The 57,671-nt window shown below is 69.0% G+C and carries 44 protein-coding genes and 3 pseudogenes (2 of these 47 running past the window's edge); 32 read left to right on the top strand and 15 right to left on the bottom strand.

From position 1 onward, the window contains the following. From ACH492_RS13185 to ACH492_RS13175, 3 genes are all read left to right on the top strand, one after another. Positions 1-6,725 carry the 3' portion of a DNRLRE domain-containing protein gene (locus tag ACH492_RS13185; RefSeq protein WP_398986219.1) on the top strand. It extends 1,906 nt beyond the left edge of the window, so only the last 6,725 of its 8,631 coding nucleotides appear in the window; its start codon lies beyond the left edge, outside the window; the stop codon is at positions 6,723-6,725. A gap of 42 nt (positions 6,726-6,767) precedes the next feature. Next, positions 6,768-7,310, top strand: coding sequence for a hypothetical protein (locus ACH492_RS13180; RefSeq protein ID WP_398985793.1), 543 nt, complete (start codon positions 6,768-6,770; stop codon positions 7,308-7,310). 455 nt (positions 7,311-7,765) lie between these two features. After that, on the top strand, positions 7,766-7,906 hold the full coding sequence (locus ACH492_RS13175) for a hypothetical protein (protein ID WP_398985791.1): 141 nt from the start codon (positions 7,766-7,768) through the stop codon (positions 7,904-7,906). Between the two features lie 173 nt (positions 7,907-8,079). On the opposite strand, the gene ACH492_RS13170 is transcribed toward ACH492_RS13175, so the two are convergent. Continuing rightward, positions 8,080-8,712 (bottom strand): TetR/AcrR family transcriptional regulator, encoded by a 633-nt coding sequence (locus ACH492_RS13170; protein WP_398985789.1) that lies wholly within the window; start codon positions 8,710-8,712, stop codon positions 8,080-8,082. Positions 8,713-8,769: 57 nt separating this feature from the next. Here ACH492_RS13170 and ACH492_RS13165 point away from each other — a divergent pair, with 57 nt between their 5' ends. From ACH492_RS13165 to ACH492_RS13125, 9 genes and pseudogenes are all read left to right on the top strand, one after another. Continuing rightward, entirely contained in the window at positions 8,770-9,855 is a 1,086-nt protein-coding gene (locus ACH492_RS13165; RefSeq protein WP_398985787.1) for a DUF2855 family protein, read from the top strand. A gap of 100 nt (positions 9,856-9,955) precedes the next feature. Next, positions 9,956-12,646, top strand: a complete 2,691-nt coding sequence (locus tag ACH492_RS13160) for a LuxR C-terminal-related transcriptional regulator (protein WP_398985785.1) — start codon at positions 9,956-9,958, stop codon at positions 12,644-12,646. A 209-nt stretch (positions 12,647-12,855) separates the two neighbouring features. Beyond that, positions 12,856-14,484 carry an MFS transporter gene (locus ACH492_RS13155; protein ID WP_398985783.1) on the top strand — a complete coding sequence of 543 codons (1,629 nt, stop codon included), beginning with the start codon at positions 12,856-12,858 and terminating at the stop codon, positions 14,482-14,484. 67 nt (positions 14,485-14,551) lie between these two features. Next, positions 14,552-14,809, top strand: a pseudogene (locus ACH492_RS13150) (hypothetical protein); the annotation flags it as partial. Between the two features lie 128 nt (positions 14,810-14,937). Continuing rightward, positions 14,938-15,135, top strand: coding sequence for a hypothetical protein (locus tag ACH492_RS13145; protein WP_307664996.1), 198 nt, complete (start codon positions 14,938-14,940; stop codon positions 15,133-15,135). 242 nt (positions 15,136-15,377) lie between these two features. Continuing rightward, positions 15,378-16,040, top strand: coding sequence for an HdeD family acid-resistance protein (locus tag ACH492_RS13140; RefSeq protein WP_398985780.1), 663 nt, complete (start codon positions 15,378-15,380; stop codon positions 16,038-16,040). A 363-nt stretch (positions 16,041-16,403) separates the two neighbouring features. After that, the gene (locus tag ACH492_RS13135; RefSeq protein WP_398985778.1) at positions 16,404-17,198 is read left to right on the top strand and encodes a YhjD/YihY/BrkB family envelope integrity protein; all 795 of its coding nucleotides are present in this window, start codon (positions 16,404-16,406) and stop codon (positions 17,196-17,198) included. A gap of 145 nt (positions 17,199-17,343) precedes the next feature. After that, positions 17,344-17,814 carry an SHOCT domain-containing protein gene (locus tag ACH492_RS13130; RefSeq protein ID WP_398985776.1) on the top strand — a complete coding sequence of 157 codons (471 nt, stop codon included), beginning with the start codon at positions 17,344-17,346 and terminating at the stop codon, positions 17,812-17,814. Between the two features lie 33 nt (positions 17,815-17,847). Further along, complete coding sequence (locus ACH492_RS13125) at positions 17,848-18,294, top strand: hypothetical protein (protein WP_398985774.1); 447 nt, start codon at positions 17,848-17,850, stop codon at positions 18,292-18,294. 411 nt (positions 18,295-18,705) lie between these two features. On the opposite strand, the gene ACH492_RS13120 is transcribed toward ACH492_RS13125, so the two are convergent. Further along, complete coding sequence (locus ACH492_RS13120; RefSeq protein ID WP_398985772.1) at positions 18,706-19,122, bottom strand: ATP-binding protein; 417 nt, start codon at positions 19,120-19,122, stop codon at positions 18,706-18,708. Between the two features lie 174 nt (positions 19,123-19,296). Here ACH492_RS13120 and ACH492_RS13115 point away from each other — a divergent pair, with 174 nt between their 5' ends. Beyond that, positions 19,297-20,064: an IclR family transcriptional regulator gene (locus tag ACH492_RS13115; RefSeq protein ID WP_398985770.1), complete on the top strand. Its 768-nt coding sequence runs from the start codon at positions 19,297-19,299 to the stop codon at positions 20,062-20,064. A 44-nt stretch (positions 20,065-20,108) separates the two neighbouring features. Then, a complete protein-coding gene (gene glpK / locus ACH492_RS13110; RefSeq protein ID WP_398985768.1) occupies positions 20,109-21,623 on the top strand; it encodes a glycerol kinase GlpK in 1,515 nt (504 codons plus the stop codon). 118 nt (positions 21,624-21,741) lie between these two features. Here the strand turns inward: glpK and ACH492_RS13105 are convergent, their stop codons facing one another. The 4 genes from ACH492_RS13105 to ACH492_RS13090 form a co-directional block, all read right to left on the bottom strand. Next, positions 21,742-23,034, bottom strand: a complete 1,293-nt coding sequence (locus ACH492_RS13105) for a sugar ABC transporter permease (protein ID WP_398985766.1) — start codon at positions 23,032-23,034, stop codon at positions 21,742-21,744. An 11-nt stretch (positions 23,035-23,045) separates the two neighbouring features. Beyond that, positions 23,046-23,825, bottom strand: coding sequence for an ATP-binding cassette domain-containing protein (locus tag ACH492_RS13100; protein WP_398985764.1), 780 nt, complete (start codon positions 23,823-23,825; stop codon positions 23,046-23,048). A gap of 71 nt (positions 23,826-23,896) precedes the next feature. Beyond that, positions 23,897-25,015, bottom strand: a complete 1,119-nt coding sequence (locus ACH492_RS13095; protein ID WP_398985762.1) for a sugar ABC transporter substrate-binding protein — start codon at positions 25,013-25,015, stop codon at positions 23,897-23,899. A 691-nt stretch (positions 25,016-25,706) separates the two neighbouring features. Then, complete coding sequence (locus tag ACH492_RS13090; protein ID WP_398985760.1) at positions 25,707-25,886, bottom strand: hypothetical protein; 180 nt, start codon at positions 25,884-25,886, stop codon at positions 25,707-25,709. A 333-nt stretch (positions 25,887-26,219) separates the two neighbouring features. Between ACH492_RS13090 and ACH492_RS13085 the strand changes: the two genes are divergently transcribed. The 3 genes from ACH492_RS13085 (at position 26,220) to ACH492_RS13075 (ending at position 30,280) form a co-directional block, all read left to right on the top strand. Beyond that, positions 26,220-27,905: a sigma-70 family RNA polymerase sigma factor gene (locus ACH492_RS13085; RefSeq protein WP_398985757.1), complete on the top strand. Its 1,686-nt coding sequence runs from the start codon at positions 26,220-26,222 to the stop codon at positions 27,903-27,905. Positions 27,906-28,048: 143 nt separating this feature from the next. Beyond that, positions 28,049-28,624, top strand: a complete 576-nt coding sequence (locus ACH492_RS13080; protein ID WP_398985755.1) for a hypothetical protein — start codon at positions 28,049-28,051, stop codon at positions 28,622-28,624. A 192-nt stretch (positions 28,625-28,816) separates the two neighbouring features. Further along, positions 28,817-30,280 (top strand): hypothetical protein, encoded by a 1,464-nt coding sequence (locus ACH492_RS13075; protein ID WP_398985753.1) that lies wholly within the window; start codon positions 28,817-28,819, stop codon positions 30,278-30,280. 78 nt (positions 30,281-30,358) lie between these two features. Here ACH492_RS13075 and ACH492_RS13070 read toward each other — a convergent pair whose 3' ends face one another. Further along, positions 30,359-31,567 carry an MFS transporter gene (locus ACH492_RS13070; RefSeq protein WP_398985751.1) on the bottom strand — a complete coding sequence of 403 codons (1,209 nt, stop codon included), beginning with the start codon at positions 31,565-31,567 and terminating at the stop codon, positions 30,359-30,361. Positions 31,568-31,928: 361 nt separating this feature from the next. Here ACH492_RS13070 and ACH492_RS13065 point away from each other — a divergent pair, with 361 nt between their 5' ends. After that, complete coding sequence (locus tag ACH492_RS13065; protein WP_398985749.1) at positions 31,929-32,573, top strand: hypothetical protein; 645 nt, start codon at positions 31,929-31,931, stop codon at positions 32,571-32,573. A 13-nt stretch (positions 32,574-32,586) separates the two neighbouring features. Here the strand turns inward: ACH492_RS13065 and ACH492_RS13060 are convergent, their stop codons facing one another. Together ACH492_RS13060 and ACH492_RS13055 are read right to left on the bottom strand one after the other, a co-directional pair. Beyond that, positions 32,587-33,186, bottom strand: a complete 600-nt coding sequence (locus tag ACH492_RS13060; RefSeq protein WP_398985747.1) for a hypothetical protein — start codon at positions 33,184-33,186, stop codon at positions 32,587-32,589. A gap of 25 nt (positions 33,187-33,211) precedes the next feature. Next, on the bottom strand, positions 33,212-34,456 hold the full coding sequence (locus ACH492_RS13055; RefSeq protein ID WP_398985745.1) for a DUF418 domain-containing protein: 1,245 nt from the start codon (positions 34,454-34,456) through the stop codon (positions 33,212-33,214). Between the two features lie 175 nt (positions 34,457-34,631). On the opposite strand from ACH492_RS13055, the gene ACH492_RS13050 reads away from it, so the two are divergent. Together ACH492_RS13050 and ACH492_RS13045 are read left to right on the top strand one after the other, a co-directional pair. Continuing rightward, entirely contained in the window at positions 34,632-35,297 is a 666-nt protein-coding gene (locus ACH492_RS13050; protein WP_398986217.1) for a response regulator, read from the top strand. Next, entirely contained in the window at positions 35,294-36,442 is a 1,149-nt protein-coding gene (locus ACH492_RS13045; RefSeq protein WP_398985743.1) for a sensor histidine kinase, read from the top strand. Before ACH492_RS13050 ends, ACH492_RS13045 begins: the two co-directional genes overlap by 4 nt. On the opposite strand, the gene ACH492_RS13040 is transcribed toward ACH492_RS13045, so the two are convergent. Both ACH492_RS13040 and ACH492_RS13035 read right to left on the bottom strand, forming a co-directional pair. After that, the gene (locus ACH492_RS13040; RefSeq protein ID WP_398985741.1) at positions 36,412-37,074 is read right to left on the bottom strand and encodes a TetR/AcrR family transcriptional regulator; all 663 of its coding nucleotides are present in this window, start codon (positions 37,072-37,074) and stop codon (positions 36,412-36,414) included. The genes ACH492_RS13045 and ACH492_RS13040 overlap by 31 nt on opposite strands. Before the next feature lie 106 nt (positions 37,075-37,180). Continuing rightward, a complete protein-coding gene (locus ACH492_RS13035) occupies positions 37,181-39,238 on the bottom strand; it encodes a discoidin domain-containing protein (RefSeq protein WP_398985738.1) in 2,058 nt (685 codons plus the stop codon). 504 nt (positions 39,239-39,742) lie between these two features. On the opposite strand from ACH492_RS13035, the gene ACH492_RS13030 reads away from it, so the two are divergent. The 3 genes from ACH492_RS13030 to ACH492_RS13020 all read left to right on the top strand — a co-directional run bounded on the left by ACH492_RS13030 (position 39,743) and on the right by ACH492_RS13020 (position 42,086). Next, positions 39,743-40,324 (top strand): suppressor of fused domain protein, encoded by a 582-nt coding sequence (locus ACH492_RS13030; protein WP_398985736.1) that lies wholly within the window; start codon positions 39,743-39,745, stop codon positions 40,322-40,324. Positions 40,325-40,456: 132 nt separating this feature from the next. After that, a complete protein-coding gene (locus ACH492_RS13025) occupies positions 40,457-41,605 on the top strand; it encodes a serine hydrolase domain-containing protein (protein ID WP_398985734.1) in 1,149 nt (382 codons plus the stop codon). Between the two features lie 181 nt (positions 41,606-41,786). Beyond that, positions 41,787-42,086, top strand: a complete 300-nt coding sequence (locus ACH492_RS13020; protein WP_398985732.1) for a hypothetical protein — start codon at positions 41,787-41,789, stop codon at positions 42,084-42,086. Positions 42,087-42,210: 124 nt separating this feature from the next. On the opposite strand, the gene ACH492_RS13015 is transcribed toward ACH492_RS13020, so the two are convergent. After that, a complete protein-coding gene (locus ACH492_RS13015) occupies positions 42,211-42,762 on the bottom strand; it encodes a nuclear transport factor 2 family protein (RefSeq protein WP_398985730.1) in 552 nt (183 codons plus the stop codon). Further along, positions 42,759-43,592, bottom strand: a complete 834-nt coding sequence (locus tag ACH492_RS13010; RefSeq protein WP_398985728.1) for a class I SAM-dependent methyltransferase — start codon at positions 43,590-43,592, stop codon at positions 42,759-42,761. The genes ACH492_RS13015 and ACH492_RS13010 overlap by 4 nt, the downstream gene beginning before the upstream one ends. A 595-nt stretch (positions 43,593-44,187) precedes the next feature. Between ACH492_RS13010 and ACH492_RS13005 the strand changes: the two genes are divergently transcribed. The 4 genes and pseudogenes from ACH492_RS13005 to ACH492_RS12990 form a co-directional block, all read left to right on the top strand. Beyond that, positions 44,188-45,060, top strand: coding sequence for an alpha/beta fold hydrolase (locus ACH492_RS13005; RefSeq protein ID WP_398985726.1), 873 nt, complete (start codon positions 44,188-44,190; stop codon positions 45,058-45,060). A 199-nt stretch (positions 45,061-45,259) separates the two neighbouring features. After that, positions 45,260-48,118 carry an AfsR/SARP family transcriptional regulator gene (locus ACH492_RS13000; RefSeq protein ID WP_398985724.1) on the top strand — a complete coding sequence of 953 codons (2,859 nt, stop codon included), beginning with the start codon at positions 45,260-45,262 and terminating at the stop codon, positions 48,116-48,118. 124 nt (positions 48,119-48,242) lie between these two features. After that, positions 48,243-48,746: pseudogene (locus tag ACH492_RS12995) on the top strand (transposase); the annotation flags it as partial. Between the two features lie 652 nt (positions 48,747-49,398). Then, positions 49,399-50,217 (top strand): annotated as a pseudogene (locus tag ACH492_RS12990) (transposase); the annotation flags it as partial. Positions 50,218-50,278: 61 nt separating this feature from the next. Here ACH492_RS12990 and ACH492_RS12985 read toward each other — a convergent pair. Beyond that, on the bottom strand, positions 50,279-50,893 hold the full coding sequence (locus ACH492_RS12985) for a TetR family transcriptional regulator (RefSeq protein ID WP_398985722.1): 615 nt from the start codon (positions 50,891-50,893) through the stop codon (positions 50,279-50,281). Positions 50,894-50,997: 104 nt separating this feature from the next. On the opposite strand from ACH492_RS12985, the gene ACH492_RS12980 reads away from it, so the two are divergent. The 5 genes from ACH492_RS12980 to ACH492_RS12960 all read left to right on the top strand — a co-directional run bounded on the left by ACH492_RS12980 (position 50,998) and on the right by ACH492_RS12960 (position 56,228). Further along, a complete protein-coding gene (locus ACH492_RS12980) occupies positions 50,998-52,593 on the top strand; it encodes a CocE/NonD family hydrolase (protein WP_398985720.1) in 1,596 nt (531 codons plus the stop codon). A 29-nt stretch (positions 52,594-52,622) separates the two neighbouring features. Continuing rightward, entirely contained in the window at positions 52,623-53,069 is a 447-nt protein-coding gene (locus ACH492_RS12975; protein ID WP_398985718.1) for a DUF6069 family protein, read from the top strand. Between the two features lie 191 nt (positions 53,070-53,260). Further along, positions 53,261-53,728 carry a cupin domain-containing protein gene (locus ACH492_RS12970; protein ID WP_398985716.1) on the top strand — a complete coding sequence of 156 codons (468 nt, stop codon included), beginning with the start codon at positions 53,261-53,263 and terminating at the stop codon, positions 53,726-53,728. Between the two features lie 785 nt (positions 53,729-54,513). Beyond that, complete coding sequence (locus tag ACH492_RS12965; RefSeq protein WP_398985714.1) at positions 54,514-55,599, top strand: S-(hydroxymethyl)mycothiol dehydrogenase; 1,086 nt, start codon at positions 54,514-54,516, stop codon at positions 55,597-55,599. Continuing rightward, the gene (locus ACH492_RS12960; protein WP_398985712.1) at positions 55,599-56,228 is read left to right on the top strand and encodes an MBL fold metallo-hydrolase; all 630 of its coding nucleotides are present in this window, start codon (positions 55,599-55,601) and stop codon (positions 56,226-56,228) included. Before ACH492_RS12965 ends, ACH492_RS12960 begins: the two co-directional genes overlap by 1 nt. A 561-nt stretch (positions 56,229-56,789) precedes the next feature. On the opposite strand, the gene ACH492_RS12955 is transcribed toward ACH492_RS12960, so the two are convergent. Further along, positions 56,790-57,671: the 3' portion of a TAXI family TRAP transporter solute-binding subunit gene (locus ACH492_RS12955; RefSeq protein WP_398985710.1), read on the bottom strand. Its footprint extends 123 nt past the window's final position; only the last 882 of its 1,005 coding nucleotides appear in the window; its start codon lies off the right edge, out of view; it ends in the stop codon at positions 56,790-56,792.

Genomic DNA, 57,671 nt, shown 5'->3' with positions numbered 1-57,671 from the left:
TCGGGCGTCAGGGTGTGGATCTCGCGGCTCCGACCACCATCCACGACACCGGCGCGGAGCTTTCCTGGTCCGCGTATCAGGACCAGGACCCGATCGGGACCGGCGACGACATCGTCGAGTACCAGGTCCACCGCTCCATCAACCAGACCTTCACCCCCTCGGCCGCCACTCTGGTGTCGCCCGTCGCGCCGGGCACCACGGCGTTCACGGACACCACGGGTGTGCCGACGAAGGCGGGCGACCCGGACCCCTTCGGTCGCGCGTACTACTACATGGTCGCGGTGAAGACGAAGGACGGGCAGGTCGTCGCCGCTCCGACGCAGCTGGTCCGCCTCCCGAAGGCGGGCCGGACGACGAAGGTGCTGACAGCGTCGCAGGACACCACCCTGTCCTCGGTCCGCTCCACCAACACCCACGACACCATCGACGACGGCGGCCCGAAGAACTGGCTGAGCGTCGGCAACAACTCCGCCACCTACGGCGACACCCGCGCCCTGCTGAAGTTCCCGGCCCTCGGCATCCCCACCACCGCCCGGGTCCTGGACGCGAACGTACGGCTGTGGAGCACGCAGACCGCTCAGGACACTGCGGGGGCCGTGTATGAGCTGCGGCCGCTCACCCGTGACTTCGACGAGGCCACCGCGACCTGGGTCAAGGCCAACTCGAACACCAACTGGACGACCGCGGGCGGTGACTTCGGCGCCGTCGCGGGCGACACGGGCGCGAAGACGAACGACCCGGCCCGCCACGACTGGGGCATCACCTCCCTCGCGCAGTCGTGGGTGACCACCCCCGCCTCCCAGCAGGGCGTGGCCATCAAGATGGCCGACGAGGCCGCCTCCCAGGAACGCACCCTGTTCCTGTCCTCCGAGGGCGCCGAGCCCCGTCTCCACCCCAGGATCGTGGTCACCTACATCGACTCGACCACCGAGTCGACGTACTACGCGCCGCAGACCCCGGCACGGATCACCCCGAACAGCGACCACACCGTCGAGTTCACCCTCACCAACACCACCACATACGTCTGGAAGGCCGGCACCCACGCCCTGAGCTACCGGTGGACGCTCCCGGACGGCACGGACGTCACCACCGGCGGCAACCAGCTCCAGACGGCCCTGCCCGCCGATCTGCTGCCTGGTGACTCGGTCACCCTGCAGGCCGCGATCCGCGCCCCCATCAACTCCGACTCCGGCAACAAGCGCACCGAGTACGTCCTCACCTGGGACGTCCGGGACACGGCGGCGGGCACCTGGCTGTCCAGCACGGGCGGCATACCCGGACTCCAGCAGAACGTCACCGTCGAGGACCCGACCTCGGACCAGCTCGGCCTGGAGAAGTACTACTCGTACAACGGCAAGAACACCGGCGCGGGTTCGTCGCTGATGAACAACACCGCCGCCGGGAACAGCGTCTGGCAGTACAACGCCCTCAGCAACCCGGGCCGCGGTCTGAACACCTTCGTCCGCTTCGCCTACAACACCCAGGACACGTCGGACACCGTCGCCGGTCACGGCTGGTCCGTGCAGGCCGCGGGGCCGATCCGGCTCGGGGCCCCGCTGGACTTCCACCCGAACCCGAACCCGCGAGAGGTCCGGCTGCCCGACGGGGACGGGACCACCCACGTCTTCCGCAAGCAGGAAGACGGCACGTGGAAGGCGCCGGCCGGCGTCCACTTCCGGCTGTCGGCCAAACCGGGACTGGACTGCACCCCTGCGAAGGACCCGGTACCGGACGCCTGGACGCTGACGCGCCCGGACGGCACCCGGTTCCTGTTCGGCTGTGACGGCTACCAGACGTCCGTCGTCGACAAGAACGGCAACACCCAGACGTTCACCTACGAGGAACGCAAGTCCAACAACAAACCGACGAAGTTCCTCAAGTACATCACCGACCCTGCCGGGCGGCAGACGCTCACCGCTGCCTACTACACCAAGTCGGACACCAGCAGCCCCAAGATCATCGACCACCTCAAGTCGATGACCGACGTCTCGGGCCGCAAGCTGGCCTTCGAGTACTCCGACAAGGGACTGCTGACCAAGCTGACGGACGGCGCGGGCTCGTCCCAGCCGAAGGTCTTCGGCTTCACGTACGACGCCACCCAGGGCAACAAGAACGTCAAGCTGGTCCAGATCAGCGACCCGCGCGGTAACGCCACCGGCCTCGACTACTACTACCCGAGCGAGGGCGACGACCCGAAGTACCACTGGTGGACCCAGACCATCACCGACCGCATCGGCGGCACCACCGAGTTCGCCTACGCCCCGGACACGGCCGACACCCGCTTCACGTCCACCGTGGTCACCGACGCCGAGGGCCACGACGCCACGTACGTCACCGACGACTACGGGCGCCCGGTGCGGTCCGTCAACGCCAAGTCGCAGCAGACCGAGCTGGCGTGGGACGCGGACAACAACGTCACCTACATGGAGGAGAACAACGGAGCCGTCACCGCGTACTGCTACGACGCGCTCACCGGCTACCCGCTGTGGAAGCGCACCGCCGAGCACAACACGGGAGGGGTCCCGCCCCAGAGCGACTGCGCGCCCGGCAAGTACCCTGTCAACGCCCAGAAGTTCGAGTACGTCAAGCGGCTGGACGGCTACTCTTCCGACCTGTACCGCAAGACGTCGCCGGAGGGCCGCGCCTGGGAGTTCGGCCATGACACCTTCGGCAACCTGAAGTCGGTCACCGACCCGAAGGGCGTCTCGACGCCCACCGAGGGCGACTACACGACCCGGTACGAGTACGACGCCTACGGTCAGCTCACCAAGGCCACCGACGCCAACGGCCACTCCACGGTGAACAGCGAGTTCGTCCCGACCGGTTACCCGGCGAAGATCACGGACGCGCTCGACAACAGCTCGACCTACGAGTACGACGAGCGCGGCAAGGTCACCAAGTCCACCGATCCGCTGGGCCACCGCACCACGCAGACGTACGACACGTACGGCCGGCCGCTGGTCAGGACGGTACCGAGGGACCAGGCCACGAACGACCTGATCACTGTTCCGGCACCCGACTACGACGCCAACGACAACGTCACCAAGGCGATGGCGCCCACCGGAGCGGTCTCCACGGCGGTCTACGACGCGGCCGACCAGATCACCGAGGCCACCTCTCCGCAGGACTCGCCGACCGAGCCCCTGCGCCGGACCGCCTACACCTACGACAAGACCGGTCACCTGAGGACGACGACCGAGCCGAAGGGCGTGGCCACACCCGAGATCCCGGACGACTACACCACCACCCAGAACTACGACGAGATCTACCAGCTCGCCTCGGTGGTCAACGCCGTCGGCGAGAAGATCTCCTACGAGTACGACTCGGTGGGCAACAACGTCAAGGTCGTCGACCCGAAGAAGAACCGGACGGCGGACCCCGACGACTTCTCGTCGAAGATGACCTACGACCTGGAGCACCGGGTCACCTCGGTCACCGACCCGCTGGGCAACCTGACGCGCCGCAGCTATGACAAGGACGCGCTGGTCGTCGCCGACACGGACCCCGACGGCAACACCACCCTGTCCAGCTACGACGAGCGGGGCCGCAAGACCGAGATCAAGGTTCCGCACTCGGGCACCGGCGGCGACACCACGTACCGGACCACCCGCTACGAGTACGACCAGGTCGGCAACGCCACCCGGGTGATCACCCCGCGCGGCACGGAGACCGCGAACGCCGACGACTTCACCAAGCGCACCGAGTACGACGCGCTGAACCGGCCGGTCAAGCAGTACCTGCCGTACAACCCGTCGGACGCCCGCTACAACGACCCGAACGTCTACACGCAGACGTTCTACGACGCGGCCGGCCGCGTCACCCGGACCTCGCTGCCGCCCTCGGAAGGCCAGACGGTCCGCAACGACACCGAGGTCACCTACTACGACAACGGGTGGACCAGGAGCTCCACCGACCCGTGGGACATCAAGACCAGCTACGAGTACAACGACCTGGGGCTGCAGACCTCCAGGACGCTGAGCTCCGCCGGCGACTCCGTCAGCCGCACCATGGGCTGGAGCTACTACCCGAACGGCAAGCTGAAGGAGAAGACCGACGACGGCGTGCCGGTCGGCACCGCGGTGCCCCTCGTCGACAACTCCGACATCCAGCACACCGGCTCCACCGGCACCTGGACCACGGCGAGCCTCACCGGTCAGCAGGGCTTCGACCACCGCGTGCACGCGGCCGGCAGCGGGACGGACGCGTACTCCTGGACACTGAACATCCCCAAGAACGGCAAGTACACCGCCTACGTGAAGTTCCCGCAGGTCACGGGCGCAAGCAAGACCGCCAGGTACAAGGTCACCCACGCCGGTGGAAGCACCGACAAGACGGTCGACCAGTCCACCGCGGCGGGCACCTGGGTCAGTGTCGGCACGTACGACTTCACCCAGGGCAACGCGGCGAAGCTGGAGCTGTTCCAGGCCGCCGACGGCAAGGTCGTGGCCGACGGGGTCAAACTGGTCCGCGACCTGACCGGCGACATCGACGCGGAGAAGCACCACTTCCGCTACGCCTACGACCTCAACGACAACCTCTCGCTGATCGACGACCTGTCGTCCGGCGCCAAGGTCGACAAGTACACGATCTCCTACACCGGCCTGAACCGGGTGTCCCGGATCACCGAGACCCTGGCCGGCCAGGAGAAGACGAGCACGGCCTACACCTACGACCCCAACGACCAGCCCGAGACGATCACCCACCCCGACCAGTACTCGAAGTACACCTACGACCTGAGGGAGAAGGTCAAGTCGGTCTCGGTGGGCACGTCGCCCACGGACACCGACCCCAAGGTCACCTCCTACACCTACACCGACCGCGGTGAGGCGCTGCGGGAGACCAAGGACAACGGCAACACCGTCGACCACACCTACTTCCTCGACGGCTCGGTGAAGACCAGCGCGGAGAAGAAGGCCGACGGCACGCTGGTCGCCTCGCACACCTACGCCTACGACGCCAACGGCAACAAGGCGCAGGACGCGGCGAAGAAGATGAACGCCGACAACCACTCGGCGTACCTGGAGTCCACCACCGCCTATACCTACGACCCGGTCGACCGGATCGCCAAGTCGGTGAAGACCGGCAACGGCGCCGCCACGGAGACGTACGTCCACGACGACAACGCCAACGTCGTCCAGCAGACCGTCGGCGGCACCGCCACGGACTTCCGTTACGACCGCAACCGACTGCAGACGTCGACCACCGCCGGGTCCGTCACCTCCTTCAACTACGACCCGCTGGGCCGTCAGGAGTCGACGTCCCAGGACGGGCAGGTCGTCTCGCGCAGCATCTACGACGGCTTCGACCACGTCGTCGAGTCCCAGCAGCGGGACGCGAACGGCGCGATGAAGTCGACGAAGTACACCTTCGACCCGCTCGACCGCACCTCGTCCAAGACCGCCGACGGCAAGACCACCGACTATCGCTACCTCGGCCTCTCCCAGGAGGTGCTGACCGAGGAGGTGGCCGGCAAGCTCACCAAGTCGTACCAGTACAGCCCGTGGGGCCAGCGCCTGTCGCAGGTCAAGCACAACGAGAACGGGACGACCGAGGACGCGTACTACGGCTACAACAGCCACACAGACGTCGAGACCCTGACCGACGGCAGCGGCAACACCAAGGCCACCTACGGCTACACGGCCTACGGCAATGACGACTCGTCGGAGTTCACCGGCATCGACAAGCCGGACGCCTCCGATCCGACCAAGGAGGAGTACAACTCCTACCGCTACAACGCCAAGCGGTGGGACGCCGGATCCGGCACGTACGACATGGGCTTCCGCGACTACGACCCGGGGCTGAACCGCTTCACCACCCGGGACATGTACAACGGGGCCCTGGCCGACATGGGTCTGGGCAGCGACCCCTTCACCGGCAACCGCTACGCTTTCACCGGCGGCAACCCGATCAGCAACGTCGAGATCGACGGTCACTGGTTCGCCCTCGCCATCCCGGTGGTCGCCGCGGTCTTCGTCGCCGCGGTGGTCGTCACGGTCGCGATCATCGCCGTCGCTGCCGCCGTCGAGTACGTCGTCAACGAGGTCCGGGAACGGATCGACGAGCGCTCGCGGGCGCGGGACGACGCCGACGACCAGCCCGCACCCGACCCGCGGCGCCTGCCGCGGCCCCAGCCCGAGCCCGACGACGACGACAACCGGTCCGGTTGCGGCGACGGCTGGATCAAGTACGGCCAGCGCGACGCGGCCAACGGCAACCGGGCCACGGCGGGAGAGGCCTGCCTGACGAAGGAGTACCTGAAGAAGAACAAGGGCACTGCCGTGGGTTCGAACCCGCCCGGATACACGTGGGCGCAGAACTTCGCCAAGGGCAAGGGCCTGGACGAGCAGAAGAACGTCAACGCCTGTCACCTCATCGGCAACAAGCTGGCGGGCAAGGGCGTCCTGGCGAATCTCTCCCCGTGCGCGCGCGGCGCCAACGCCAAGCAGATCGGCTCCACGCAGGGCGAAGAGCACATGAGGAAGTACGAGAGCATGGTCTACACGGCCGTGATGGCCGGCCAGGACGTCATGTACACCGTGTCACCCCGCTACGACGGCAGCAGGACGGTGCCGACCGGGTACGACATGTCGGCGTACGGCGTCAATCCGGACGGCTCGGTCGGGCTCAACTTCCAGGTGTTCATACCGAACGAACTCAGCACGGGAGACAATCTCGGCACACAGAGCAGCGGCGGTGCGCCGACACCCACGGGGAGCACCCCATGACGCGGACCGACGAGGATCGAACGGACACAGAGCGAGGTACCGATGAGTGAGCCGACCGACCTGGACGCCCTGCGACGGCTCATGCCGCCCCCGACGGACGGGGGCACGACGGTCGACTGGGCCGCCCTCACCGCGTCGTGGGGCAAGCCGTTCCCGCTCGACTACCAGCGCTTCATGGAGGTTTACGGCGGCGGCGCGGTGCAGAACTACCTGTCGATCGGCAGGCCGGAGCCCAAGGTGCCGCTGGAGCAGGCACCGCGGGACGGCATGGTGATCGAGACGGCGAACGCCGAGGCCGACTGGGAGACGGAGGAGAAGACACCCGAGCTGGAGGGCACTTCTCCGGTGCTGATCACCTGGGGAGTCGACGCCACCGCGGACATGTTGTGCTGGGACGCGTCGGACGACGATCCCGCCAAGTGGCCGGTCGTGGTCTATCAGCGCAACGGCTCGCTGTGGAGCCGCTACGACTGCGGGATGGTGGAGTTTCTCGTCCGGAATTTCCGTGCCGAATGGCCGGAGAACCCGCTGGGCGGGGAGTTCCTCTGGGGCGTGAGTGAGGTGACGTTCCAGGCACGGGGCTGACGCCCCCGCAGTAAGCGCGGCAGGTACGGAGACCCGGACCGGTCGGCGCTTTCCAGGGGTCGTTGCAACACGTGGTCGTGTTGGTCAGGCCGCGAGCGGTTCATGCAGGCGCTCGGCTGGGGTTTCCCAGCCGAGCGTTTTGCATGGGCGGCAGTTGAGTTCGGCGGCGACGGCGGCCAGGTGCTCGCGGGGTGCGAACGGGCTCGAGTCGGTGACGGCTTGGCCATCCGCGAGGTCGCCCTCCGTGATCGCCTACTCGATGAAGAACATCGAGCGCAAGGAACTCCCCGAGCCGGAACCGGCGAAGGAGCCCGCAACCAGGCCCAGCTGGCTGACCGGTGCCCTGATGATCGGCGCAGGGGTCGTAGTCGGAGCCGCGCGCTGGCAAGCATGCGGCCGATATTGCACAGGACGATGTCCGTCTTGGCGATCACCGGCTCGACCCAGGTGTCGTCATGCAGTACGTACTGCAGCCCCTGATCGGACGACGGCAGCTGGAGCCCCAGCATCTGGACGCCCGAGTGCTCGTGCGCCAGGACCTCGCGGTCGCCCACATCCCTGTAGTAGATCACCCGAAGATTCGTCGCGTCGCGTGAGAGGTCGAAGTCCGGGGTTCCGCGCGGCATGATGCCGCGGATCACTTCGCCGAAGCACGAGATGACCTCGAACGCGATGCCGAACACCTCACGGGCGGTGGCCCGTCCGGGTGAAGGCCCCCCGGCCCGCCGCAGCTGCCGTTCACCGCCCGCCCAGGTCTGCGGGCCGGGAATCACGCCTGGGGCATGCGGAGCGCGTTCGTCCAGAGCCGGGTGAGGGTCTCGACCAGCGTCTCGAAGGGCACGGGCTGGTCGGCGGCGAAGGTCACGTACGCCATACGGCTCACCATGGCGCTGAGCGCCCGGGCGGTGACCGCCGGGTCGAGCGCCGGATCGGCGAGTCCCGCCTCCTGGAGCCGCGTGATCGCTGCGGCGCTGCGGTCGATGAACGCCTGCGACCGCTGCAGCCGCAGTTGCAGAAACCGCGGGTCCACGGCGGCGGCCTGCTCCATGGCGGCCATCAGCGCTGCGTTGCGGCGGTACGACTCCAGATAGGCACGGTTGGCTTCCTCAACACCACGCCGCAGCTCCCTGCGGCTGCCGTCGCTGACTCCCGCATGCAGCATCTCGTCCTGCAACTCCGCGAGGACGGCGGCGAAGACGTCGTCCTTGGAGGCGAAGTGCGTGTAGAAGCTGCCGGTGGCGACGCCGGCCTCGGCCGCGATGTCGACGATCCGGGCGTCCAGGTAGCCGTCTCGTTCGAAGATCCGCCGGGCGGCGGCGACCAGGGCGTCCCTGGTGCGGATCCCGCGCGGGGTCCGCCGGGGGGCTGAGGTCTCGGAGGGTGCGTGCTCGGGAGAGGGCATGCGCCGCATGGTAGCCGACTATTGAATCCGAATCCGGATTCAAGTACGTTCCGGCCCATGGACACCACTGCCACATCCCACGGCTGGAACCTGCTCGTCACCCGCAATGACCTGTCGACCGCCGATCTGGTCGACGCGCCGGTCCCGGAGGTCCGGGACGGTGAGGCGCTGCTGCGGGTCGACCGGGTCGGCCTCACCGCCAACAACGTCACCTACGCCGCGCTCGGCGACTCCTTCCGCTACTGGCAGTTCTTCCCCACCCGGGCAGGCTGGGGCATCGTCCCGCTCTGGGGCTTCGCCAAGGTCGTCGCCTCCCGGGTCCACGGCGTCGAGCCCGGCAGCCGCCTCTATGGCTACTTGCCGTCCGGGAGCCACCTGCTGGTGCGCCCCGGCCGGGTGGACGAGCGCGGCTTCCGGGACGCAAGCCCCCACCGCGCGACGCTGCCGACGCCCTACAACGCCTACACCCTCACCACGGGCGACCTCGCGTACGAGGCCGACCGCGAGGACCTGCAGATCCTCTACCGCCCGCTGTTCTGGACCTCCTTCATGCTGGCCGACTGGCTCGTCGACAACACGTGGCTGGGTGCCCGCACCGCCGTCCTGTCGTCCGCGTCGAGCAAGACCGCCTACGGCGCCGCCTTCCTGCTCCAGGGACAGGGATGCGAGGTGGTGGGCCTGACATCGCGGCGCAACGTCGCCTTCACCGAGAGCCTGGGCTGCTACGACCGGGTGCTCGCGTACGAGGATGTCCCCCGGCTCTCCCCCTCCCGGCCCACCCTGTACGCCGACTTCGCCGGCGACGAAGCCCTGACCGCCACGCTGCGCAGCCACCTCGGCGATGCCCTGGTGCACCACGTGGTGGTCGGCGTCACCAACCAGCAGCCTGGGCCTGCCGGCACCCTGGCCGATACCGGACCGGGCATGTTCTTCGCACCCGACCAGATGCGCAAGCGCGTTGGGGACTGGGGGCGTGAGGGGCTGAACCGGCGCTTCGCCGACGCCTGGCAGAGATTCGCCCCCGTGGTCGAGGAGTGGGTCGACGTCGTCCACAGCCACGGCCCTCAGGCCCTGGAGAAGGTCTGGCACGAGGTCCAGTCCGGACGGACCGCCCCGCGCACTGGCCATGTTGTTGTCCTCTGACCGACCACTGGGCCCTGTGCGGCGCGCACATGCGCAGGAACACTGGGATGCTGAGGGGGGAGCGCTGCCCATGACCTGACGAACAGCGGCGGTGAGCGCCATGGCTGGGGTGGAGGAGAACGGTCCGGAACCGGCCACGCCGCGCGCCGATCCCCAGGGAGACCCGTTTCTGCGCACGCGGTTCGCCGTACCGACGCGCCCTGCGACGTTCCTGCGGCGGGAGCGGCTGGTCAGGCACCTCGACCAGGCTCTTCTGACTCCGTTGACGATGGTCAACGGAGCCGCGGGCGCGGGCAAGACCCTGCTGGTCGCAGACTGGGCCGCGGGGCGGGACCGGTCCGTCGCCTGGCTCACCACCGACGTGGCGGACCAGGGGTGCGGAATGTTCTGGGCATATCTGCTGCAGGCCCTGCGCGCCTCCGGTGTGCCGCTGCCCGCGGACGTCAGCTTCCCCGCGGACGCGAGCCGCGTGGACCACACGCTGCTGGCGCGACTCGCCGCCGGTCTGAGCGCTCGGGACCTGCCCGTGATCGTGGTGCTCGACGAATACGACCGTGTCACCGACCCGGAGATCGCGGAGCAGCTGGAGTTCGTCCTGCACCACGCAGGACGGGGCATGCGTCTGATCCTCGTCACCCGCACCGAACCGCTGCTGCCGCTGCACCGTTACCGGGCGGCCGGCGACATGACGGAGATAAGGGACGCGGAGCTGGCCTTCACTCCCGCGGAAGCGGCCGCGCTGCTGGAGCTGCACGGGCTGCGCCTTCCGGTGCACGCTGCACGCGGGCTCGTGGAGCGCACCCGGGGATGGGCCGCCGGACTGCGCCTGTGCGCCCTGGCCGCGCAGGAGAGCCCGGATCCGGAGATGTATCTGAAGGAGTTCGAGGCCGACCGCACCACAGTCGCCGACTTCCTGCTGGCGGAGGTGCTCAAGCGCCAGACCCCCGAGACGCAGGACCTCCTGCTGCGGGTCAGTGTCCTCGAGCGCTTCTGTCCCGAGCTGGCGAACGCGCTGACGGAGCGCACCGATGCCGAGTCCATCCTGGCCGGGCTGCACCGCGAGAACGCGTTCGTCGAGTACCTCGGGCACGCCTGGTACCGCCTCCACCCGCTGTTCGGGGAGATCCTCCATGCCCATCTGCGGGTGCGGTCTCCCGGCCTGGAGCCCGAACTCCACCGGCAGGCCGCTCAATGGCTGCGGCGCTCCGGATCCCTCGCGGAGTCACTCGGCCACGGTGCCGCTGCGGGCGACTGGGAGTTCACCGCCGGTGCCCTCGTCGACGACCTCGCCATCGGTCAGCTCTTCGCCGGCCTCCGTTCCGACGACCTGGCCGAGCTGTTCTCACGGATGGGGCCCGAGACCACGAGCCCCGCCACGGACCTCGTCCGCGCGGCCCGTGAATTGTCCCGGTGCGACCTCGACCGGGGTCTGACCCACTTGCAGCACGCCGAGCAGAGCCTGGCGGGGGAGCAGATGCCGGCGGGGGACGACTCACCCGGCATGGCGGCGGCCCAGCTGAGCTGTGCCCTGCTGGAAGCCCTGGCGGCCCGGCTGGCCGGTTCGCCGGGAAGAGCGGAGATGGCCGCGGAGGCGGCCGAGAAACTCCAGGAGCAGGTGCCCACACACCTCCTGGAGGAGCATCCCGAACTCACCGCTCTCCTGCTGACCCATCTTGGCTCGACGCGGCTGTGGGCCGGGCGCTTCGAGGACGCACGTGCCGCCCTGACCACGGTGGTCGGCTGCTCCGGGGGAGCTTCGACGGCGCTCCCGCGCGAGGAGTCCCTGGGCCACCTGGCCCTGATCGACTACCTGAACGGCTGGCTCGGCAGGGCGGAGCGCAAGGCCCTGGCGGCGATGACCGAGACGGAGCGGTTCAGCCTGCCCCAGGCGTCCGGCTCCGGCATCGGACTGCTCGTCCTGGCCGCCGTTGCCGTCGAACGCAACGAACTGGCCCAGGCCCAGGCCCTCCTCGACGCGGCTGCAGACTCGCACCGCGTGATGCGGGACCCGGTGATGGAAGCGTGGCGGGCCATCGCCACCGCGCGTCTGCTACTGGCCCGCGGCAACACGCAAGCCCCGCTCGAAGCGGCGGAATCGGCCGTCGCCGCCGACGTGGTATCTCCCTGGGCGGAGGGGCACATGGCGCTGGTGGCCTCCACGGCACACCTGGCCGAAGGCCGGCCGGAGACAGCCGCCGAGCTGCTGCAAGCGGTGCGCGACGACCAGGTGGCGTGTGCCGTAGGGGCCGCCCGGGCCCAACTCGCCGCGGGGAAGCCCGTCGCGGCGATCGACCTGCTCGACAGAGTGCACCCCGAGGGCCGCACCGGCCCCGCGGTGACCGTCCGGGCCTCGCTGGTGAGGGCGCAGGCAGCGGACGAGGCGGGGGACTCCGCCACCTCGCGCAGGCTCGTTGCCCAGGCTCTGCACGAGGCACGGCCCGAGCGGCTGCGGCGCCCCTTCCTCGAAGCCGGACCGTGGATCCGGCCTTTGCTGGGCATGGCGCCACTGCGAGGGCTGGCCGCCGGCTGGCTCACCCCCGGCCCGCCGCCGCACGGCGGCCCGCTTCGGCCCGAAGACCAGCCGCCGGCGCCGGTCGTGGAGGAACTGAGTGAACGCGAGCGCGATGTGCTGCAACGGCTGGCCCAGATGATGTCGACGGAAGAGATCGCCGCCGATCTGTATGTGTCGGTGAACACGGTCAAGACCCACCTCAAGAGCGTCTACCGGAAGCTGGCCGTGAACCGGCGCCACGACGCGGTGCGCCGCGCGCGCGAGCTGCGGCTGCTCTGACCACGTGGCCGTGAAGGGGCCTGCTCCATGGCGCACCGCCGCGGCCCCCGCGACCGGGCAGGGGCCTTCGCGGCTCGTCCGGCTCGCCCGTGGTGGGTGAGGCACAGGGAGAGTTCTTCGGCTGCGATGGGGGTGGCAGCAGGGCATGTGCCTACCGCTGCCCGGCCGACTCCGCAGGCGTCCCGGGCCGACTCGGCGAGGAGGACAAGGTGACGCACTGGCGGGCGCTGATCGTCCTGGGAACCGCCCAGTTCCTGATGGTCCTCGACACGTCCGTCATGAACGTGTCCATCAGCCAACTGGTCGACGACTTCGACACCGAGGTCACCGCCATCCAGGCCGTCATCACGCTGTACGCGCTGGTCATGGCGGCGTTCATGATGATCGGCGGCAAGTTCGGAGACATCCTCGGACGACGTCGCCTCTTCTTCCTCGGCCTCGTGGTCTACGGCACAGGGTCGGCCCTGACCGCCGCGGCTCCCACTCTGTGGGTCCTCGCGCTGGGCTGGTCGGTCGTCGAGGGACTCGGTGCCGCGATGGTGCTGCCGGCCATGGCGGCCCTCGTAGCCGAGTCCTACCGCGGGCGGGACCGTGCCGTCGCCTACGGCGTCATCGGCGGACTCGCCGGGGCTGGTATCGCGGTCGGCCCGCTGCTGGGCGGCTGGGTGACGACGTACCTCACCTGGCGGCTGGTGTTCGCCGGTGAGGTCGTGGTCGTCATGGCCGTCCTGTGCTTCCACCGGGTGATCACGGAAGCCCCCCGGACCGGTCCGCGCCCCCGGCTGGACGGGTTCGGCGCCGCGCTCTCGGCGGCAGGGCTGGGGCTGGGTGTGTTCGGTGTGCTGCAGAGCGGCTCCTGGGGATGGGTGCAGCCCCGCAACCCGCCCTTCACTGTCCTGGGCTTCGCGCCGACGCTGTTCGTCATCGGTGCCGGGGTGGCCGTGCTGGCCGTCTTCCTGCACTGGGAGCGGCGGCGGGACGCCCGCGGTGCCGAGCCCCTGGTGCATCTGTCCCTGCTGCGCAAGCCCGCGCTGCGATCCGGCCTGATGTCACTGCTGAGCCAGAACCTCATCCTGCTGGGACTGTTCTTCACCATCCCGCTGTACTTGCAGGTGGTTCAGGGTTTCGACGCCTTCGAGACGGGTCTGCGGCTGCTCCCGGTGTCCGTAACCATGCTCGCGGCCTCCATGGGCGGCGCCCGGCTGGGGCGGGTGGCCGGACCGCGTCGGGTGGTCCGACTGGCCCTGGCGACGACGGCCGCCGCCATCGTGTGGCTGCTGGCCACCATCGACCCGGTCATCGACGACGCGCAGTTCGCCGGAGCGTTGGCCCTGCTCGGCGTGGGCGTGGGCCTGCTCGCCTCGCAGCTGGGCAACGTCGTCCAGTCCAGCGTGGGCGAGGAGGAACGCAGTGAGGCCGGCGGGCTGCAGTTCACAGCCCAGAATTTGGGCTCCGCGCTGGGCACCGCGCTCATCGGATCGTTGCTCATCGGCGCCCTGGCCCACGCCTTCACCACGCATGTGCAGGACAACCCGAGGCTGTCGGACGAAGCCCGTCGGCAGACCGGTATCGCCCTCGAAGCCGGGATCACCTTCGTACCCACCGAGCAGGTGCACTCGGCGGCAGAACGTGCCGGGCTGCCGCCGTCCGAGGCCGACGCCCTCGCGGACTCGTACGCGTCGGCGCAGCTCGACGGCCTGAAGGCGGCGATCCTCGCCACCGGGGGAATCACACTCGCCAGCTTCCTGGTCACGTCGCATCTGCCGACCCGGCAGGCCAGCCGTCCGAAGCAACCCGACACCGGCGCTCGGGCCGACGCGAACGGCTCGAGCCGCTGACTTCGAGCAGGCCGCGATGTCCAACGCCGAGCACGGCACGGCCCGAGCGCCCACCGTCGAGCGCCGGTGCCGCGACGAGTGGCCGATCGTCAAGGCCGCCGTCCCGCCGGCCGCCGAGGTGGCCGTCGGCCCCCTCCTGGGCCTCGACGTACGGGGTGGCCTTCTGGCCGGCGCTCACGGTTGGCGTGGCAGGCCAGGCGGGCTGGTCGGTGGCCGGGGGGCACGTCGTGCCAGTGCCTCGTGGCGCCTGGTGGCCGCCACCGCCTCGGTGAATTTGCTGCTCGGTCTGCTGATTATCGCGTTCAAGGTCATCCTGAAGCATTGATGCAGGTGGAGCGCGTGCCGGGCGATGTATCACCTCTACGGGGTGAGGCCGGGCGGTGCGCCGAGGCAGACGATCGCAGGGAAAGGGCGCAGCCCGCCTGTCCCAGGCCACCAGGGGGAGAGCAGCTCATGCGCTACGAGATCCGCGTCGACGGACACATGTCGGAGACGCTGACCAGAGCCTTCCCGGAGCTGGACCACGTGGTGATGTCCGGTCAGACAGTCCTGTTCGGCTGCGTCGTCGACGAGGCGCACCTGTACGGGCTGCTGGCCCGCTGCCAGTCGCTGGGACTACGGGTCCTGGAGATGCGCCAGCTGCCGGAGTGACGCGTCCGTACGACGAGCGATGCCACGGGCGGCGCTTTCGCGTACGGACCGCCGTGGGGGTGGGTGGGGCGCACGTCGCCGCAGGTCTGGGCACTCACCGCATCGCCCCGGCGGTGCGCACGGATCACCCGCCCGGGGTGACCCGGTGGCCGACAGCGGGCGGGACGCTGGCCAGGTGAGATCCCCGCGCACCGCCCCTCGGCGGTCCGGGAGCAACCCGCTCGATCGCGCGAGGAGGAGCCATGAGTGTGTCGCGTGGTCCGGCACCGGATACCGGACCGGAACACATGTCCGACGGGGTGGCCCCCGGACCGGCGGGCGACCCCGCGGAAGTGCTGGCGGAACTCGGGCGCTCATGGACGTGGACCCTGGGTTCGGCGGTCGCCACGCTTGTGCCGGGCGTTTTGGTACTGGTCTGGCCGGACGAGACCCTGCACGTCCTGGCGGTCCTCATCGGCCTGTACCTGCTCGTGACCGGGGCGTTCCGGTTCGTTGCGGCCTTCGCCCGGGAAGAGCACGGCGAAAGGCTGCACGGGCTGCTCCTCGCAGTGCTGTACGTCCTGGCCGGCGTGCTGTGTCTGAGGAACCCCCTGCAGACCATCGCCGCGCTCTCGCTGATCGTCGGGATCGTCTGGCTGGTGTCCGGCATCCTCACCCTCTACACGGCCATCGCCATCAAGGACCTGCCCCACCGCGGGTTCGTCCTCGGCGCCGCGGTGATCGGCATCGTCGCGGGAATCGTGGTGCTGGCCCTGCCGGCCGAATCGGCCCACGCGCTGACCCGGCTGCTGGGTCTTTGGCTCGTCCTGCTCGGCCTGGTCGAGGTGGCGGTGGCCTTCGCATGGCGGGCCGCACTCCGCAGGTCGCGCACGGCGGGGCCGCGCAGCCCCGCCGGGACCGTCTGAGCCCCCGGCGGGACGCGACGAACGTTCGTGGGCGCGCCGGACAGGGGATGCCGCAGCCTGCGTCACCCGACGGCAGTGTGCCGGCCGCTGACGGGGGCGGCACACACGACCTAGGAGGATCCATGGTCTCGGGCAAGACCTCCGTACCGTCCCACTCCGGCGGAACCGCGGATACCGGTCATGTCCTGACCGCCGCCGGCACCGCCATCGGGACAGGCGCCCCGGCACTCGTGCTCTGGAACCATCCCACGGTCGGTGCGGTGGTTGCTCGTCCTGGAGCGCGCGGTCCCGTGAGCCATGGTCAGGAAGCCCGGCCCGGCTCCGCCCTCCCGCAGGGGTAGGGCGAAGCGGGTCGCGGCGAGCATGCGGTCGGGCCCGGCGGCCCGGCTGCTTCCCCGGCTGGCGGCGCTCAACATCGTGGAGGGCTCCGTGCGGCTGGCCGCTCAGGCCTTCCTCACCGTGCTACCGCTGCTGATGGCGGTGGCGGCCTTCGCGCCACGAGGAGTACAGGACCTGCTGGTCGACTCCCTCCGCGCGGTGCTGGGGGCGCGCGGCGACACGCTCGAAGAGGTGCGGCGCGCCTTCGCCGCCACCGGGCCGACACGGGACTCCGTCGGAGCCGTGGGCGTGGTGGTCACGCTCGTCTCCGCCACCGCTTTCAGCCGGGCGCTGCAGGCAGTGTGTGAACGGTGCTGGCATCTCCCCCGGGCACCGCTGCGGGCGGCGGTCTGGCGCTGGCTGCTCTGGCTGGTCGTCTGGCTGGCCGTGCTCCTGGTCCAGGCGCCGCTGCGTGGCGGCTTCGGTAGTGGTGCGGTGACCGGACTGGTGCTGGCGGTGCTGTCCGCGACACTCCTGTGGTGGTGGACCCAGCATCTGCTGCTGGGCGGCAGGATCGGCTGGCGAGACCTCGTGCCGGGAGCGCTGCTGGCGGGAACGGGCACGGTGGTGCTGAGCTGGGCCGCTCGCCTGGTGGTGCCCACGGCCATGGAGCGCAGCCTCCACGAGTTCGGTCCGCTCGGACCGGTCTTCACGTTCCTGTCCTGGCTGATCGCCGTCTTCCTGGTGGCCGTCTCGGGCCTGGCGCTCGGCGAAGCGGTCGCGTCGTCCACCTGGTACCGGACGGCCGTTGCGACGCGCCGCCGCGCGGCAGACCGGTGAGTCGGCCTGCGGACCGCGCCGGCCGGGAACGGTCCGCGGCCCGTCCGCTCACCCGCCTCGGGTGAGGCCGTCCGGTACTTGCCGGGGGCAGGCTGAAGGCGGCAGAGAACGGCTGCCGGGCGAACGCCCGGGACGGAGGAGAGACATGAGTGGGCAGATGTACCTCGCGTACGACTATCCGCTGCTGAGCGCCTTCTGGACCATGCTGTTGTTCTTCCTGTGGATCATGTGGTTCATCCTGCTCTTCCGGATCGTCGCCGACATCTTCCGTGACGACACCTTGAGCGGCTGGGCCAAGGCGGGCTGGCTGGTGTGCGTCATCGTCCTGCCCTTCCTGGGCGTCTTCGTCTACGTGATCGCCCGCGGCAAGAGCATGGGCCGCCGGGAGGTGGCGCAGGCGCGCGGGCAGCAGGAGGCCTTCGACAGCTACATCCGGGAGACCGCCAAGGGCGGCGGCGGCCGGCCCAGCAGCGTCGACGAACTCGCCAGGCTGTCCGAGATCCGCGCCCGCGGCGACATCACGGACGAGGAGTTCCGCAGGGCGAAGGAACTGGTCCTGAGCGGCCACGGCCCGTCGGAACGCGCGGGCACCGACACCTCCACCTCCGGTCGCTGAGGGCACCGTACGAGACTGAAACGAGGCAGCAGGATGGCCGCGACACACAGCGCGCGCACGCAGACTGCCAAGCGGCAATGGGCCGAAGGCCTGACGGTTTTCGCAGCCGTCATGCTCGTCATCGCAGGCGTACTCGGCGTCTGCCGGGGCATCATGGCGATCGCCGAGGACGACGTCTTCGTCACGACACGCAACTACGTCTTCGAGTTCGACCTCACCGGCTGGGGCTGGATCCATCTCATTCTGGGCGCCGTCGCCGTGATCGTCGGTTTCGGACTCTTCGGGGCGGCGTTGTGGGCGCGCGTCGCCGGGGTGGCCATCGCCGGACTGGTCATCATCGCCAACTTCCTTTCCCTGCCGTACTACCCGGTCTGGTCGGTCGTGATGATCGCTTTCTCGGGGTTCATCATCTGGGCCCTGTGCGTGGTCCGGCAGGACGAGTCCTCCGACCCGTTCGAGCGCCCGCCGGACGACGTGTGAACGAGACCCTGCACAGGTCATGAACCGGCGGCGAGAACCGCAGCAGCCGAAACCGCGGGGAGGGCGCCACGTGGGACGACACAGACCACGTGGGACGACACAGAACGTAGGCGAGCGGGCCAGGAGGTCGCTCCGCCCCAGCCGTCGGTGAGGGCCGTGGCCGTGCCGGAGGGACGCGTCTGGCCCTGTCCGTGACCGCGCCGGCCCTGGCGCTGTACGCCGCGTCCGGCATGCTGGGGCAGGCCCTCTTCTTCCTGGCCCTGTGGCTGCCGGCCATGGCGGCGGCCCGAGAGGTTTCCACCTGGTGGACAAGGCGCGCGCAGCGGGCGCCCGTGTCGTTCTGCTCGGCGTCGGCCGTGGCCCGTTCCCAGCGGCCGGTTTCCGGGATGCCCGGCTGTCCGGGCTGTCTTCCTACGCTACGAAGAGATCGGCCCAGTGGGTGATCCCGCCGGTGTGGACGTGTATGCCGCAGCGGGCCGACAGGGCGGTGACTATGGCGATTCCGCGGCCGTGCTCGTCCGGGTCATCCGACTGCCTGGCCGGGAGGGCGCGTCCCGCGTCGGTGACTTCGACGCGCAGGGCACTGCGTTCGTCGACGCGGACCCACGACAACCGCAGCGTCGCCGGTGGCACGGCGTGGACGAGCGCATTGGTCAGCAGCTCCGAGACCACCAGGAGCGCATCCATGGTGACGTCCGGGCAAAGGCCCCACTCGGCGAGCACCGCGCGGACACGGCGGCGTACGACCGAGACGGCCCCCGGGAAATGCGGCACGGGAGAGACATGATCGACTGCCTCGCGGGCCACTGTGCTGAGCTGAGCCGCCATGTGCCCTCCTCGGTGTAGCGCTGCCGACGGACGCCGGCCTCGAAGCACGCTAGGGAGCGAGGTGCGGCCTGGTCAATGAACAAGGGTCGACATTACCGAACGGAGTGCCTGGATCCTGAAAAATCACCCCTCATGCGCTCCATAGACCGGCAAAGGCGGGCCTAGAATCGCTCTATGGCCGGTCCGGTCCAGTCCATCGAACGGGCGGCGGCAATTCTGCGCCTGCTCGCCGGCGGCCCTCGTCGGCTCGGGCTGGGCGAGGTGGCCGCGTCGCTGGGGCTGGCGAAGGGCACCGCCCACGGCATTCTGCGCACCTTGCAGCACGTAGATTTCGTGGAGCAGGACGCGGCGACGGGAAAGTACCAGCTCGGGGCGGCGCTTCTCCACCTCGGCACCAGTTACCTCGACGTCAACGAGCTGCGGTCGCGCTCCATCAACTGGGCCGACGCCCTCGCCGCCCGCAGCGGGGAGGCAGTCCGCCTGGGCACCCCCCTGGAGGGCAGGGTGCTCATCGTCCACCACGTCTTCCGGCCGGACGACACGCTCCAGACCCTGGACGTGGGCGCGCTGCTGCCGCTGCACGCCTCCTCGCTCGGCAAGGTCCTGCTGGCCTACGGCACCGCGACCGTGGAGTCGGCGGTCGACGCCGGGCTGGATGCGTACACCCGGCACACCCTGGTTGTCCCGGAGGAGCTCAACCGAGCACTCGCCGAGATCCGGGAGATCGGATGGGCGGCCGAGATTCAGGAGATGAGCATGGGTGACGCCGGCGTCGCCGCGCCCATCCGGGGGCACGGGGGTCTTGTGGTGGGCTCCATCGGCGTGTCCGGCCCGGTCGAGCGGGTCTGTGATGCCAAGGGCCGACCTCAGCCGACCCTGATCACCCTGCTCCGTGAGGCCGCACGGGCGATCTCCAGAGACCTGGGGGCGGCCCGCTGGTAGGTCCCACCACCGCATCCTCAACGCATCGGAAGGCGGTCCGGATCATGGTTGAACGGTATGTGATGTCCATTGACCAGGGCACCACCTCCACCCGTTGCATCCTGTTCGACCACCGTGGGCGGTTGGTGTCGGTGGCCCAGCGCGAGCACCAGCAGTATTTCCCGAGGCCCGGCTGGGTCGAGCACGACGCCCTCGAGATCTGGCGCAATCTGCGGCGCGTCGTGCCCGAGGCCCTGTCCGGCGTCGGCGCCGCCGGCGGAGAGGTCTCCGCCCTGGGCATCGCGAACCAGCGCGAGACCACGGTGCTCTGGGACCGGCGGACAGGCACCCCGCTGGGGAGAGCGATCGTCTGGCAGGACACCCGCACCGCTCCGCTCGTCGAGGACCTGAGAAACCACCCCGGCGACGACTTCTTCCTGGACCGCTGCTGCCTGCCGCCCTCGACCTATTTCTCCGCGCCACGAATCCGCTGGCTGTTCGACCACGTCGCGGGGCTGGAACAGCGAGCCCAGGACGGGGAGGTGCTGTTCGGCACGATGGAGACCTGGCTGATCTGGAACCTCACCGGCGGGACGGCCGGCGGTCAGCACGTCACCGACGCCACCAACGCCAGTCGCACGATGCTCATGAACATGGGCACGCTCACCTGGGACGATGAACTGCTGGGGTTCTTCGGGGTCCCCCGCGCCATGCTGCCCGAGATCCGGTCCTCGGCGGAAAGCTACGGTGAGGACCGCTCGGTCGTACCGGGAATCCGCATCGCGAGCGCGCTCGGCGATCAGCAGGCTGCACTCTTCGGGCAGACCTGCTTCTCCCCGGGCGAGGCGAAGTGCACCTACGGGACCGGCAGCTTCCTGCTGCTCAACACCGGCAACAACGTCGTACGGTCGCGGAACGGACTTCTCACCACCGTTGCGTACAAGATCGCCGATCAGCCCGCGGTCTACGCGCTGGAAGGCCCGATCGCCGTCACAGGCTCGCTGGTCCAGTGGTTCCGTGACCGTCTGGGACTGATCAGCAGCGCGCCGGAGATCGAGACCCTCGCGCGCACCGTCGAGGACAACGGCGGCTGCTACATCGTCCCGGCGTTCTCCGGTCTCTTCGCGCCCCACTGGCGCAGCGACGCACGCGGTGTCATCGTCGGCCTCACCTCGTACATCACTAAGGGGCACCTGGCCCGAGCTGCGCTGGAAGCCACCGGCTGGCAGACGCGTGAGGTCGTCGACGCCATGAACGCCGACTCCTCGCTGACCCTGAATGAGCTCAAGGTCGACGGCGGCATGACATCCGACAACCTGCTCATGCAGATCCTGGCCGACGTCCTCGACGTGCCCGTGGTGCGGCCCATGGTCGCCGAGACCGTCTCGCTGGGCGCCGCCTACGCCGCCGGGCTGGCCGTCGGCTACTGGTCGGACCTGGAAGTCCTGCGCCGCAACTGGCACCGGGCGGCCCAATGGCTGCCGGACATGGACTCCGCACGGCGCGAATCGGAATACGAAAACTGGCAGCGTGCCGTCGAGCGATCGTTGGGGTGGATCAAACCGCCGGACCACCCTTGATGGGCGAACCATTACGCATTGTGACCGAGGCGCAATCGTGCAGCGACCCCTTGCGATGGCTCGCGCGGAGCACTGCCGGTGCCGACGGGTTCGTGGCCAGGTCCCGGCGCCTGTTTGGTCAAGCCCTGCCGTGTGCCTTCTGCGAGAGGTGCGACAGCGAGTCGACGGCCACGGCGGCGAGGAGCACACCACCGGTGATCACGGATTGCATCGGCGTCGGGATGCCCAGGAGAACCATTCCCGACGCGATCGACTGGATGACGAGTATGCCGAGCAGGACAGACCAGGTTGTACCGCGGCCGCCGAACAGGCTGACGCCGCCGATGATGGCTGCGGCGACGGCGTTGATCAGCAGGATGCTGGAGCCCGAGGTCTGGCCCACCGCGGCGACGCGTGAGGCCAGGAAGAGCCCGCCGACAGCGGCCAGCGTCCCGGACACCATGAACGCCGAGATCCGCAACCACACCACGTTGATGCCGGCGCGCCGGGCTGCTTCGGCACCCCCGCCGATGGAGAGGATCTTCCGCCCGTAGAACGTGCGGCGAAGGACGAAGTCGAGGCCGACGACGAAGGCCAGGAAGATCAGAAGAGCGAGCGGCAGGCCCTGGAAGCGGTTCAGGATATAGGCGGCGGCGAACGCGACCAGTGCCACCGCGCCCGTGCGCACGGCGATGACACTGAGCGGCCGGGACCGCACGTCGGCGGCCCTGCGGCGGCGTGAGTCCCGGTAGGACGCGAGGAGGAACGCGGCCACGATGAGCGCCGCCAGCCCGTACGCGACTGCCGCGTCGTGGAAGTAGTAGCTGGTCAGCGCGTGGATCAGGCCCTGCTCGTGGAGGTTGATGGTGCCGCTCGCGCCCAGGATGTAGAGCATGAGGCCGTTCCAGGCCAGCAGCCCTGCCAGGGTGACGACGAACGCCGGTACGCCGATCCTGGCCGAGAAGAACCCCTGAACGGCTCCGATCGCCGCCCCTACGAGCATGGCGGCGACGATCGCCAGCCACTCCGGCAGGCCGTTGCTCACGTTCAGCACGGCGAACACCGCCGCCGTGAGCCCGCTGACGGAGGCGACCGACAGGTCCACCTCGCCGAGCAGCAGCACGAAGGCGATGCCGAGGGCGATCATGCCCGTGCCGACGATGTCCACGCTGAGGTTGGACAGGTTGCGGGGCGACAGGAACTGCTGGTGAAGGCTCTGGAAAACGGTCCAGAGCACGACGACGCCGATGATGCCGGGCAGCGATCCGAGTTCGCCGCTGCGCAGCTTGCGGGTGAAGTCGCCGACGTAGCTCCTGAAACTGCCCTCGCCGTTCCCTGCCCGGCGCTGGTCGACGGCTGTGGCCACGGTGCCGGCCGAATCGCCATCCGCACTGGTGGGACCGAGATTCTCGGATGCCCGCGTCCTGTTCACATCGCTCCCTCTCACGCCCAGGTCTCGCGATGGGTTACGGCGTTGTCGGTGGCGCCGGTGATGGAGGAGACGATCTGCTCCTGGGACGTGGTCGGCACGCTGAAGAAACCATTGTTGCGACCGAGGTGCAGCACCGCGACCCGGTCCGCGACGGCCTTGACGTCACCCAGGTTGTGGCTGACGAGGAGAACGCCGACCCCGCGTTCCCTCAGCCGGTCGATCAGGTCGAGGAAATGGATGGTCTGCCTGACGCCCAGCGCAGCGGTCGGTTCATCGAGGATGAGCATCCTGGGTTCGCTGAGAAGAGCGCGCGCGATCGCGACCGTCTGGCGTTGGCCCGCGGAGAGGGAGGCGACGGGGACGCGGACGCTGGGGATACGCATGGAGAGGGTGTCCAGCAGGTCCAGTTCCCCGGCCCGGCGCTCCATGGACACTTCGTCGAGGATTCCGGTCCTGCCGATCTCGTGGCCGAGGAAGAGGTTGCCGACGACATCGAGGGTCTCGCACAACGCGAGGTCCTGGAAGACGCTGGCGATGCCCAGGCCCTGGGCATCTCGGGGGCGAGTGATCCGGACGGGACGGCCGTTCCACTTGATGACACCCTCGTCGGCGGGGGCGACGCCGGTGATCACCTTGACGAGGGTGGACTTGCCCGCGCCGTTGTCGCCCACCAGGGCGACGACTTCTCCGGCATGGATCTCCAGCTCGACGTCCGAGAGTGCCCAGACAGCGCCGAACCGTTTGCAGACTCCGCGCAGCGCCAGCAGGGGCGTGCTCGGCACGTGAACCACCTCCTTTGCCCGTCCCGTCTCTCCCGGCCGGTGATGCGGCACGACGTGCGGGAGGTGCGGCGTCGGGCGGCCTATTCGGTGAGTCCGGCTTTCCGGCAGGCGGCTTCGACCGCCGGGGTGCAGATCTGGCTGACCGTGTAAAGGCCGCTTTTGACGACCGTGTCCTTGATCGTGCCGACGGTTACGGGGACGAGGGGCCCGAGGACGGCCGGAATCTCCTTGCTTGTGTCATTGCTGACACGGTCCGTTGCGATGGTGTCGAGCTTCTCGCCACGGCCCAGGGCGACGGCCATCTCGGCGGCGGCGTTGGCCTCTGCTTCGAAGGACTTGTAGATGGTGACGTACTGCTCGCCCTTGACGATCCGCCGCACGGCCGAAAGGTCGGCATCCTGACCGGTGACGGGCGGCAGCGGCCTGATACCGGCGGCCTTGAGCGCGGTGACCACGCCACCCGCGAGCCCGTCGTTGGCCGACAGGACGCCGTCGATCCTGTCCGCGCCCAGCTCGGCGATGGCGGCCGACATGTTCCTGAACGCGTTCTCCGGAATCCACTCGGCGGTGTAGTACGACCTGCCGATCTTCACCTTGCCCTTGAGTACGGAGAGCGCGCCCCTCATCAGGTCTCTCGTGTTCGGGTCGGTGGGGTCACCGTTCATCATCACGATCTGGCCGCCGCGCGCCTTGGGGCCCATCGCTTTGAGGAGCTCCTCGGCCTGGATCTTGCCGATCTCCTCCGAGTCGTAGCTGGAGTAGGCCGAGATGGGGCCCTCGGCGAGACGGTCGTAGGAGACCACCGGGACGTGCGCGTCGCGGGCCCTGGTGATCGAGGAGCGGAGCGCCTTGTCGTCGACGGGATCCAGGATCAGGACCTTGGCACCGTCCGCGATCATGGATTCGACCTGCTGCTGCTGCGTGGCCACGTCCGCTGAGGCGTAGGCGTGGGTCACCCTGCAGTCGGGGCACAGCGCCTTGACCTTCTCCACGATCAGGGGCTTGTCGGCGGTCGCCCAGCGAGCGGTGTGAGTGTCCGGGAGCAGCAGTCCGATCGTGAAGCCGCCCCTGCCGGAGGTTCTCCCGCCCGCGTCCTCGCCTGCCTCGCCGACCACCCCGCAGGCGGCGAGGCCGGCGAGCGTGCACGCCGCTGTCACGGCGACGACAGCACGCCCCGGACAGTTCTTCGTCCGAGGCATCTTCCTGCCACGTCTCCTGGGGCTGTGCACCGTCTGGAGCCGAACCGACATAATCCCCAATGTATGAGAAAACGCGAAACAGTGACGGCCGGACGACGGCCGGACAGTGCGGCAGACCCGGCACGGTGGCAGAGCGATCCCGCCCAGCCCGCGGGTCCGATGCCGACCTTGGCCTGCGGCGCCGCTGAAACCGGGGTCGAGTGTGTTGACCTGGGCCGATGAACCTGAAGCAGTCTCTCGGGCAATGCGGGCGCTCCAGGTCCGGGGCTTGGTGCACCGGGTCGGGCGTCTTCCCCCCTGGTGAGGGTGAGCGGCGGCACGGTGAGGACAGGAAGTGGCGGCCGGGACGGGCAGATGGCCGGCCGCGTCGACGTCTGATCCGGGGGTCCGACGTTCTCCTGGGCCGCCGCACGCCCTCGGGTTCGGTCGACACGTTTGGGACTGGAACGGCTGCCCCGTACGGGTGAGGGGGGTCACGCGCAGCGTGCGCCCGCGCCTGCACCACATGACCGGCGACGCGGACGCACTGGCAGGCGGGCGATACGCAGCGAGCAGGTTCCAGGGAAGGGCGTGGTCGGCGCGGGGGAGTGCCGTTCCCACCGCGGTGGGAACGGCTCTCTATGGACTGCAACGCCACACCCGCGGGTCGAGGACGAGTTGGGCACGGTTGCTCCCGGCCACGGTCTCTTCGTCACTGGCGGTGGCCGTCCAGCCCGTACGCGGCATTACGGGAGCAGTGGGCTCCATCGCCGCCGCGGCGGCCGCCCCGTGATGCGGCGCAGAAGGCGGCGCCACCTGTCCGGTTGTGGGCGAGTGCGGGCTTGCCGTGGGGGTCGCCGACCATCTCGCCGCTTTGCTGACGCTTTGCCAATTCGGTCCACTCACCGCCGAGTTGATCGGTGTGGTACGTACGTCCAGGACGTGCGGCCGCACTCCAGCGCGGCCACGACCCTGTACGACCGGCACGGGATCATCCGGTGCTCGGGCGCGAGCGCGAGGTCGACCAGCGTCCGCAACCGGCCCGTCCGTAGGCAACACTGCGCCATGTAGGGTCTGCGTTTCGCACTTCTCGCCCGCCCGGATGCGTCACGCGTCTTCGGCGTTTCGCTCCTCAGACCACATCATCCCAGACGCTTCCGTCGGTATTCGAACATCTACGAGAATGCCGCTTCCCTCATGTCACACCCGGAAGGCATGGGTAACAATGCCCAATGAGCAAGGAATATCCCTGTCCGACGCCGAACTCACCGCCGCAGTCAGAGAGTTGCAGTCCGACGCCCCAGTGGACGAGTTATACCGCCGGCACCGGTCCGCCGTTTTCTGCTACGCACTCGCCTGCTGCCGCGATCGGCACACCGCTGAAGACCTCACCTCGGAAGCCTTCGTCCGCACACTCCAAGCCGTACGGTCCGGCGGCGGTCCGGAGGCCGCCTGGCGCCCGTACCTCCTCACCGTCGTCCGCCGTACCGCCGTCGACTGGGCGGGCACGGCTCGCCGCACCGAGCTGTCAGCCGACTTCGAGCAGTGGCTCGCCAACACGTCCGACACCCCCGAGGCGGAGAGCGGCGAGGAGCGGATGCTCCGTCTGGAGGAGAACAGCCTTGTCCTACGGGCGTTCCGCTCGTTGCCCGAGCGCTGGCAGACCGTCCTCTGGCACACCGCCGTCGAGGAGGAACCGGCCACGACGGTCGGCCCCCTGCTCGGCCTGGGCGCGAGCGGTGTCAGCTCGCTGGCGTCCCGCGCCCGGGAAGGTCTGCGCGAGGCCTACCTGGCGGCGTACGGCGAGAACGCCTCCGGCACCGACGAGTGCCGCCGCTACAGCTCCCTGCTCGGCGCCGCCGTGCGCCGCACCGGCCGCCGTCCGAACAAGGACCTCGACCGGCACCTTGCGGAGTGTGAGCGCTGCCGCGCGGCGCTCATCGAACTCACCGAACTCAACGAGCGGTTGGGCTCGGTGCTGCCGGCCGGAGTGCTGCTGTGGGGAGGCTCGGCGTATATGGCGGCGCGGCTGGCCGAAGCGGGCGCGAGTGCCGGTGGTATGGCCATCGCACCCGGCACGCCGGACGGCTCCGTCCCCCTGGACGGCGGTACGGGGTGGTGGGCCAAGGCCAAGGACGCCCCGCTGTCCTCCGGCGCGGTCGCCGGTTCAGTAGTCGCCGCCATCGGGATCGCAGTCCTCGTCGCGCCGATGCCTTTCGGCGAAGACGGGAAGGGGTCGGAGAGCTCGCCGCACGCGCGGGTAGCGCAGCCGCCCGTTTCGGTTTCCGATCATCCGCCGCCCGTCACGCTCACAGCCAAGCCCTCCCGGACCGCCGCGGCGCGCCAGGCCGGGCACTCCGCCACAGCGTCAGCTCCCGCATCCGCAGAGTCGGCGCAGCCATCGCCCACCGCGGCCGACCTCGGGGCCGTCAAGTGGTCAGGCAGCCTCCGCAACGCGGGAGTCAGCGCCAAGTGCGTCGAGCCCGCCGGTACGAGTGTCGTCCAGAACGCGTGCGACGACGGTGAGGACCAGGTCTGGGAGACCTTTTCGTTCAAGGAGAACAAGGACTACACCTGGCTCCGCAACGCCGCCACTGGCGAGTGCATCGACTACCGCGGAGGCACCCAGGAGGTATCCGACAACGCTGCCAACGTGCGGATCAGGATGGGACCCTGCCGCGCGGTCGGCGACGGACAGCTGTTCCGCTTCGACCCGTGGTGGGGCGAGAGCGACGGCAGCTACCTGGTGCGCGCCGAACTCGAAGACGGCAAGCCCTGGGACGAGATGCAACTCGGCATGCTGGACTGGTGGGAAGGGAACGACCCGCCGCCTGAGAACGACGCCCCCGTCGTGCTCACGTACAACTACTACAACGCCCCACGGCTCCGCTACCACATCGACGTCAAGTGACCGACTGGCCAGGGCCCGTGCGACGCCACCCGGCGGCATGGGCCCATTGGGCAAAGGGTTAGCAAAGCGGCGGGATGACCTCCGCCGGGCACAGTCCTCCTTGTGACCGTCTGTACATACGACACACATCCCGGGGGACCCCGATGGTCCGAAGTGTCCTCGCGCACCACCTGCACCAGCGCTTCAACGATGCGGAGATCGGACAGCTCGTACGACACGGCAGAACGGCAGCCTCCTCCAAGGACCGGGAAGCTGTCCCGAGGGGCACCGAACAGGTCTTCAGCGACCTCTACGACGCGACGGTGGGCGGTGGCCCGCCCGCAGGCTCGCTACAGGTGCACTTATTGACCACCGCGCGCACGCCGGCGCTGCGCGAGTGGAACCGCGCGCCGGAGGCGTGGGGCCGCACCCTGGACACGGAGGGTGCGGCTCGCCCCCTCACCGACGGAAGCTTGTTGCGCTTCGACACCATCGATTTCGGCGATGACGCCCGGACCCGGACCGATGTCGCGCTCGGCCTCATGGCCCACGGCCCGCCCGGCGCGGAGATCGCCGTCCGCCTCGACCGGCCCGACGCTCCGGTGGTGGCCACGATCCCCATCCCCCAAGCGAGTTCGGCACGTTGGGTGCATGCGCCCATGCGGCCCACCGCCGGTGTCCACGCGGTGAATCTCACGGCGTGCTACGCCGCGGGCAATGCCTGCGTCAGCATCACCTAATTCACCTCCAGCTGACTCTCCCCGGATACTTTGCCGGCTCCGGAGCAAGACGTCGGCCGGCAGGCCGGTGACACCATGCGGGCCTTCACCCATGGCTGCCACCGGACTTGAGTGGAAGGTTTCCCGATGCATTTGGTCCTGGGTTCGCGGCCGCCACGGCAGCCTCTTTCGGACGCTGCTCTGATTCATGCGGTGCGCAAAGGACGAGTCGAACTCTTTCGGCATCTCTATCGCCGCCACTACGCCGCCGTGCAGGCGTACGCCTCCCAATGCATGCCGGGTCCACTGCATGCGCACGAGGTGACATCACAAGTCTTCGCGCAACTGCTGCAACGGATGGTGTCCGGGGAGGGCTTCGTCGGACAACGTCATCCGGGCTGCCTGCGACCCCAGTTGCTGGGCAACGTGCGCACCGCGGCGATCACGAGGTGGCATCGGGAGCGCGAAGCGCTGTCGCCGGACTTCCGGGCCTGGGTCGCCGCGGGAGGCCGGTGGCCCTGGGGAGAGGACGGCCAGCTGGCTCTCGCGTTCCAGCGCCTCCCGGCCACCACACAGTGTCTGCTGTGGCACTCGGTGGTGGACCGGGACGATCCCGCGTCGACGGCCCGCATCACGGGGCTGGCCCTCCATGCGGTCAAGGACTGGTGCGACCAGGCCAGAAGCGCGCTGCGCCAGGCCCGTACGGACCTGTATCTCGAGCGGCTGGAGCGTCAGGACTGCAGGGAGGTGATCAAGCGGCTGGCCCTGCGGCTCGAGGCGTCGCCGACCGAGGAGGCCGCGGACCATCTCCTCGTCTGTCCGGCATGCTTGGGTGTCTACAAGGACGTGTCCCGGCTCGACGGGCAGCTCGAAGCGCAGCTGCCCGTACGACTGTTGGGGTGGTGGACGGGTCAGGATTACCTGCGTGCGAAGGTGGCCATCCCCGTGCCCCTGGACGATCCGCCGTTCCTGACGAGGCTGATGGAGCAAGCCCGGGTCGATGCCCCCGCACAGCGCTCGCGCGTACGCCTGGCCCGGGCCACGGCGGCCACCGCCCCGCGTCACCGGGGAAGAATGTGGGCGGCGTCCCCGCGGGTCCTTCGTCGCTCGCGGGCCTCTGTCGTGGTCATCGGCTTCCTGGCCGGCGTTGGCGTGGGCATGGCCGCGCTGGCCGCTTGCGATCAGCAGCGCGGGGCCCAGGGGCACCCGCCGTCTGCGTCCCGGTCCTCGCCCGCGCCGGACGACTCTCCGTCGCCGGAAGCACCGACTTCCCCTGCGTTCCGGGCCAGAGACCGCGTCCCTGCTGATGCGTACACGTTCCAGCGCGAGACAACTGCCGGCTCCGGCCGGGGCACCCGTGTCCTGGGAAGCTCCTCTTTCCTGCGCTACGACCGTGTCGATTTCTCCACCGGGGACGTGCTCGCCCACGCCAGACTTGCGGGGCCGCCTGGCGGCGGTGCCTGGATAGAGATCGTGCTCGATTCCCCTGCCCGATTACCGCTGGCGCGGATCACGCCAACCGCCGACGGTTCCCTGCACGACATCTCGGTGCCGATCATCCCTGTCGACGGCGTGCACCGTGTCCATGTGACCGCGCATTGCCCGACGACCGCCGAGCCGTGCGTCGAACTCCATGCGTTCGGTACCGAGCCATCCCCGCCCCCGGGTGCGGAATGACGGCCACTTACCGCGGTCGACGCGCTTCGCTGCCGACGGCCGAAGCCGACAAGAAGCGCGGTCCTCAAAGGCGCCCGGTTACGCCCCCGTCGGCGGCCTGCGCGCAGCGTACGTTCCCGCGCCCGCCGCCAGCAGCATCACGCAGCCCGTGAAAATCAGCCCGGCTTGGCGCAGCCCGAGCCATGTGGCCATGGCGCCGACACCGACCACCGGCAGCGAGATCCCGGCGTAGGCGACGACGAAGAACGCCGAAATGGTGCCGCCACGACGCTGTGCCGGGGCCGCGCCGCTGACCAGAGTGAGCGCCGCGCGAAAGGCCAGTCCCTGGCCGGTGCCGCCGCACAGGGCGCCCAGGACGAGCAGGAGCATGGATTCGGCGATCAGTGATGACGCCACCAGCAGCAGGCCCACGATGAGGATGCCGCACCCAACGGGGAGCGCGAGGCGCGCGCCGATGCGTTGGGTCAAGGACTGCCCGACGGTCGAAGCGAGGAACACGGAGAACACCACCGCGCCCGAGACAGCCAGGTTGTGCACACCCAGCGTCTGCGAGGCAAAGCTCGGCGCGACCGCAGTGAACAGCCCGAGAAGCGCGAAGCCGGCGAACGCCGCCAGCGCGGCGGGCGTGAACACACCCTTCACCTCCGGCGGCACCGTGACTCCCTGCGGCTTCAGAGGTGGCCATCGCTTCGGCTCCGCCACGGTCTCCGGCAGGAACCAGGTGATCCCACAGGCCACAGCCACCAGCCCCAGGTGGACCCAGAACGGCAGCGTCAGAGGCCAGGGCGTGTACTGCGCGAGAAGGCCGGAGAGCAGTGGCCCGCAGCCCAGACCACCCATGTTCGCCGCGGTGGCGGCGAACCCGGCCCGCGTCTTCTGCCCAGGACCGGCCAGCTCGATGACGGCCGCTGTCGCCGCGCCGCTCAACAGGCCGGCCGCGCAGCCGGACAGCAGCCGCCCCGCGAAGAGCAGAGGCAGACCGCTCTCCAGGAGGAAGCATCCCGCGCTCGCGGCCGACAAGGCCATGGCGATCAGGAGCACCGGCCGTCGGCCGACCTCGTCGGAGTAGTTTCCCGCCACCAGCAGCACGGTGATGACCGCGACGGCGTACACGGCGAAGACAACGGTCACCATCAGCTCGGAGAAGCCGATCTTTTCCTGGTAGAGCCCGTACAACGGTGTGGGCAGTGTGGTCCCGGCCATCCCGATGGCGAACACCACTGCCGCAGCCGGATAGCCCGGTCGCCAAGCACCGTCTGCGTTCACCGCGCCGTTGCGAATGATCACGCACGTCACCCTACGAGTGCCCCCTCGCTGCCGCCGCCCGGCACGAGGCGGCGCGCTGCCCACGGGGAACGCGGCCGGTCAGGGGTCTGTGACGTGAACCGGAGTGGTGGGACGATGGCTGCCCGGACCGTATCGGCGGTCTGTACAAGTTTCCTGTGGGGCACTCATGAACATCTGGCTCCCATTCCGGCTCTTCGCCGCAACGGCCGTGACCGGCCTGATGCTCACAGCCTGTGGGGGTTCTGGCGGGCCCCCGACCGCGTCGGGATCGCCGTCCGCCGCACCGGGAACGTCCTCACCGTCGCAGTCGTCCGCGACGCCCGTCCCCTCGGCCCCGGCGACGACACCGCCGGGCTCGCAAGTGCCGACCACACCCGCACCCGGCGGCAGCCTGCCAGTGCTCGGCTCCGGGCGTTTCCAGCCGTTGTGGCCGTTCACCACGCTCGCCGAAGCCCAGGCGTGGGAGCGTGACTATCGCTCCGGCGGACACGCGCCCTGGCATCTCGACCCGGACCAGACCGCACTGTCCTTCACCCGGGGCTACCTCGGTTTCCGGGACATCGGCCGGATCTCCTCACACACCGTCAGCGGTTCGCACGCCCGCATCGGCGTCGCACTGAGCGGGCCCGAAGGCGGCACCGCGGCGATTGTCCACCTCATGCGGTACGGCACCGGCCCGGAGGCCCCGTGGGAGGTCGTGGGAACCGACGACACGACGTTCTCCCTGACCATGCCCGCATACGGGTCGCTCGCGCGTTCCCCGATGGTGACCGGCGGGCGGATCACCGGCGTGGACGAGGGCATCCGCGTGCAGGTGCGCCAGCCATCGTCCGGGGCGCTGTTGGGCACCTCGTGCTGCACCTCGGCGGGCGGCAACGACCAGCCCTGGAAACAGTCGGTGTCCTTCTCCGGAGCCCGCGATCCGGTGCTCACGGTTGTCGCATCCACAGGCGGGCACGTCGCCGAGGTCGAACGCTTCACCGTCACCGCGGTGCGCACCGGCTGACCGGCTCACCTGATCACGAAGAGGGATCGGCGAAGCGGTTTGTGTACCGGCCGATCAGCGATTGTGACCTTCGGCGGCTGCAGGACGTCCCAGCCCACCGTGTTTGCTGGGGCCGGAGGTGTGGGCACCCCACCTGGTACGGGCCGCCATGGGTCTGCTTCCAGCTCATCGAGTAGTACAGGTAGTTCCGCTCTGTGGTGTAGGTGCCGGACTGGGCGTGAAAAGCGCGCCAGTACTTGTGGCCTTCGCCGGGGGCGTCGCCGTCCGGGTAGAGCACGATGCCCACAACCCCGTGCAGCGCTTCTCTTTTTCCGGTCATGTAGATGACGTCGGCGCCTTCCCGGTAGTCGGTGATGTGTGCCCAGAACGGCGCGTGCAGGCCGAGTGCCCTGGGCAGTTCCAGGTGGCTTTCGATGGACTCGTCGCCTCCGATCATCCCGTCGTGGGCGAAGGGCGCCTCGACTGCCATGTACGGCATGGTGAACATCTCGCCTTGGCTTTTGGCGCGGAGGAAGTCTGCGGCTTCCAGCAGAGTCAGCCTTTCGAGGGACCGCGTCTGGAGAGTCTGCGCGGTCTGCAACTCCTTGGGGGCGTACGGGTCGCAGCCAGTCATGGAGAAACCTCCCAGTTCTGGCGAATCATTCTGTGTCCATGAGACGGGCGGGTGTGGTGGCGGCATGCAGCATGTACTCAAGCGGTCCGCGCCGGAAGGCCCGGGTCCAGGCGAGTGCCAGCAGCATGGCAGCTGCGGCGAAGCCGAGGAGGACCAGTAGGGCCGCGGAGTCCGGCAGGTCGTCGATGCCCAGGGCCTTGATGGCGATGATGTGGCCGACATAAGCGGTCAGCGCGATGGAGCCGACCGCGATGACGGGCGCGGCCAGCCATCGCAGGCGCGCCGACCGGTCCGTGGCGATGAAGCAGGCGGCCAGGACCACGAGGCCGACGCCGGTGTTGCCCAGGATGGACCACGTCGTCTGGCTGTGCGGCGCGGCCACCAGCAGCCAGGCTGGAACGCCTGCGGTCGGGTCTTCGCCTACGCCGTCGGACCACCAGGCCGAGGCCGCCGCCCCGGTGTCCGTGGCCGCGTTCACGGCGGCCAGCGCGCCGGGGACCAGGTGCAGGGCCAGCCATGAGCCTCCATAGCCGAGCACGGCCAGCGTGCCGCCGGACAGGGCGATTTTGGCGGGTACGCCGGGCCGGGTGAGGTCGAGCTTGGCCACGGCCATTCCGGCGATGATGAAGGGCAGCCAGGTCAGTACCGGGTACGCGCCGGTAATGAACAATTCGACGATCCCGTCGGAATCGCTGATTCGGGCCAGTGGGTCGTAGGTGATGACGGCATCGGCCCAGCTTCCGCCGTCGATCGCCGCACGGAGCAGGTACAGGACTTGGGGCAGTACGAGCGCGGTCGACACGGCGATGACGGCCAGCGTGACGGCCCGTAGCCGATACAGCGGGAGGGCGAGGACGAAGAGCAGTCCGTAGCAGGCAAGGATCACGTCGACCGGAGTGTCCAGGGCGGCCAAGGCGTATCCCAGGACGATCAGGACGGCGGAGCGGATCAGTACCCTGCCCACGGCCTGCCGCCCCGCGCGCCCGGTCCGTGGCCGCGGTCGGCCAGTGAGCAGGACCAGGGAGAACCCGGCAAGCAGAGCGAACAGGGCAGCGGACCGGCCGCGTGCCAGCTCCATCGCCCAGCCCAGCGGGCCGCCCACCGAAGGCTCGGGACCGACGTGGGCCGCGTACATGCCGAGGACCGCCAGGCCGCGGGCCAGGTCTATGCCGATCAGCCGCCCTGTTGACGTCGTACAGCAGGGAGAGCGGCCTACCCCGGCCTCGGGTGCCGTCTCGGACGGCACGGCCTGCGATACGTCGTGCGTCATAGCTCAAGGGTTGGGGAAAGCTGCCAGTTACAACCATCCGGCAGGTGTCCGGAACCGCCCCCGCCGACTGGCTGGCGCGGCCCCGCCGCCTGGCGGTATTCGGCGTCGGGCAGCCGCAGGGCGACCCTCGGCGTGGTACGAATCGGACAGTGGTCCGATGGCGAGTGGAGCACGTGTGATCCGGGTATTGGTGGTCGACGACGAGGCCCTGATCCGTACGGGCTTTCAGCACATCCTCGACGCGGCGGACGATATCGAGGTCGTGGGGGCGGTTACCGGCGGCCAGGCGGTCCAGACGGCGCAGCAGATGCGTCCCGACGTCGTGCTGCTGGACATCCGGATGCCGGACGTGGACGGACTCACCGTCCTGGCCGGCCTCCGTCGGCTGCCGCACCCTCCGGTGGTTGCCATGCTCACGACGTTCGACATGGACGAGTACGTGGCAACGGCACTTCGCTCGGGCGCCGCCGGCTTCCTGCTCAAGGACACCGACCCCGAGGGACTGCCGTTCCTGGTGCGGACCCTGGCCGACGGTGGCACCGTGCTGTCGTCCAAGGTCACCCGGACGGTAGTGGACGGCTACCTGACCGCCGGCTCCCAGGAACCGGCCGCCCGCAGCCTCGACCGACTGACCGACCGCGAGCGCGCCGTACTCGTCCTCATCGCCGAGGGACTGTCCAACACCGACATCGCCACACGGATGCACCTGAGTACCGGCACGGTCAAGGACCATGTGAGCGCCATCCTCACCAAGCTGGAGGTGGGCGGCCGCGTCCAGGCCGCCCTGCTCGCCGAACGCGCCGGCCTCCTCAAGCCGCCGCGGGACGAGGAGGAGCGATGACCCCCCGCCGCCTGCCCGCCCCGCTGCTGGACGCCGCCCTGGTCGCGGTCGCGCTGCTCGACGTCGGGGTCCATTTCGACACGGAGGAGCCGCTGCGCATGGCGTGCGCCGTGGCCGCTGCCTTCGCTCTTGCGCTGCGCCGTCGCCTGCCGCTGCTGACCTTCCTGCTCACGCTGCCCGCCGTCCTGTTCTCCGACGCGATCCTCGCCGCGCTGGCCGCGCTGTACACACTCGCCTCACTCACCCGCCGCCGCACCCTGCTGGCCGTCTGCGCCGCGGCGTTCACGTTCAGCAGCATGTCCTCGTGGCCGTCACCGACGTTCGACCTGTCGGAGACCGCGACCTTGATCACTCTGGGCTACACCGCGGCGACGGCGGTCGCTCCTGTCTTCCTCGGCCAGCTCGTCCAGGCCCGGCGTGATCTGTCGTTGCGACTCGCCGAGATCTCCGCGGCGCGTGACCACGAGCGGCTCCTGACCGACCAGACCGTGCTGGCCAAGGAGCGCGCGCAGCTCGCCCGGGAGATGCATGACGTGGTCTCTCACCAGGTCAGCCTGATTGCGGTGCGGGCCGGAGCGCTCCAGGTCGGCGCCCGGGACGCCGAAGTCAAGGAAGCCGCAGCCACGATCCGGCGGCTGAGCGTACAGACCCTGGACGAACTGCGGCACATGGTCAGCGTCCTGCGCGCTTCCGGGGGCCGCCCCACGGAGCTGACCCCGCAGCCGTCCCTGGCCGACCTCCAGCGGCTGGTCGAGAGCAGCGGCATCGAGGCCGAGCTGCAGACGGACCTGCCCGACGGCCTTCCGCCGACCGTCCAGCGCGCCATCTACCGCACCGTCCAGGAAGGGCTGACCAACGTACGCAAGCACGCCCCCGGCGCCACCGCGACGGTTCGCATCTGCCACGAGGGCGGCGCCGTCCGTGTCACGGTCACCAATACCGCACCGACCCGGCCCGCTCTCCCTCTGCCCAGTGCGCACTACGGCCTGGTCGGCCTGCGTCAGCGCGCCGCGCTCCTCGGTGGCACTGTCACCTCCGGCCCGACGGCCGACGGCGGCTACGAACTTCGCCTGGAGCTTCCAGCCGGGGGTGCCGTCGTTGCTGACGGTGGCCATCAAGGTTCCCTCGGGGCTGACGGCCCCTGATACCCCGTTGCAGGCATGTTGTGTGCGGCCGGGCGGGTTTCGTCGCCGACGAGGTTGACGACCTGGTCGGCGATCATGTCGAGGATGTCCGCCGCGGCTGTGTCATCGCCGAGAACGAGGAAGTTCAGAGTCAGTCCGTCGGTCATGACGGCGAGATAGCGGGCCAACACGGGGACAGGTACGCGGAGTTCGAACTTCATGCTGTGACGGAGCTGTTCGATGAGTTCGGTGTAGGTGTCGGAGTACAGCTCGTACTGCCGCCGTGCCAGATGCTCGAACCCCGGCTGGCGCAGGGCGTACTGCGTGAGTTCGTAGGTGAGCATGTGCTCCCCGGGGTTGGCGGACACATGCTCCCAGTAGGCGTGGAATCCCGCCCGGATGGTCTCCCGAAGGGTTGCCTTCGGCCGGATCGCTTCCTTCACCACCGTGACGTAGTGATCGGTGATCGCCGCGATGACGGACTCGAGCAGGGCCTGCTTGGAGTCGAAGCAGTAGTGGAAGACGCTCAGCGAGACGCCCGCCTCGGCGGCGATGGACCGGGTCGTCGTCCTGGAGACACCGTCGCGGGTCATCGCGCGTATCGCTGCCTCGATCAGCTGTCGGCGCCGCTCGGCCGACGGCATCCGTGCCATGTGGTTCCCTTCGGTCTTGTACCGCGCCGGGGCATGCGCCGGGGCCGGCCGGATCAGGATGGCTGATCCGGCCGGCCCCCGGCCCTTGGGCGCTCCATCGGTGGCGTCAGCTGCCGTAGACGCCGACTTCGTTGAGGGAGTAGCCCCAGCCGGTGCCGCGCTCCAGCCCGTGGATGCGTACGTAGCGGGCTGACGTTCCGGTGAACTGCGCCGTGTCCAGGCCGCCGTCACCGGCGGTGGTGGACCATACGGACTGCCAGTTCGTGCCGTCGGTGGAGACCTCGATGCGGTATGCCTTCCCGTAGGCCCGCTCCCAGTTGAGGGTGACGCGCTTGATCAGGCTCGGTGCCCCGAGGTCGATCCGGAGCCACTGGTCGTCGCTCCAGTCGCTCGCCCAGCGGGTGTCCGCGTTGCCGTCCACGGCCCTGTCGGGTGCGTAACTCGTGAACAGGCTCCACTCCGACGAGCTGGCCGAGGCGGACGAGCCTGCGGCAAGGTTCACCCCGGCCTTGTGGTTCTCGGAGGCATTCCAGGTGTCGAGGTAGGACTCGGCGCCCCGGAAGAGGTCGTCCACGACACCCTTGCCGCCGACGATCCGTATGTCCTCCAGCCAGTCCGGGACCAGACCGTAGTGCGCGGCGCCGTCGGTGTTGATGTCCCAGGTGCGCTCGCCGGTGGTCTGCCTGTCGATGACGGCGCTGCCGTCAGCGCTGCGGAAGGGGTACCGCACCGGGTTCGGGGTGTCCGCGCCGCGGGGGCCGGGCCAGCCGCCGACGCCGTTCATGTCGGTGCCGTAGCCATAGCCGACGTTGTACTTGTCGCGCAGCGCGTCCGTGCGCTTCGCCTCCGCGCTGAACTGCTCGGCGCCGTGCATGTACTGGGCGATGAAGCCGCCGAGACGGTAGACCCGTTCGGTCCAGTTGAGGTCCATCCAGCTGTGCGAGGAGATCACACCGGGGTACGACTCGGACTCGAAGATGTCGAAGGCCCGGCCCGCGGCCTTGACGCTCATATGGTCGATCTCCAGCATCATCTTGCGTTTCATCATGCCGCGCACGGCGTACTCGCCGAGCTCGGTGAGACCTCGGGTGTTGCACTGTGCGTCCGCGGTGTACGAGGGGACCGCCACGCCCGGCGGAAGTTCCTTCTCCGCATTGGGCGCCGACGCGAGGCCGATGGGGTTGTCGTGCTGCGGGCCTGTGCACTTCTCCGTCTTCCAGAAGGTGCCGGTCGACAGGAACTGGCCGACGTTGATCGCCGTGCCGAGGGTGCCCTCGTCGAAACGGACCCCGCACAGGGCATTGTCGAACTTGTGGCACAGGAACATGCTGCGTACGCCCAGCTTGTGCAACTCGTCCAGACCGCGGTCGATGTCGGCCTTGCCGCACTGCGCGACGTCCAGGATCTGCTTGCAGCCGAACGGCTCGGAGGTCTCGACCCCCAGAACGACTGCCAGCTTGCCCTGCTGGATGACCTGGCGGGCCTGCGCGGTGTCGGTGACGATCCTGAACCAGCCCTTGCCCGGCCCGCCGTACATCTTGTCGATGTAGGCCTGCATGTCGTAGGTCTTCTGCGCCTGCAGGCGGATGGAGGTCATCTCGTCGCAGCTGCGGTCCTTGAAGAAGTAGACCGAGCAGATCACGCCGTTGGTGACGAGGTCGTTGACGAGCACCCGCTGACCGCCGCGCCAGGCCCGTTCGACCCAGGCGTAGTAGTTCTGCTGATGAGTCAGCGAGTCATGGGCGGGCCAGTCCTTGAACGTCGGCCATCCGTTGGGGTCGTGCTTGCCGTCGCCGCCTTTGGTGATGAAGTCGAAGATCGCGAGCGAGCCGTCGGGGTAGTGCTCCGGGCAGTCCTTGAGCGCGTCGGCGATCCCCAGTTCGGAGAACGGCTTGCCGCAGATGAGCCGGCCGCCGAAGGCCTCGTTGGACATCAGGTGGTTGTGGGCGTCGACGAAGCCCCGTACCTGTCCCTGGGAGTCGGTCCCCTTGAAGGGCTCGCCCGTGACATTGATCTGGGAGTCGGGCGCGGGCCGCGCGGCCGGGGTCCACCAGCCGGACTCGGCCGATGAACTGGGCGCTGTGCCGAGGACCATGGCCACCACGGTGAGGAGCAACGACAGAACCGCGATGGGCCTGCGTTTGCGGTGCGTGTGTCGAGTCATGGGCATCACTCATGCCTTCGGTGAGCGGATGGTGGGGGGTGAGGAGCCGATGTCGCCCGGGGCCACGTCCGTTCTGGGGAGGGGTTGTCATGGCCGGTGCAAGCGATGCGACGAGAATCGCGACTATCACACTCGGAGTCAATAGTCCGGGACAGCCGACCTGATGGCCCGGCGGATCCGCCGAACTCGCCGGGCGGGCAAGGGGGGTGGCGGACGAACAGGCCTTCAGGAACAACCGCAACCGTGGGCCACCACTACTCGACTCCAGGCGACGAATCTGCACAGCTCCCGGCCGACCCCCAGCGCAGGAAGTCCTCGCCCGCCCTCACCGCCGAGAATCGGAAGGTGCGGCACGGCGAGATGTCTCAAGCGGCGAGAGCCGGCCGCCCGTCGTGGACCACGGCGGCGGGGGAGGGCGCCCCTGTGGTTTGGTCAAGCTGGTTGTAGTCGGGCCTGTTGACCGGGCAGCCAAGGCTGCGAACCGGGACAGCTGGAGTCGTGGGCATGCCCGCTCCTGCAATCCTCAGTGACGTCTTCCACGCCTTGCAGAGGGAACGGGGGGAAGAGGACGCAGGTATCACCTTCGACCAGGGTCCGTCCCCTGTCGACCGGATCGACGTGATGGTCTACCGTGCTACGGATCCCATGGCCGCCACGCTCTTTACGACGATCGGGATGTCGGCCCAAGCCATGCCGCCCCGTGAGGGGCGACCCGGCGGCCATGCAGAACTCCGCTTGTTCAGGCGCGGGATCGTCCAGCCGGGCGATGAAGGGCTGATCGCGATGAAGCTCGCGAACCTGGCGACCTATCCATGGACGTCCGGGCGGCCGCTCGGCTGGGGCGAAGTGGTTTCCTTCACCGACGACATTCCGACGTTCCCGGGCTGCCGCAGCGTGTTCCTGGCGGGGCCCTGGATTGCCGGGCAGCCGGCCTTCATCGAGACAAGAGCCGAACGAGTACGGGTGGTCAACCTCGTACCGATCAGTGGGGCAGAGCGCGCCGATGCGCTGGAGGCCCGACCGGAGGTGTTCTTCAGCGATCTGCTCGACTCACGGGACGCCCTCACTCCGCCAGCCCTGGCCTGACGCCCCGGCCAGGGTGCAGGGTCGTCCGCGCTGAGGTGAGCGGCGGGTGACCGGGTCGGATTCGACGGCACCGATGATTCTGCGTCGCGGCGGGAGTCCTGTATTCGACCGCACACTTGAGAGGGTGGACCCATGGCCGATCTGCGCGACACGCTGGAGACGCACGTCAGTAAGGGCTCGCTGCCGGGAGCGGTGGGCCTGGTGGCCCGCGGTGACCGGGTCGAGGCGGAGGCCGTGGGATCCGTTGACGTCGAGGGCACCGCCCCGATGGCCAGGGATTCGATCTTCCGCATCGCATCGATCACCAAGCCCATCGTCGCCGCGGCCGTCATGATGCTGGTCGAGGACGGCCGGATCGCGCTGGACGACCCGGTCGGGCAGTGGCTGCCGGAGCTGGCGGCACCGAGCGTCGTCCGTACGCCGGCCGCGCCGGTGGACGACGTGGTCCCGGCGGTCCGGCCGATCACCGTGTTCCATCTGCTCAGCTCCCGTGCCGGGTACGGCTTCCCCTCCGACTTCTCACTGCCCGCGGTCGCGCCGCTGTTCAGCGAGCTGAAGCAGGGACCGCCGCAGCCGCAGACCGTCCCCCCGCCGGACGAGTGGATGGCGAGGCTGTCGCGCATTCCGCTGCTGCACCAGCCGGGCGACGGCTGGCTGTACAACATCAGCTCCGACCTTCAGGGCGTGCTGATCGCCAGGGTCACGGGCCGGCCGCTGCCCGAGTTTCTGGCCGAGCGGCTGTTCGAGCCGCTCGGGATGGCCGACACGGCGTTCGTGGTACCGGCCGCCAAGCTCGACCGCTTCACCAGCTACTACCGAACCGATCCCGAGGGCGGACTCGAGCTGGTCGACGCCGCCGACGGGCAGTGGAGCAGTCCACCGGCCTTTCCGTCCGGCGCGGGCGGTCTGGTCTCGACCGTCGACGACTGGCTCGCCTTCGGCCGGATGCTGCTCGCCGAAGGGACGGCCGGTGGCCGTCGGCTGCTGTCGCCGGAGTCGGTGCGGCAGATGACCACCAATCACCTGACCCCGTCCGAGCGTGAGTCCGCCGGGTTGTTCCTCGAGGGGATGGGCTGGGGTTTCGGCGGCGCGGTCGATGCCGAGGCCGTCGAACCGTGGAGCGTGCCGGGACGCTACGGCTGGGTCGGCGGTACCGGCACGGCCGCGCACGTCACACCGTCCACCGGCGCGGTCACCATCGTGCTCGGCCAGCTGCAGATGGGCGGACCCAGCTTCCCTGAGCTGATGCGGGACTTCTGGCGGTACGCGGCCGACGTCTGAGGTAGGGCGTGGTGCCGGGGCACGACGCGGCGTCGGATGCCCTGTGACCGTCATCGCCCCATGGCCCGGCAGATCGCTGCCCCTCTATGATCACCGACGCGGCCGGCAGGGGCCTACGTGGTCATCGGATCCATCTGGCCCGGTTCCCGGGTGGGCACGCTCATCGGCAGAGGGAGAGTCCATGGAATGGGTGGCGGGATGTGGCATGGTCCTGGGCTTGCTGGCGATCGCGCTGGGCACGGCGTCGATACGCACCGGATGGACGCTGCCCTGGGTCCGCCGGCGCGTCACCCGGCCGCGGATCCACGGACTCGGAGCCTTGCTGGTGGGCGCTCCCTGCGTGATGCAGGGCCTGTTCTACTTCCGAATCGTGCCAAGCCCGTCCTGGGAGATCCGCTTCTTTGCGACGAACGCCCTCACGTTCTCTGGGCTGATCCTCATCGGAGCCGCTCATGTGCTGACCACGCGCCGTAGAAGTTGACCGATGTCCCTTCATCCGGCCGCCGAGCGCTCCAGATCATGTCCGCCGGGTCACGTGACTGAAGCACGATCAGGCAGAGTCGCGATCTTCGATTGGCGGGAGCCGACCGGCCGCTCGACCGATATCACCCCGACAGGGGACGCCGGCCGACGCCCGCCAGTTCATTGAGAGGGCCGTCGGTCAGCGTGGCGCGCTGATCGATCGCCACCGGCAGCCGCGCCACGGTGGAGGGCTCGATGAGACCGGCCTGCCCCAGGACCGATGCCTGATCCCAGTAGATGTGCTCGCTCGCGATCAGGATGCCGTCGAACGACACGACCGCTACGACCGCGATGCTTATCGTCCTCCCCGTCGGGGCCACGCCGGGGAGGATCCAGGGGACTTCAATGTCATGGGTGAACGAGGCCAGCATCTCCTCGACGATGCGGTCGTCGCCGGTGGTCCGGGTCAGGGTCTCAAGCGTGAAGTCCCGTGGATTGCGGCCGATGAACCAGCGGCGGTAGAAGTCGTGCACGGGTCCCCTGCCGCGGGCGCCCATGGCAGTAGGCACATGGAGCACCGCTGGTGCGTCCGTCATGGTCTCCATCGTCGCGTCGACGTCGAGTGTGGTGAACTCGCTGCTGGTGTGGAGCTCCCACGCGCGCTCCAGCTGCGAGCGGACGGTGTCGGTCGTCATGGAAAGGCCTCCTCGGGCTTCCATCCCCAAGCGGTGATCAGTCCGGGTGAGAGTTCGGCGCATTCGGGCGAGTCGAGAGAACGGATGGCCGCGTCGATCGTCGCTTCTTCGACCAGCCCGGTGTCCACGAGGGTTGTCCTCGCCCGGTCCCAAGTTTCCGCCCAGAAGCGGCTGATGGGGCTGCCGGGCAGTAGGGGAGGTACATGGATCTCGGCCGCGACGGAGGTGAGACCGGCGTCGCGCAGCAGCCGTGGATACTGCGGCACCCAGGCGACGTCGGTGCCGATGGTGTTTCGCAGCCCTTGCCACATCGCTCGCATGACCTCGGTGTACGGGGTGCTGGGGGCGCCTGCCGTCGTCAGGTCGACGGCGTCGCCGAGAACCAGCACACCGCCAGGGGCCACCAGTTCGCAGAGCTTGGTGATCATGCGCCGGTAGGAGGGCAGATGCATGAGGACGAACCGCGCGTGGACCAGGCGGAACCGGCCCGGGTCGAAGTCCGGCGCGCTGATGTCGGCCTCCAGTATCCGGAGCCCGGCAGTGGGGGACGCCGTGAGGAAGCGTACGTCGCGGTCGACGGCGAGCACGGAAGCGACCCCGGCCCGTCTCAGCAACTGCCTTGCGACTGTGCCGGTGCCCGCGCCCACGTCCAGGCAGTGCCAGCCTGGGCCGGCTCCCAGCTCGCTGAGCCGGGCCAGGGTGGTGGCGTCATAGGTGAGCCCGCCAAGGTCGATGCGCTCGGCCTCGCCGCTCCGCTCAGGCCTGAATACCGTTTCTCCGTAGCCCCTGCGGGACGGAAACCGAGTACCTTCATGGTGGGGTAGAGGCATGTACGCGTCACCGCCTTACCTCGGGGCGTCGCGCGAGCACCGTGCTGCCGGGCCGGGGGCAGAGGGCAGCCGCCGACTCGTACTCCTTCATTATGACCGTCAAGGCCGGTCGCTTCCTGTCGCGCCCGGCCCGATGCCAATCGGCCGGACAACGGCGGGGCTGGGCAGAGCGGGCCCAGGCCGTAGAAAGCGGTGCCAGGGGAGCAGTCGAGACAATGGCACCCTCCAGCTCGCTATGCGCGTCCAAGTCCCCCTCGAACCAGGCCGGTTCGGCCTCGATCGATATTGCCGACGTCATGGCCGTGGCCGGAGATGTGCGCGCTGTCCGTCGTGGTCGAAGATGTTCGGGGCTCTCCGCCGGACCGCCGTGAGCCCCGAAGGCGTGGGGAATCACGGTGGAGGACTCGGCCGCCTGGCCGGCCTCGACCATGATCGTGCCGAGTGACGGATCCAGCCGGACAAGCCCGGCCGGAGTCCTACCGGATGCCCCTCACCCGCGGGCGCGATCTTAGGTTCGCGCGCTGAGAGCTGCACCCGGTTCCACATGCGATACGATACGTCTCGTCTTATCTTTCCCTCGCGCAGGAGGAGCATCATGGAACGCTTCATCGACGCAGCACCCGGTGTACGCCTCTGGATGGAAGACCGTGGTGCCGCCGACGCATCTCCGCTGCTGCTGATCATGGGTGCGCAAGCACCCGGCCTGGGCTGGCCGGACGAACTGGTGGACATGCTCGCCTCCCGCCATCGCGTGATCCGCTACGACCACCGCGACACCGGCCGCTCCACCTGGGCGTTCGACCAGCGGCCCTATCCCCTCATCGAACTCGCGGAAGACGCGCTCAAGGTGCTGGACGGCTTCGACGTCCAACGCGCCCACATAGTGGGCATGTCACTGGGCGGAGTGCTCGCGCAACTCCTCATCGCCGACCATCCCGACCGGTTGCTCAGTGCGACCCTGATTGGCACGAGCGCGCTCAGCGCCGTCCCGTACGTCCAGCCGGACGGAACCCGGACCCCGCCCGAGGAGCTCCCCGGTATCGCGCCGCGCCTGTTGGAGATGTGGTCCCGCCCGGTGACGGACCTCGGCCTGGAAGCAGAGTTGGAACGGCGGGTCGAGCACTGGCGGGTCCTGGGTGGCGATCAGCTTCCCTTCGACGCCGAGTACGCCCGCGCCCTGGAGCGGAAGGTCATCGAGCACACCGGGCACTACGCCACCAGCACCGCGCATGCCCGCGCCGACGCCTCCGACATGGACCGCACCGAGCAACTCGCCCGGACCACGGTGCCCACCCTCGTCATCTCCGCTCCCGCCGAACCGGTCTCTCCGCCGCCGCATCCCCACCACCTCGCCCAGGCGATCCACGGCGCCCGCATCGTCGATATCCCAGGCATGGGGCACGCACTCCCACGTGAGGTGCACACGCCGCTCGCCACCGCAATCCTGGACCACACCACCAAACGCTGATGCGCAGGGATTGACACATGCGCTCCCGGCTTCACCAGGCCCTGACCATCGACACGTCAAGGCCCAGGTCGTATGCTGCCGCAAGATTCCAAGTTGCCCCGAAAGGATTCGAACAGCAGGCCCGGCAGGGAAGTCCACGCGTGATACGCGCGGTGCACAGGTGCCGACTCGAAGGCAGGCGGGGAAGGGCGTTAGTTAGGTGCGGTTCGCGGTACTTGGACCGATCAGCGCGTGGCGTGGCACGGAAGAGATCGAGCTCGGCCCGCCGAAGCAGCGGGCGGTGCTTGCCGCGTTGCTGCTGGCAGAGGGCGCCCAGGTGTCCGCCGGCGCACTGGTCGACGCCGTATGGGGGAGCGCCGTACCCGCCTCCGCGGTGTCCACGCTGCGCGGCTACGTCCACCGGCTGCGGCAGTTACTGGAGCCGGGTGTCGACAAGGCGTCGTCGGTGATTCAGTCCGTCGGCGACGGCTACCGTGTGCATACGACGCCGGACGAACTGGACCTGGGAGCCTTCCGGCGCTTTCTCGCGCAGGCTGAGCAAGCCCGCAGAGCCGGGAACGTCAAGGACATGGCGGGGCACCTCCGTGACGCGCTCGCGCTCTGGCGGGGACCGGCGCTGGCCGGCCTCCGGGGCGAGTACGCCGAGAACCAGCGACAGCGGCTCAGTGAGTTGCAGCTGTCCGCGATGGCGGCGCGTCTGACGGCCGAACTGGAGCTGGGTGCCCACGCGGAGATCACCGGGGAGCTGACAGATCAGGTCGCCGATCACCCCCTGGACGAGCGGTTCCGGAATATGCTGATGCTCGCCCTGTACCGGTCCGGCAGGCAGGCAGCGGCTCTCGACACCTACCGGGAGGCGCAGGCACTGCTCGCGGACGAACTCGGCGTCGATCCGGGCCCGGAGCTCCAGGCCATGTACCAGCGGGTGCTGCGAGCCGACCCGGGACTTTTGGGCCCTGCCGCCCCGGCCGAGCACGCTGCCGTGTCCCTCCTCTCTCCCAAGGGTGAACTTGCCGTCCCGGCACAGCTGCCCGCGGACCTGGCCGTGTTTGTCGGCCGGGAGACCCAGCTGGCTGAGGCGACCCGCCTGGTCCCGGGTGGCACGGTAGTGATCAGCGCCATCGCGGGCATGGCCGGCGTCGGGAAGACGGTCTTCGCGGTCCACTGGGCGCGGCAGATCGCCCACCTCTTTCCCGACGGTCAGATCTGCCTCGATCTGCGCGGCTTCGATCCCGACGGAGTCCCGGTCCCGCCGGAACGTGCGCTGCGCACGGTCCTCGAGTCGCTCGGTGTCCCGCCGCAGAGCCTTCCGCGGGACCCGTCCGTGCTGGCGGCCCACTATCGCACCCTGATCGCTGACCGGCAGATCCTGCTGTTGCTGGACAACGCCCGCGACGCCGAACAGGTACGACCGCTGCTACCCGGGGCGCCCGGCTCACTGGTTATCATCACCAGCCGGAACCGGCTGGCCGGGCTGATCGCCAAGGATGGTGCGTTGCCTCTCCATCTCGACGTGCTCTCCCCGGCCGAGGCCCGTGACCTGCTCGCCCGCCGCTTGGGGCACCGGCGCGTCGCGGCGGAGCCGGAGGCGGTAGACGAGATCATCGAGCTGTGCGCCCGGCTGCCGCTGGCACTGGCGGTCACAGCGGCTCGTGCCGCCGTCCAGCCCGCCTTTCCCCTCGCGGCCGTGGTCGACGAACTGTGCGACAGCCGGGGCAGACTGGACGCCTTCAGCGACTTGGACGCCGCCGTCGACGTACGGGCCGTTTTCTCCTGGTCGTACCACGCGCTGACCCCGGACGCCGCCCGGCTGTTCCGCCTGCTTGCCGTGCATCCCGGGCCCGACATCTCCCTCCGCGCCGCCGCAAGCCTGGCCGGGCTCTCCGTCCAGCAAGTCCGGCGGCTGCTCGCCGAGCTGACTCAGGCACACCTGGTGGACGAGCGCACCCCGGGCCGCTTCGCCTCCCATGACCTGCTGCGCGCGTACGCCGGCGAGCTGGCCGAGACCGTCGACGATCCGGAGGAACTGCGGGCGACCCGTCACCGGATATACGACCATTATCTGTACAGTGCGGTCGCGGCGGGGGAGCCAGCGTTCTTCATCAGGCACCGGATCGCACTCACCCCGCTGTCCCCGGAAGTGTGCCCCGAGGAGTTCACCGGCTCCAAACAGCGAGCCTCGGCCTGGTTCGCCGCCGAACAACCGGTACTGCTCGCGGTCGTACATCAGGCCGAAGCCACCAGGTTCGACCAACACACCTGGCAACTCGCTTGGGCCATCGAGCACTACCTCGGCAGGCACGGCCAATGGCGCGAACTTGAGAGCGCCCTCCTCATGGCAATGGCAGCGGCCCGACGGCTCGCCGACCCAACCGCCGAGGCCCACGTCCTGCGCGGTCTCGCGCAGGCCCAAAAATATGCCGGGGAGACCAAGTATGCGCGGACGCGCCTCGAGCGGGCCATTGAGCTGTTCGGCAGAGCCGGGGAGAAGACCGCCCTCGCCGAGACCCACCGTCAGCTCAGCGTCGTACTGGAGCAACAAGGTGATTTCGAAGCAGCCCTGCACAACCAGAAGCTGTGCCTGCAACTACTCCCCAACACTCCAGACAATGACAAGCTGCGAACCTGGGCGCGTAACGGGGTCGGCTGGTACAACGCTTTGCTGGGCCGCTACGAGGAGGCAATCCACCACGGCCAGACCGCACTGGCCCTCGCCCAAGAACAAGGTGACGACTACGGCGCGGTCCACATTTTCCACACCATCGGCTACGCCCAGCACCACCTAGGTCAGTACGCCGAGGCTGCCGACTGCTTCGAGCACGCCCTGGAACTCATCCGAAGGGTGGGCGGCCTTCCCTGGGCAGAAGCCACGACCCTCATGCACCTGGGCGACACCTGGCTGAGTCTCGCCCACCCGGACGCGGCGCGCACCGCGTGGACCAATGGTCTTCACATCCTGGAAAAGCTCAGGCATTCCGACGCCGAACTCCTCCGCGCGAGGTTGCGTGAGCTCGACAAGCCGAGCGGTCCCGCCAGAAGCCATACTCACGGCGTATAGCCAGGGGCTGTCAAACGATTGGCTGGGACTGTAAATCGTTCGGCCCTGTCTCTCATTCGGTGGTGACGGAGAGCGAAGCCGGTGTCGTTGACATTGCGTGCTGGATTTCAACGAGCTTGTGAGCATGGTGTTTTCGGGATTGTCACCGCTGGTCATCGAGGACGTGACCGACGGCGGTGACCGGATCCTGGTGCGGGCGCGGCCGCCGCAGCGGGCGGCCGCCTGTCCGGTCTGCGGGGCGCGCTCGGGAGTCGTGCATGGTTATCACGTGCGGACCGTGGCCGATGCGCCGGTGGACGGCCGACTGCTATCAGCTTGGGCAGTGCGCATGTCGCGTCATACCGCCCTGCGGACCCTGCTGCGTATTCCTTTGCCCAGGCCACGGGTGCCGCGTGTGATCGGTGTCGATGATTTCGCCCTGCGTCGGCGCCACCGCTAGGCCACGGTTGTGATCGACGCCGAGACCCACGAAGGGATCGACGTGCTGCCCGACCGCAAGGCCGAGACCCTCGAAACGTGGCTGCGAGAGCACCCCGGCGTCGAGATTGCGTGCCGCGACGGCTCCGCCTCCTATGCGGGAGCGATCCGTGAGGGTGCCCCGGATGCGGTGCAGGTCAGCGACCGATGGCAGTGCGCCATGAGGCGCCTTGTCGTATCCCCGACTCAGTCGGGGGGAATTTGGAGGGAGATTCTCGGGTCTGATGGCTTACCCAATCCGGAAACGGTGATGGGGACCAGAGCATGCCAGGAAATCGATGACCGGGCTCAGGTATCAGAGACGGGGTATCGAGGGACCCGCGTGACACGGTGAAAGCTGAATTGCCTGAACCCAAATCTCCAGGAGACTGAAGGTCGAGTCCGCCGGAAAGATACCTGTAACCGGCGCCGCGCTCTGCGACGGCTTTGTGAAATAGTCGATGCAACCTCCGGGGTGCGGAGCGATGCCCAACGAGGGCATTCAAGGGGATGAGTTGGGCACCTACATCACGCTAGGACGTACGACAAGGACGAACATGGGATCGCCTACGGGAGGAGATCTTCCTATGGCGACGGAGGCCCCGTAGTAGTCGCCGGAGTCACGACCGGCCAAGGAGGACGGGAAAGCCGTCCGCATCGGGCGAAGGGGGCCAGGTGATCGGAACGGCAAGAAGCCCGTCCCGGCACCCACGGAGTAATCACTGGAAAGCGACGTGCGGTGAAAGTCGCATGCGTCGTTTGGGCTGGGGGCCGTTGGAAAAGGACCTGCTCAGCAGGCACCTCGCCGACGGCCCACCAGTACCCTGTGGCATGGCCTCGCGCGAGCGGCGGAGAAGGTGGTGGCGGCCCACAGCGGCTGCTGGGCGAAAGCCGGTCCCAAAAGGCGGGAGCTGACCCGCGAACGCACCACCCTGGAACGCTGGCACGCCGTCCACGACCTGATCGACAACGGGGTGGGCCTGCTGGACTGCGCCCGTCGGCTGAACCTGGCGTTGAACACGGTCAAGCGGTACGCCCGCGCACCCGAGCCGGACTGGTTGCGCCGCCCGCCCCAGTACCGTGCCTGCCTGGGCGACCCCTACCGTGACCACCTGCCCCGGCGCCGCACCGAGAAGCCCGGCGTGCCCGTCAAGCACCTCTTCGAGGAGATCCGGGCGCTCGGCTACACCGGCAGCCTCAACCTGCTCCACAAGTACCTCAACCAGGGCCGCCACGAGAGCGACCGGATCATGCCCTCCCCGCGCCGCCTCACAGCTTGGATCACGAGCCGCCCCGAAAACCTGCCCGCCAAGCGCAGCGCAGACCTGGATGAACTCCTCGCCGCCTGACCCGAGATGACCGCTCTGGCCCGGCTCGTGCACGACTTCGCCCAGCTCATGGGGGAACGCCGAGGAGACGACCTCAATGCCTGGATCCCCGACGTGCGCGCGGCCCAGCTGCACGAGCTGGCGCCCTTCCTCACCGGCCTCGAGCAGGACCACGATGCGGCCGTGGCCGGTCTGACCCTTCCGTACGGCAACGGCCCCACCGAGGGTGTCAACACCAAGACGAAGCTGATAGCACGGCAGATGTACGGACGGGCAGGGTTCACGCTCCTGCGCCACCGCATCCTCCTCGGATAACAGCACGCTCCGTCACCACCGAATGAGAGACAGGGCCGTCTACTCGACAGGCCCGGTCAGCTCAGCCTCCAGCGGTCGCTGAGCCTTCGTCGTGGAGGGGGTCGGCGAGGTAGTGCTGGATGGTGGGGGTGAGGAGGTCGGTGACGGTGTCGGCGGGGAGGGTGGCGATGTCGCCGACCTGCCAGATGTAGCGGTTCATGACCATGCCGACGATCTGGGTGGCGATGAGGCTGGCGCGCAGGGTGCGTTCGGTGTCGGGCAGGCTGTGGGAGACGACGGCCAGGACGAGTTCGGAGAACAACTGCCGCAGGCGGTGCATGGCGGCGGGTTCCTGGGCGGCGGTGAGGATGATGGAACGCAGGATCTCGGCGGAGGTGGGGTCTTCCCACAGGCGCAGGGTGGCCTGCACGAACGCGCGTCCGCGCTGGTGTATGGGCTGTTCGGCGGCGGCCGCCACGGCTGCGCCGAACGCCTCGGGGGGTTGCATGACCGCTTCCAGTAGCCCGGTCTTGGTGCGGAAGTAGTAGTGCACCAGGCCGGGGTCGACGCCGGCGTCCTGGGCGACCGACCGCAGTGAGGTCGCGGCGTAGCCGCGGGTTGCGAAGGATCTGCGGGCAGCGGCGATGATCTTGTCCGCCTGCTCTCCGCGTTCTCCCCGGGGGCCTCGCCCAGTCACACCGCATCACCTTCCGTAACAGGTCAGAGAAGGGACTTCCGTCCACGACAGTTTCATCATACGCTGAAATTAGTTTCCACATGTGAGGAAATTAGGAGCTCGCCATGCGTACGATGAAGAACGAGTGGATCACTGCGTCCGACGGCGTCCGGATCTGCGCCGATGTGTACCTGCCGGAAGGGGACGGGCCGTTCCCGGCTCTGTACGCGGTGGCGCCGTACCAGAAGGACCTGCTGTACCTGCCGGCCGTGCCGATGTTCCGGTTCATCGAGACCGGCCCCCTCGACTACTGGACCGGCCACGGCTATGCCGTCGTGGTCGGTGACCAGCGCGGCACCGGCAGGTCCGAGGGGCAGTTCGAGCTGTTCGGCCCCGCCGAGCAGCGCGACTTCTACGACACCATCGAGTGGATCGCCTCCCGCCCCTGGTCGACCGGCAAAGTGTCGATGATCGGGGAGAGCGCCTACAGCGTGAACCAGTGGCTGGCCGCCGCGCAGCGCCCGCCGCACCTGACCTGCGCGCTGGTCTACAGCGGGTTCACGGACGTCTACCACGACGCGGTCTACCACGGCGGGGTCTACTCCATGGGGTTCCTCAACTTCTGGTCGACCGACAACCTCCGCGCCGGCGCCACGATCGGCGGCGGCACTCCGCCCCGGCCCGGCGGCATCACCGCCGACCTCATCGGCATGACCCTGGACCGGCCCGTCTTCGACGACTGGTGGGAGCAGCGAGCGGTGAAGGTGGAGGACATCGATGTCCCGGTGCTCAACATCGCCTGGTGGTACAGCGTCGGCCTGCACCTGCGCGGTCAGCTCGACGGCTACGAACGGCTGGGGGGCACCGACAAGCGCCTCGTCGTACTCGCCGGCACCGACAGCCACGAGCGCTACTACCAGCCCGATTTCCTCGACACCTACATCCGCCCCTGGTACGACCACTGGCTCAAGGGCGTCGACAACGGCGTTATGGACGGCCCGCAGGTCCGTATCCAGGTCGCCAACTCCGGGCGCCAGCCGCGGGAAGAAGCCGAATGGCCACCCCGGCGCGCCGTGCCGATCACGCTCTACCTGGACCCCGAACCCGCACACGCCGTCCTCTCACTCAACGACGGCAGCCTCGCCACCACCCCACCCATCGGGCCGGCCGGAACGGCGACCGTCTACGACTACCCCAACCCCGAGTGGACGGTGGGCACCACCGTCATCACCGAAGGCATCCCACAGCCCACCCGGGGCATCCTCACCTTCACCACCGCGCCGCTGGAACACGACACCGAGGTCACCGGGAAGATCACCCTGGTGCTGTACGCGGAGTCCGACCAGACCGACACCGACTTCCACGTCAAGATCTCCGAGCAGAAGGCCGTGCCCAAGCTCAAGGAGATCCTCATGCGCAGGATCGCGAAGAACGTACCGCCGCCCTCCGCGATGGTCACCCGCGGCTGGCTGAAGGCCTCCCACCGCACCCATCCGCCCCAGCCGATCGAGCCGGGGACCGTCGTCCGCTACGAGATCGAGGTCTGGCCGACCTCCTATCTCTTCCCCAAGGGCAGCCGCATCCGCCTGGAGATCGCCAACGGCGACTCCCCTGTCGCCGACGGCCTGTTCCACCACTACTACGGCCACCAGGTGGGCCGCGATCTCATTCACCACGACGCCGACCACCCCTCCCACCTCATCCTGCCCGTCATCCGCTGACCTCCACTTCTTCCAACGGAGCAACCATCGTGGCCACCACATCGTCCTCACCGAGACCATCCGCCCGCCGCCTCACCGAAACCCCCGCCCGGGTACTGCGACCGGCCGCCATCGGCATCGCTCTCCTCGTGAACCTCGCGTACGTGCTCGTCCTCACCGACGTCGCCGGGTACGACCTCAGGACTCCCGCTGGGTTCGGCCAACCGGCCCAGTCCATCCTGATCAGCGTGGTGATCGCCGCCTCCGTCGTCCCGGCGCTGCTCGGCTGGGGACTGCTGGAGCTACTGGAACGATTCGTCCCTCGGCGGGCCACCGTCATCTGGGAGGCGCTCACGGCTCTGGTGTTCGTCGCCAGCCTTCCCTACAACGGGGCCGGCGTCACAGCGTCCGACCAGCTCCTGCTGGCCCTGATGCACCTCATCGTCGGAGTCGCGGTGATCCCCGCATTCGTGATCACGTCACTGCGCCGATCCTGACGCCCGGTTCAGGCCATCCGAAGAGCTCGTGGTGCGATCGCCGGCGTCACCAACGACGTCTGCAGCGTCTACCCCATGCTCACCGCCCTTCAACAGGGCCCCCGCGTCCAGGTCGTCGCCGACGCCGGCGTCGGCCTCCTCCCCGCCTGACCCGCCCCACGCGGGCCACCACACCCACCCCGGAGACCGGCATGACCATGGCCTACCTCGCCCAGCCCGACCAGCAGCAGACCCTTGAATGGCTCGACGGCGGGCTGTTCACGATCCTGCTCGACAGCCAGGCCACCGAAGGACAGCTCAGTGTCGGACGGTTCGACATCGCCAAGGGCGAGGCCCCGCCCTTCCACCTCCACACCCGCGAGGACGAGGTGTTCCTCCTCCTCAAGGGCGAGGCACTCGTGTGGGTCGGAGACGAACGCCACGAACTGTCCGAAGGCGGCGTCGTCTACCTGCCCCGCAACATCCCCCATGGCTACCGCATCACGTCCGACCGCGCAGACCTCCTCCTCATGGCCACCCCCGCGGGCATAGAGGAGATGTTCCGGCACGCCGGACGCGACGTCACCACCCCCCGCCCCGACGGGTTCGAGATCACTAAAGACAAGCTCGCCGAAGCCGCCGCCCTGCGCGGCACCCGCATCATCGGACCACCTCGCTGACCATCCGCCCCTCGCCGCGTCCGCTCCCACCCGCCGTCCCGCATCCCCCGCGGGACGGCCCGCCGCTCCGCTCGGCGCGGCGGCGATCCCCGCATTCGTGATCACGTAACTGCGCAGATCCTCAAGTCCGGTTCAGGCCGTCCGAGGACCTCGTGGCGCCCTCCTGGGCACGTCCGGTTCCTCGCCCTCGAGACGGCGTCGAGCGCTTCGTTGTACGTGCCGTCCCGTCGTGCAGAAGGAGCGCGGTATTCCCTGCACACGCCGCGGCCGGCGGTACCCGGACCCGCCGGGGGCAGGTTGCGGCGGGGTCGTCCCCCGGGGGGGTGATCGCGACGCCGCAGGAGGACGCCGACCTACGTCGGCCGTCCGCTGAACCCACCACCGTCCAACCCGAACCCGAGGGAACCGCCATGCCCAATCTCGCCACTCTGCTGACGGGCTCCGCGTCGGTGCACGGTGACCGGATCGCAGTACGGCACGAGACCACCGCGCTGACCTACGCCCAACTGGACGACCTGCAGGCTCCAGAACGCCCTCAAAGGGCCTCCGTGCGTCAGGACAGCCTCGGTACGGACACCACTGCGACGGGTCGCGCCCGCTGCCGAGGGCGGGTGGTCCGTCCGTTTCCCGGAAAGCGGCACCGGAACACCGCATCAGCCCATGCCCAATGCGTAGGGTCCTTGACCGTGGATCGCGCCTCCACGATGCTGTTGTTGCGACACGTGAGATGCGTGCCGTAATAAGCAACGTAATTCCCATGGGTGCGTATCAGTCGAGGAGTGGCCATGACTCACCAGGTCCGTGCTGTCGTCGCGCGAGGGAAAGGCGCCCCCGTCAGCCTGGAAACGATCATCGTGCCTGACCCCGGCCCGGGTGAGGCGCTGGTGAACATCGAGGCCTGCGGGGTCTGCCACACCGATCTGCACTATCGCGAGGGCGGCATCAACGACGACTTCCCCTTCCTGCTCGGCCATGAGGCCGCGGGCCGGGTCGAGGCGGTCGGCGAGGGCGTCACCGAGGTCGCGCCGGGCGACTTTGTCATCCTGAACTGGCGTGCAGTCTGCGGCCAGTGCCGGGCCTGTATGCGAGGGCGGCCCTGGTACTGCTTCAACACCCACAACGCCAAGCAGAAGATGACCCTCGCCGACGGCACCGAACTGTCCCCGGCCCTGGGCATCGGCGCCTTCGCCGAGAAGACGCTCGTGGCGGCCGGGCAGTGCACGAAGGTCGACGAGCGGGCGTCGGCCGCGGTCGCCGGGCTCCTGGGCTGCGGCGTGATGGCGGGCATCGGTGCCGCCATCAACACCGGCGCCGTCGGGCGTGGCGATTCCGTCGCCGTCATCGGCTGCGGCGGCGTGGGTGACGCGGCGATCGCCGGGTCCCGGCTCGCGGGCGCGGCGAAGATCATCGCGGTGGACATCGACGACCGGAAGCTGGCCACCGCGAAGAAGATCGGCGCAACCCACACGGTCAACTCCAAGGAGACCGACCCGGTCGAGGCGGTCCGCGAACTGACCGGCGGCTTCGGTGCGGACGTCGTCATCGAGGCCGTCGGCCGCCCGGAGACGTACAAGCAGGCCTTCTACGCCCGCGACCTCGCCGGGACCGTCGTCCTCGTCGGCGTCCCGACTCCGGAGATGAAGCTCGAGCTTCCGCTGCTGGACGTCTTCGGACGCGGCGGATCGCTCAAGTCGTCCTGGTACGGGGACTGCCTCCCGAGCCGCGACTTCCCGATGCTGATCGACCTCCATCTGCAGGGGCGCCTGGATCTGGATGCGTTCGTAACAGAGACGATCGCGCTCGACGAGGTCGAGAAGGCCTTCGAGCGGATGCATCACGGAGACGTGCTGCGCTCGGTGGTGGTCTTCTGATGGTCGCAAGCATCGACCGACTGGTCACTTCCGGCACCTTCTCCCTGGACGGCGGCACCTGGGACGTCGACAACAACGTGTGGATCGTCGGCGACGACCGAGAAGCGGTCGTCATCGACGCCGCGCACGACGCGGACGCCATCGCGGCCGCGCTCGGGGGCCGGACGCTTCGCGCGATCGTCTGCACACATGCCCACAACGACCACATCGACGCCGCCCCGGCGCTCGCCAGCCGGACCGGCGCTCCGATTCTGCTGCACCCGGACGACCTTCCGTTGTGGAAGCAGACCCACTCCGAGCGGCTGCCCGACGCCGAACTGGCCGACGGGCAGGTCCTGACAGTGGCGGGTGTCGATCTGACGGTGCTGCACACCCCCGGGCACGCCACCGGAGCCGTCTGCCTGTACGCGCCGGCACTGAACGCCCTTTTCAGCGGTGACACGCTCTTCGCGGGCGGGCCGGGGGCGACGGGTCGGTCGTACAGCCACTTCGGCACCATCATCGAGTCGATCCGGGACCGGCTGCTGGCACTGCCGGGCGACACTGTCGTGTACACCGGCCATGGGGATACGACCACCATCGCCGCGGAGGCCCCGCATCTGCAGGAGTGGATCGACCGCGGGTTCTGACCGCCTCGCGGCGGCCTCGGGTCGGCATCTCCTCGGGTCAGCACTCGATGACGTCGACCGCGAGGCCTGCGCGCGAGGTCTCCTTGTACCTGGACACGTCTCTGCCGGAAGCAGATCAGTGAGACAGCCAGGGCCTCGACGCCTACGTGGCCCTCACTCGGCCGGTCACCCGGGCCATGACCGTTTCGGAACGGATCCGTTGCCCGCCGTGAACGGCCGCCCTGCGGACGGTTTGCCGTGCCGGGGCGTGGCTACTTGGTAGCGCGGTCAGGGTCGGGGAGCTCCAGCGGGAAGTGCCGCTCCAGGATCTCCGCCCAGCGGTGCAGAACGACGAAGCCGGGACCATGATCACTCCTTGGTGGGCGGGCCCTGGCGGGGACCACACATGTTGCCCGCTCGTGGCAGCGGACTTTCGGAAGAGGGCCGAGGGCCAACAGCAGCCCGGGCGCCCCTCGGGGAGGGCTCGCCCCTCGGCGCGGCATGGTCTGCACGTCTGGGGGCGGGTCGGGGGCGGCCCGGTGCCGGATGCTCCGGGCCGACCACCTTCCCGTGCGGTTGCGCTCAGGACTTCTGGGCCAGCGCCTTCAGCGCCTTCTCGGCACCGGGGTTGAGCGACACGGGTGCGACCCCCTCCGCCTGGTCGAGTTCGATCTCCGTGGCGGCCGCGTTCACCTTCTCCAGGTCGCTCTTCTTCTCGTAGATCAGGTTGACGATGTCCGCGGCGAGATCCGGGTCGAAGCCCTTCTTCACCAGCAGCACGTTGGGCACCACGATCGTGGGAACGGCCTCCGGCTGCTTGTACACGGACGCTGGGACGGAGCCCTTCTGGTAGACGTCGCCGTACTCCTTTTTCAGGGCCGGAAGCTGCGGCGTCACGTCCAGGAACCGCACCTCCTTCTTGAGGCTCGTGGTGAGGTCGGTGATGCCGCCGCTGGGCAGCCCGCCGGACCAGAACAGCGCGTCGATGGTGCCGTCCTTCATGGCGTCCACGGTCTCCGGGAGGCCGAGGCGGTCGGCCGAGACGTCCTTGGCGGGGTCCAGCCCGGCGGCCTTCAGCAACCGTTTGGCGATCACTTCCGTGCCGGAACCGGGAGCCCCGGTGGAGACTCTCTTGCCCTTCATGTCCTCAAGGGACTCGATGCCCGAGTCGGTCCGGACCAGCACCTGGGTGTAGTTCGGGTAGAGCCGGGTCAGGGCCTCGATCTCCTGGGGGGAGGAGAACGACTCCTTGCCTTCGACGGCGTCGTCGGCGGTGTCAAGCAGAGAGAACGCGATGTCGTACGTGCCCGCCCCGAGGCCCTGGATGTTCTGCACCGATGCGCCGGTGGTGGTGGCGGTGGCCCGGTAGCCGTCGAGGTTGTCGGAGATCAGCTCCGCGAGGCCGCCGCCGATCTGGTAGTAGACGCCTGTGGTGGGGCCGGTCGCGATGGTGAGTCGGCCTCC

Source organism: Streptomyces sp. NPDC019443 (assembly GCF_044389785.1).
Lineage (GTDB): Bacteria > Actinomycetota > Actinomycetes > Streptomycetales > Streptomycetaceae > Streptomyces.
This window is presented reverse-complemented; position numbering and strand designations above follow the sequence as displayed.

Coding starts and splice junctions, on each gene's coding strand:
- ACH492_RS13020 (WP_398985732.1), top strand. CDS start 41,787: ATGGAATGGGTGGCGGGATGTGGCATGGTCCTGGGCTTGCTGGCGATC.
- ACH492_RS13175 (WP_398985791.1), top strand. CDS start 7,766: ATGCAGTACGTACTGCAGCCCCTGATCGGACGACGGCAGCTGGAGCCC.
- ACH492_RS13055 (WP_398985745.1), bottom strand. CDS start 34,456: ATGACGCACGACGTATCGCAGGCCGTGCCGTCCGAGACGGCACCCGAG.
- ACH492_RS13180 (WP_398985793.1), top strand. CDS start 6,768: ATGAGTGAGCCGACCGACCTGGACGCCCTGCGACGGCTCATGCCGCCC.
- ACH492_RS12965 (WP_398985714.1), top strand. CDS start 54,514: ATGACTCACCAGGTCCGTGCTGTCGTCGCGCGAGGGAAAGGCGCCCCC.
- ACH492_RS13115 (WP_398985770.1), top strand. CDS start 19,297: ATGGCCGGTCCGGTCCAGTCCATCGAACGGGCGGCGGCAATTCTGCGC.
- ACH492_RS13120 (WP_398985772.1), bottom strand. CDS start 19,122: ATGGCGGCTCAGCTCAGCACAGTGGCCCGCGAGGCAGTCGATCATGTC.
- ACH492_RS13080 (WP_398985755.1), top strand. CDS start 28,049: ATGGTCCGAAGTGTCCTCGCGCACCACCTGCACCAGCGCTTCAACGAT.
- ACH492_RS13160 (WP_398985785.1), top strand. CDS start 9,956: ATGGCTGGGGTGGAGGAGAACGGTCCGGAACCGGCCACGCCGCGCGCC.
- ACH492_RS13140 (WP_398985780.1), top strand. CDS start 15,378: ATGAGTGTGTCGCGTGGTCCGGCACCGGATACCGGACCGGAACACATG.
- ACH492_RS13040 (WP_398985741.1), bottom strand. CDS start 37,074: ATGGCACGGATGCCGTCGGCCGAGCGGCGCCGACAGCTGATCGAGGCA.
- ACH492_RS13145 (WP_307664996.1), top strand. CDS start 14,938: ATGCGCTACGAGATCCGCGTCGACGGACACATGTCGGAGACGCTGACC.
- ACH492_RS12970 (WP_398985716.1), top strand. CDS start 53,261: ATGACCATGGCCTACCTCGCCCAGCCCGACCAGCAGCAGACCCTTGAA.
- ACH492_RS12980 (WP_398985720.1), top strand. CDS start 50,998: ATGCGTACGATGAAGAACGAGTGGATCACTGCGTCCGACGGCGTCCGG.
- ACH492_RS13005 (WP_398985726.1), top strand. CDS start 44,188: ATGGAACGCTTCATCGACGCAGCACCCGGTGTACGCCTCTGGATGGAA.
- ACH492_RS13010 (WP_398985728.1), bottom strand. CDS start 43,592: ATGCCTCTACCCCACCATGAAGGTACTCGGTTTCCGTCCCGCAGGGGC.
- ACH492_RS13095 (WP_398985762.1), bottom strand. CDS start 25,015: ATGCCTCGGACGAAGAACTGTCCGGGGCGTGCTGTCGTCGCCGTGACA.
- ACH492_RS13085 (WP_398985757.1), top strand. CDS start 26,220: ATGCCCAATGAGCAAGGAATATCCCTGTCCGACGCCGAACTCACCGCC.
- ACH492_RS13130 (WP_398985776.1), top strand. CDS start 17,344: ATGAGTGGGCAGATGTACCTCGCGTACGACTATCCGCTGCTGAGCGCC.
- ACH492_RS13170 (WP_398985789.1), bottom strand. CDS start 8,712: ATGCCCTCTCCCGAGCACGCACCCTCCGAGACCTCAGCCCCCCGGCGG.
- ACH492_RS13035 (WP_398985738.1), bottom strand. CDS start 39,238: ATGACTCGACACACGCACCGCAAACGCAGGCCCATCGCGGTTCTGTCG.
- glpK (WP_398985768.1), top strand. CDS start 20,109: ATGGTTGAACGGTATGTGATGTCCATTGACCAGGGCACCACCTCCACC.
- ACH492_RS12960 (WP_398985712.1), top strand. CDS start 55,599: ATGGTCGCAAGCATCGACCGACTGGTCACTTCCGGCACCTTCTCCCTG.
- ACH492_RS13030 (WP_398985736.1), top strand. CDS start 39,743: ATGCCCGCTCCTGCAATCCTCAGTGACGTCTTCCACGCCTTGCAGAGG.
- ACH492_RS13025 (WP_398985734.1), top strand. CDS start 40,457: ATGGCCGATCTGCGCGACACGCTGGAGACGCACGTCAGTAAGGGCTCG.
- ACH492_RS13060 (WP_398985747.1), bottom strand. CDS start 33,186: ATGACTGGCTGCGACCCGTACGCCCCCAAGGAGTTGCAGACCGCGCAG.
- ACH492_RS13125 (WP_398985774.1), top strand. CDS start 17,848: ATGGCCGCGACACACAGCGCGCGCACGCAGACTGCCAAGCGGCAATGG.
- ACH492_RS13015 (WP_398985730.1), bottom strand. CDS start 42,762: ATGACGACCGACACCGTCCGCTCGCAGCTGGAGCGCGCGTGGGAGCTC.
- ACH492_RS13135 (WP_398985778.1), top strand. CDS start 16,404: ATGCGGTCGGGCCCGGCGGCCCGGCTGCTTCCCCGGCTGGCGGCGCTC.
- ACH492_RS13165 (WP_398985787.1), top strand. CDS start 8,770: ATGGACACCACTGCCACATCCCACGGCTGGAACCTGCTCGTCACCCGC.
- ACH492_RS13045 (WP_398985743.1), top strand. CDS start 35,294: ATGACCCCCCGCCGCCTGCCCGCCCCGCTGCTGGACGCCGCCCTGGTC.